The sequence below is a fragment of the Streptomyces sp. NPDC086989 genome (genome assembly GCF_044745505.1).
GTDB lineage: Bacteria > Actinomycetota > Actinomycetes > Streptomycetales > Streptomycetaceae > Streptomyces.
Genome location: NZ_JBIVAL010000002.1, coordinates 622,618 through 664,440, shown reverse-complemented (window position 1 = coordinate 664,440; position 41,823 = coordinate 622,618). Strand labels below are relative to the sequence as shown.

At 72.1% G+C, this 41,823-nt stretch carries 35 protein-coding genes; 12 read left to right on the top strand and 23 right to left on the bottom strand.

The window, feature by feature from the left end; translation table 11 throughout:
* Positions 1 to 486 precede the first annotated feature (486 nt).
* From ACIPK4_RS06720 to thyX, 3 genes are all read right to left on the bottom strand, one after another.
* Positions 487 to 2,172 carry a ribonuclease J gene (locus ACIPK4_RS06720; protein WP_376194726.1) on the bottom strand — a complete coding sequence of 562 codons (1,686 nt, stop codon included), beginning with the start codon at positions 2,170 to 2,172 and terminating at the stop codon, positions 487 to 489.
* A 117-nt stretch (positions 2,173 to 2,289) separates the two neighbouring features.
* The gene (gene dapA / locus ACIPK4_RS06715) at positions 2,290 to 3,189 is read right to left on the bottom strand and encodes a 4-hydroxy-tetrahydrodipicolinate synthase (protein WP_054220975.1); all 900 of its coding nucleotides are present in this window, start codon (positions 3,187 to 3,189) and stop codon (positions 2,290 to 2,292) included.
* Positions 3,190 to 3,437: 248 nt separating this feature from the next.
* Complete coding sequence (thyX, locus tag ACIPK4_RS06710; protein ID WP_402309745.1) at positions 3,438 to 4,154, bottom strand: FAD-dependent thymidylate synthase; 717 nt, start codon at positions 4,152 to 4,154, stop codon at positions 3,438 to 3,440.
* 271 nt (positions 4,155 to 4,425) lie between these two features.
* On the opposite strand from thyX, the gene ACIPK4_RS06705 reads away from it, so the two are divergent.
* Complete coding sequence (locus tag ACIPK4_RS06705) at positions 4,426 to 4,686, top strand: hypothetical protein (protein ID WP_376194730.1); 261 nt, start codon at positions 4,426 to 4,428, stop codon at positions 4,684 to 4,686.
* Positions 4,687 to 4,733: 47 nt separating this feature from the next.
* The gene (locus ACIPK4_RS06700; protein ID WP_376194732.1) at positions 4,734 to 5,300 is read left to right on the top strand and encodes a PH domain-containing protein; all 567 of its coding nucleotides are present in this window, start codon (positions 4,734 to 4,736) and stop codon (positions 5,298 to 5,300) included.
* Between the two features lie 102 nt (positions 5,301 to 5,402).
* Here the strand turns inward: ACIPK4_RS06700 and ACIPK4_RS06695 are convergent, their stop codons facing one another.
* The 6 genes from ACIPK4_RS06695 to eccD all read right to left on the bottom strand — a co-directional run bounded on the left by ACIPK4_RS06695 (position 5,403) and on the right by eccD (position 12,622).
* Positions 5,403 to 5,867, bottom strand: a complete 465-nt coding sequence (locus ACIPK4_RS06695) for a hypothetical protein (protein ID WP_054220979.1) — start codon at positions 5,865 to 5,867, stop codon at positions 5,403 to 5,405.
* A gap of 18 nt (positions 5,868 to 5,885) precedes the next feature.
* The gene (gene dapB, locus ACIPK4_RS06690; RefSeq protein ID WP_054220980.1) at positions 5,886 to 6,641 is read right to left on the bottom strand and encodes a 4-hydroxy-tetrahydrodipicolinate reductase; all 756 of its coding nucleotides are present in this window, start codon (positions 6,639 to 6,641) and stop codon (positions 5,886 to 5,888) included.
* A gap of 75 nt (positions 6,642 to 6,716) precedes the next feature.
* A complete protein-coding gene (locus ACIPK4_RS06685) occupies positions 6,717 to 8,096 on the bottom strand; it encodes a M16 family metallopeptidase (protein ID WP_376194734.1) in 1,380 nt (459 codons plus the stop codon).
* Positions 8,093 to 10,315: a polyribonucleotide nucleotidyltransferase gene (locus ACIPK4_RS06680; RefSeq protein WP_402309744.1), complete on the bottom strand. Its 2,223-nt coding sequence runs from the start codon at positions 10,313 to 10,315 to the stop codon at positions 8,093 to 8,095. The genes ACIPK4_RS06685 and ACIPK4_RS06680 overlap by 4 nt, the downstream gene beginning before the upstream one ends.
* Positions 10,316 to 10,644: 329 nt before the next feature.
* The gene (gene rpsO, locus ACIPK4_RS06675) at positions 10,645 to 10,932 is read right to left on the bottom strand and encodes a 30S ribosomal protein S15 (protein WP_030161433.1); all 288 of its coding nucleotides are present in this window, start codon (positions 10,930 to 10,932) and stop codon (positions 10,645 to 10,647) included.
* Positions 10,933 to 11,104: 172 nt separating this feature from the next.
* On the bottom strand, positions 11,105 to 12,622 hold the full coding sequence (gene eccD, locus ACIPK4_RS06670; RefSeq protein ID WP_402309688.1) for a type VII secretion integral membrane protein EccD: 1,518 nt from the start codon (positions 12,620 to 12,622) through the stop codon (positions 11,105 to 11,107).
* A 207-nt stretch (positions 12,623 to 12,829) separates the two neighbouring features.
* On the opposite strand from eccD, the gene eccCa reads away from it, so the two are divergent.
* The 3 genes from eccCa to ACIPK4_RS06655 all read left to right on the top strand — a co-directional run bounded on the left by eccCa (position 12,830) and on the right by ACIPK4_RS06655 (position 17,862).
* Positions 12,830 to 16,795 carry a type VII secretion protein EccCa gene (eccCa, locus tag ACIPK4_RS06665; protein ID WP_402309685.1) on the top strand — a complete coding sequence of 1,322 codons (3,966 nt, stop codon included), beginning with the start codon at positions 12,830 to 12,832 and terminating at the stop codon, positions 16,793 to 16,795.
* Positions 16,796 to 16,798: 3 nt separating this feature from the next.
* A complete protein-coding gene (locus ACIPK4_RS06660; RefSeq protein WP_402309683.1) occupies positions 16,799 to 17,455 on the top strand; it encodes a hypothetical protein in 657 nt (218 codons plus the stop codon).
* A gap of 161 nt (positions 17,456 to 17,616) precedes the next feature.
* Positions 17,617 to 17,862 carry a DUF397 domain-containing protein gene (locus tag ACIPK4_RS06655; protein WP_030303613.1) on the top strand — a complete coding sequence of 82 codons (246 nt, stop codon included), beginning with the start codon at positions 17,617 to 17,619 and terminating at the stop codon, positions 17,860 to 17,862.
* 94 nt (positions 17,863 to 17,956) lie between these two features.
* Here the strand turns inward: ACIPK4_RS06655 and ACIPK4_RS06650 are convergent, their stop codons facing one another.
* The 4 genes from ACIPK4_RS06650 to eccB all read right to left on the bottom strand — a co-directional run bounded on the left by ACIPK4_RS06650 (position 17,957) and on the right by eccB (position 21,772).
* Positions 17,957 to 18,265, bottom strand: a complete 309-nt coding sequence (locus ACIPK4_RS06650; protein ID WP_054220985.1) for a WXG100 family type VII secretion target — start codon at positions 18,263 to 18,265, stop codon at positions 17,957 to 17,959.
* A gap of 57 nt (positions 18,266 to 18,322) precedes the next feature.
* Entirely contained in the window at positions 18,323 to 18,658 is a 336-nt protein-coding gene (locus ACIPK4_RS06645; protein WP_054220986.1) for a WXG100 family type VII secretion target, read from the bottom strand.
* Positions 18,659 to 18,872: 214 nt separating this feature from the next.
* Complete coding sequence (mycP, locus tag ACIPK4_RS06640) at positions 18,873 to 20,150, bottom strand: type VII secretion-associated serine protease mycosin (protein ID WP_402309681.1); 1,278 nt, start codon at positions 20,148 to 20,150, stop codon at positions 18,873 to 18,875.
* Between the two features lie 11 nt (positions 20,151 to 20,161).
* A complete protein-coding gene (gene eccB, locus ACIPK4_RS06635) occupies positions 20,162 to 21,772 on the bottom strand; it encodes a type VII secretion protein EccB (RefSeq protein ID WP_402309679.1) in 1,611 nt (536 codons plus the stop codon).
* Positions 21,773 to 22,050: 278 nt separating this feature from the next.
* Here eccB and eccE point away from each other — a divergent pair, with 278 nt between their 5' ends.
* The 3 genes from eccE (at position 22,051) to ACIPK4_RS06620 (ending at position 27,758) form a co-directional block, all read left to right on the top strand.
* Complete coding sequence (gene eccE, locus ACIPK4_RS06630) at positions 22,051 to 23,325, top strand: type VII secretion protein EccE (RefSeq protein WP_402309677.1); 1,275 nt, start codon at positions 22,051 to 22,053, stop codon at positions 23,323 to 23,325.
* Positions 23,322 to 24,020, top strand: coding sequence for a hypothetical protein (locus tag ACIPK4_RS06625; RefSeq protein ID WP_054220990.1), 699 nt, complete (start codon positions 23,322 to 23,324; stop codon positions 24,018 to 24,020). The genes eccE and ACIPK4_RS06625 overlap by 4 nt, the downstream gene beginning before the upstream one ends.
* A gap of 1,350 nt (positions 24,021 to 25,370) precedes the next feature.
* Positions 25,371 to 27,758 carry an SCO5717 family growth-regulating ATPase gene (locus tag ACIPK4_RS06620; protein ID WP_402309675.1) on the top strand — a complete coding sequence of 796 codons (2,388 nt, stop codon included), beginning with the start codon at positions 25,371 to 25,373 and terminating at the stop codon, positions 27,756 to 27,758.
* 136 nt (positions 27,759 to 27,894) lie between these two features.
* Here the strand turns inward: ACIPK4_RS06620 and ACIPK4_RS06615 are convergent, their stop codons facing one another.
* From ACIPK4_RS06615 to rimP, 8 genes are all read right to left on the bottom strand, one after another.
* Entirely contained in the window at positions 27,895 to 28,851 is a 957-nt protein-coding gene (locus ACIPK4_RS06615; protein ID WP_082410527.1) for a bifunctional riboflavin kinase/FAD synthetase, read from the bottom strand.
* Positions 28,852 to 29,274: 423 nt separating this feature from the next.
* Entirely contained in the window at positions 29,275 to 30,210 is a 936-nt protein-coding gene (gene truB, locus ACIPK4_RS06610) for a tRNA pseudouridine(55) synthase TruB (protein ID WP_402309673.1), read from the bottom strand.
* Positions 30,207 to 30,659, bottom strand: a complete 453-nt coding sequence (rbfA, locus tag ACIPK4_RS06605; protein WP_030227571.1) for a 30S ribosome-binding factor RbfA — start codon at positions 30,657 to 30,659, stop codon at positions 30,207 to 30,209. Before rbfA ends, truB begins: the two co-directional genes overlap by 4 nt.
* A 27-nt stretch (positions 30,660 to 30,686) precedes the next feature.
* The gene (locus tag ACIPK4_RS06600) at positions 30,687 to 30,980 is read right to left on the bottom strand and encodes a DUF503 domain-containing protein (RefSeq protein WP_402309671.1); all 294 of its coding nucleotides are present in this window, start codon (positions 30,978 to 30,980) and stop codon (positions 30,687 to 30,689) included.
* A 153-nt stretch (positions 30,981 to 31,133) separates the two neighbouring features.
* Positions 31,134 to 34,262, bottom strand: a complete 3,129-nt coding sequence (gene infB / locus ACIPK4_RS06595) for a translation initiation factor IF-2 (protein ID WP_402309669.1) — start codon at positions 34,260 to 34,262, stop codon at positions 31,134 to 31,136.
* A gap of 148 nt (positions 34,263 to 34,410) precedes the next feature.
* Complete coding sequence (locus tag ACIPK4_RS06590; protein ID WP_082410201.1) at positions 34,411 to 34,698, bottom strand: YlxR family protein; 288 nt, start codon at positions 34,696 to 34,698, stop codon at positions 34,411 to 34,413.
* A 117-nt stretch (positions 34,699 to 34,815) separates the two neighbouring features.
* The gene (gene nusA, locus ACIPK4_RS06585; protein WP_054221314.1) at positions 34,816 to 35,826 is read right to left on the bottom strand and encodes a transcription termination factor NusA; all 1,011 of its coding nucleotides are present in this window, start codon (positions 35,824 to 35,826) and stop codon (positions 34,816 to 34,818) included.
* Between the two features lie 2 nt (positions 35,827 to 35,828).
* Positions 35,829 to 36,326: a ribosome maturation factor RimP gene (gene rimP, locus ACIPK4_RS06580; protein ID WP_054221315.1), complete on the bottom strand. Its 498-nt coding sequence runs from the start codon at positions 36,324 to 36,326 to the stop codon at positions 35,829 to 35,831.
* 125 nt (positions 36,327 to 36,451) lie between these two features.
* Between rimP and ACIPK4_RS06575 the strand changes: the two genes are divergently transcribed.
* Genes ACIPK4_RS06575 through ACIPK4_RS06560 form a run of 4 tightly spaced genes read left to right on the top strand, consistent with a single transcriptional unit; the run spans position 36,452 to position 39,470 of the window.
* A complete protein-coding gene (locus ACIPK4_RS06575) occupies positions 36,452 to 37,075 on the top strand; it encodes a hypothetical protein (RefSeq protein WP_402309666.1) in 624 nt (207 codons plus the stop codon).
* Positions 37,072 to 37,530 (top strand): ferritin-like domain-containing protein, encoded by a 459-nt coding sequence (locus ACIPK4_RS06570; RefSeq protein ID WP_402309664.1) that lies wholly within the window; start codon positions 37,072 to 37,074, stop codon positions 37,528 to 37,530. Before ACIPK4_RS06575 ends, ACIPK4_RS06570 begins: the two co-directional genes overlap by 4 nt.
* 16 nt (positions 37,531 to 37,546) lie before the next feature.
* A complete protein-coding gene (locus ACIPK4_RS06565; protein ID WP_402309662.1) occupies positions 37,547 to 38,449 on the top strand; it encodes an aminoglycoside phosphotransferase family protein in 903 nt (300 codons plus the stop codon).
* Positions 38,450 to 38,495: 46 nt separating this feature from the next.
* Entirely contained in the window at positions 38,496 to 39,470 is a 975-nt protein-coding gene (locus ACIPK4_RS06560) for a slipin family protein (protein ID WP_402309661.1), read from the top strand.
* A 33-nt stretch (positions 39,471 to 39,503) separates the two neighbouring features.
* On the opposite strand, the gene ACIPK4_RS06555 is transcribed toward ACIPK4_RS06560, so the two are convergent.
* Both ACIPK4_RS06555 and ACIPK4_RS06550 read right to left on the bottom strand, forming a co-directional pair.
* Positions 39,504 to 41,198, bottom strand: coding sequence for a proline--tRNA ligase (locus ACIPK4_RS06555; RefSeq protein ID WP_402309659.1), 1,695 nt, complete (start codon positions 41,196 to 41,198; stop codon positions 39,504 to 39,506).
* 42 nt (positions 41,199 to 41,240) lie between these two features.
* A complete protein-coding gene (locus tag ACIPK4_RS06550) occupies positions 41,241 to 41,813 on the bottom strand; it encodes a GNAT family N-acetyltransferase (RefSeq protein ID WP_376194767.1) in 573 nt (190 codons plus the stop codon).
* Positions 41,814 to 41,823 lie beyond the last annotated feature (10 nt).

The window sequence follows — 41,823 nt, the reverse complement described above, 5'->3', positions numbered from 1 at the left end:
TCATCCACCGAAGTGGACGGGGTATCAACTTCTGGCGTTGATTTTTGGCACGCTGTTGAGTTCTCAAGGAACGGACGCTTCCTTTGTACTCACCCTCGCGGGCTTTCCTCCGGGCTTTCGTTCTTCTTTCTTGCGTTTCCGACTCTATCAGACTCTTTCGTGTCCGATTCCCGGTCGAAGCGGGTTTCGCTTTCCAGGTCCTCGCTTTCGCGTTTTCCTTTCCGGCGATTCCAACCTTACCAGATTCTTTCCGGCCCGTTTCCGGGAGGATTTGAATTCGGTGGCCGCTGGAGGGCCTTTCCCTTTCGGGCGGATCAGACTTTATCAGGTCTCCCTGGGTCCGAATCCCACCCGCTCGCGCAGCACGGGTCCGGACACACGTGTGTGCCCGGGGTGTTGTGCGAGGTGGAGACGTAAACGTACTGGAGCGGGGCCCCCGGATGCAAATCCGGTTGCCCCGCTCCGGTGACGGCGCTACGGCGAGGCTCAGACCTCGACGACGACCGGCAGGATCATCGGGCGGCGGCGGTAGCCGTCCGAGACCCACTTGCCCATGGTCCGGCGGATGAGCTGCTGGAGCTGGTGCGGTTCCGCGACGCCGTCGGCGGCGGCGCGGGCGATGGCCTCCTCGATCTTCGGCAGGACCGACGTGAAGGCCGAGTCCTCGATGCCGGAGCCGCGGGCCTGGATGTTCGGGCCGCTGACGACCTTGCCGGTGGTGCTGTCCACCACGACGAAGACCGAGATGATGCCCTCGTCGCCGAGGATCCGGCGGTCCTTGAGGGAGGACTCGGTGACGTCGCCGACCGACAGGCCGTCCACGTACACGTAGCCGGCCTGGACCTTGCCGGAGATGCGGGCCTTGCCGTCGATGAGGTCGACGACCACGCCGTCCTCGGCGATGACGATGCGGTCCTTCGGGACACCCGTCATGGCGCCGAGCTCGGCGTTGGCGCGCAGGTGGCGCCATTCGCCGTGGACCGGCATCAGGTTCCGCGGCTTGCAGATGTTGTAGAAGTACAGCAGCTCGCCGGCGGAGGCGTGGCCGGAGACGTGCACCTTGGCGTTGCCCTTGTGCACGACGTTGGCGCCCCAGCGGGTCAGGCCGTTGATCACGCGGTAGACCGCGTTCTCGTTGCCCGGGATCAGCGACGACGCCAGGATCACGGTGTCGCCGGGGACGATCCGGATCTGGTGGTCGCGGTTCGCCATGCGGGACAGGGCCGCCATCGGCTCGCCCTGGGAACCCGTACAGACCAGCACGACCTCGTCGTCCGGCAGGTCGTCGAGGGTCTTCACGTCGACGACGAGGCCCGCCGGGACGCGCAGGTAGCCCAGGTCGCGGGCGATGCCCATGTTGCGGACCATCGAACGGCCCACGAAGGCGACCCGGCGGCCGTACTCGTGCGCGGCGTCGAGGATCTGCTGGATGCGGTGCACGTGGCTCGCGAAGGACGCCACGATGATCCGCTTCTGGGCACCCGCGAAGACTCCGCGGATGGCGTTGGAGATGTCGCGCTCCGGCGGGACGAAGCCCGGGACCTCGGCGTTCGTCGAGTCCGAGAGGAGGAGGTCGATGCCCTCTTCGCTCAGGCGCGCGAAGGCGTGCAGGTCGGTGAGGCGGTTGTCCAGCGGCAGCTGGTCCATCTTGAAGTCGCCGGTGGCGACGACCAGGCCCGCAGGGGTGCGGATGGCCACGGCCAGGGCGTCCGGGATGGAGTGGTTGACCGCGATGAACTCGCAGTCGAACAGTCCGAGGTGTTCCCGGTCGCCTTCCTTCACCTCGAGGGTGTAGGGGCGGATCCGGTGTTCCTGGAGCTTCGCCTCGATGAGGGCCAGCGTCAGCTTGGAGCCGATCAGCGGGATGTCCGGCTTCTCCCGGAGGAGGTAGGGGACGGCGCCGATGTGGTCCTCGTGGCCGTGCGTGAGGACGATGCCCTCGATGTCGTCGAGCCGGTCCCGGATGGACGAGAAGTCCGGCAGGATCAGGTCGATGCCCGGCTGCTCCTCTTCGGGGAAGAGGACGCCGCAGTCGACGATCAGCAGGCGGCCGTCGAACTCGAAGACGGTCATGTTGCGGCCGATCTCGCCGAGACCGCCCAGGGGGGTGACGCGCAGGCCGCCCTTGGGGAGCTTCGGCGGGGGACCGAGTTCAGGATGCGGATGGCTCAAAAGTCTCTCCTCACCACACACGCCACGTACCTCGTAAGGCACGTGGCGCGCATGTCATTCGTGCACTTGCATTCGTCTGTTTTGTTCGTCTTGCTTATTCAGTTGTGAAGTCTGTTGTCAGAGCTGTACCCCGCCGGCGGCAAGATCGATCTTGAGCTGAGCCGTCTCTTCGGCCGTGAGCTCGACGAGCGGGAGCCGCAGCGGGCCCGCGGGCAGGCCCTGCAGGTTCAGGGCGCCCTTGGTGGTGATCACGCCCTGGGTGCGGAACATGCCGGTGAAGACGGGCAGCAGCTTCTGGTGGATCTCGGTGGCCTTCTGGACGTCGCCGCCCAGGTGCGCCTCGAGCATCGCGCGGAGCTCGGGGCTGACCACGTGACCGACCACGGAGACGAAGCCGACGGCGCCGACGGACAGCAGCGGCAGGTTCAGCATGTCGTCGCCGGAGTACCAGGCGAGTCCGCTCTGGGCGATGGCCCAGCTGGCGCGGCCGAGGTCGCCCTTGGCGTCCTTGTTGGCCACGATGCGCGGGTGCTCGGCCAGCCTGACCAGGGTTTCCGTGTTGATCGGGACGCCGCTGCGACCGGGGATGTCGTAGAGCATCACCGGGAGCTCGGTGGCGTCGGCGATCGCCGTGAAGTGCCGGTAGAGGCCCTCCTGCGGCGGCTTGCTGTAGTACGGGGTCACCGCGAGCAGGCCGTGTGCGCCGGTGCGCTCGGCCTGCCGGGCGAGCTCCAGGGTGTGGCGGGTGTCGTTGGTGCCGATGCCGGCGACGACGTGGGCGCGGTCGCCCACCGCTTCCAGGACGGCTCGTACGAGGTCGTTTTTCTCCGCGTCGGTGGTGGTCGGGGACTCACCGGTGGTCCCGTTGATGATCAGGCCGTCGTTGCCTGCGTCCACCAGGTGGACGGCGAGCTGCTGCGCGCCGTCGAGGTCGAGTGCGCCATCAGCCGTGAACGGCGTGATCATGGCGGTGAGGACCCGCCCGAAGGGGGTCTGCGGAGTCGAGATCGGAGCCATGGGTAACACGCTACTCGCTGCCATGCTCGCGGTGTCCCCTCGGGGGACGTCAACAGGGTGTGGCTCCCGGCACGGGCCGCGAGTGTTGTTGGATCCCGGCACTGCCTGCTCGGGGGTTCAAGCAGTGCCGGGTCCGTTTGATCAGCCTAGATGAACTTTACGAAACGTGGCAATACGGACACTTCGGACTTGATTCCGCACATCTGTGCGTCATGGGTCCATTCGTCCCCATCGGGCCGTACCGGTCCTTACGGGGCGACCCGGCCGTTCGCGTTGTACGCGGCGTACGTCAGCGGCATGAGCGCGGCCCAGTGCTGCTCCATCTTCTCGCCGACCATCTCGATCTCCCGCTGCGGGAAGGACGGCGTGGTCGCCAGCTCGTGCTGCGTGCGCAGACCGAGGAAGTGCATGAGCGAGCGTGCGTTGCAGGTCGCGTACATCGAGGAGAAAAGTCCGACCGGCAGGACCGAACGGGCCACCTCGCGGGCCACACCCGCCGCCAGCATCTCCTGGTAGGCCTCGTAGGCCTGACGGTACGAGTCCTCCATGACCCGGCCCGTCAGCTCCTGCTGGGCCGCGGTGCCCTCGACGAAGACGTACTTGCCCGGGCGGCCCTCCTGGACCAGCTTGCGCTCGGCGTCCGGGACGTAGAAGACCGGTTCGAGCTCCCTGTAGCGGCCGGATTCCTCGTTGTACGACCAGCCGACGCGGTGCCGCATGAACTCGCGGAAGACGAAGATCGGGGCGCTGATGAAGAACGTCATCGAGTTGTGCTCGAACGGGCTGCCGTGACGGTCCCGCATCAGGTAGTTGATGAGGCCCTTGGAGCGCTCGGGGTCCTTCTGGAGCTCCTCGAGCGACTGCTCGCCGGCCGTGGAGACACGGGCGGCCCACAGCACGTCGGAGTCGGCGGCGGAGTGCTTCACCAGCTCCACCGTCACATCACTGCGGAAGCTGGGTTTCATGTCTGAAGCGGCGGTCTCGCTCACCGGGGGTCCTTCCGAACGACTCACATGGGGCGCGCCCACTCTACGGCGCGGCTCACTGCCCGCCGCGCACGCGCCGTCCGGCTCCGGGAGGCGGGAGGGTCACCCCTTCAGCTGACGCCCAGCCATAAAATTTGGTTAATGTCCCGAATTCGGGCACCGATTGGGCGGCTCGTACGTCTTTACCGGTACACGCCACGCGCATCCGCCGCCGGCCTCCCAGGGCCCTGATCGTGAGGAGAGTCGCTCCATGTTCCTCCCCCAGCCGTCGCTGGGCGGTACCCCCAGCGAACCCGTCCCGTTCGCCTTCGTCGCCGAGGCCGACCGCTTCCGCAGCAATGTCACCCCACCGCCACGCGAGCGGCTGAGCGCGCCCCAGTTGGCCGCCCGTACCCTGGTCGGGCTGACCGTCGTGGCGGGGCTCGTCGGCTCCCTGCTTTTCGGCATGCCGGCACTCCAGCCCCACCAGCCCGCCAAGTCGCAGCAGTCGGAGGCCTCCGAGGGGCGGTAGCCTCACGGGCAAGTCCAACCGAACGTGCATGTGAGTGAGGTACAGCCGTGCCCCTGCCCTTCTTGACGGCCGACCGCGCGTTCGACGCGCACGAAGACAGTGACGGCGACGACGTACTGGCCCACGAGGACCCCCACCGCTGGCGCCGGCCGTACCGGCCCGGGCCGTGGCGGGTGGCGGGCGCCGCGCTGCTGCTCCTGCTGGCCGCGTTCATGCTGCTGGCCACGATGATCATCGCGTTCGCCGGTGCCTGGTCCGGCGCCGGCGTCTGCCTGGCCGCCGCGCTCGGCGTGATCGGGTCGGCGGTGCGGATCCTCATGACGGGCGTCTGGGTGAGCCCCTCGGGGCTCCGCCGGGTGGGCTTCCTCAGGACCCGCTCGGTCACCTGGGACGAGGTCGCCGAGGTCCGTACGGTCCAGCAGCCGGTGCGCTGGCTGGGGCTGCCGCGGACCGTCCAGGGCCAGGCCCTGACGGCGGTCGGGCAGGGCGGGGCGGAGCTGCCGGTGCTGCTGACCGACCACAACGCCGACTTCCTGTCCCGGACCGAGGCGTTCGACCGGGCCGCCGACATGGTCGAGGCCTGGGCCGACGAGTACCGGGCCGTGCCCGCCTGACGCCAGGGTGCAACGCCGGGGTGCAACGCCGGGAAGCCCGTACAGGATCGTTCCTGTACGGGCTTCCGGCTTACGCCGTGTACGCGGCGAGGGGCGCCGGCGCTACTTCGCGGACACGGCCCGGTCCCGCGGTGCGGCGTGCAGGGCGATGGCCCGCTGCATGGCCTTGCGGGCGCGCGGGGTGTCGCGGGCGTCGTGGTAGGCGACGGCGAGGCGGAACCAGCTGCGCCAGTCCCCCGGCGCGTCCTCCGTCTCGGCCTTGCGGCGCGCGAAGACCTCATCGGCGGAGTCCCGCAGGATCCGGCCGTACTCGTCCCGCTCCAGTTCGTCGACGGGCAGTCCGCCCTCGGCCTCCAGCTCGGTCGCCAGCTGGTTCGCCCTCGTCACGAACTGGGTGTTCTTCCAGAGGAACCAGACGCCGATGACCGGCAGGATCAGCACGGCCACACCGAAGGTGACGGTCAGCGCGGTGCCCTGCCCGATCAGCATCACCCCCCGGCTGCCGACCAGGACGAAGTAGACGACCAGGACGGCGGCCGTGAGGAAGTAAGTGATCTTCGCGCGCATGGGACTACTGCCTGCTCATCAGCCGAGGTCGAGGAAGTTTTCCAGGCCGAACGTGAGGCCCGGGTGCTGCACGACGCGGCGCGCGCCGAGCAGGATGCCCGGCATGAAGCTGCTGTGGTGCAGGGAGTCGTGACGGATCGTCAGGGTTTCGCCCTCGCCGCCGAGGAGCACCTCCTGGTGGGCCAGCAGGCCGCGCAGGCGGATGGCGTGCACCGGGACCCCGTCGACGTTCGCGCCGCGCGCGCCGTCCAGGGCGGTGGCGGTGGCGTCGGGCTGCCCGCCGAGGCCGGCCTCGGCGCGGGCGGCCGCGATCAGCTGGGCGGTGCGGGTCGCGGTGCCGGAGGGGGCGTCGACCTTGTTCGGGTGGTGGAGCTCGACGACCTCGACGGACTCGAAGTAGCGGGCCGCCTGGGCGGCGAACTTCATGGTGAGGACGGCACCGATGGAGAAGTTCGGGGCGATGAGCACACCGGTCTGCGGGGAGGCCGCGAGCCAGGTGTCCAGCTGCGCGAGGCGCTCCTCGGTCCAGCCGGTGGTGCCCACCACGGCGTGGATCCCGTGGCCGGTCAGGAACTCCAGGTTCCCCATGACCGACGCGGGGGTGGTCAGCTCGACCGCGACCTGCGCGCCCGTCTCTGCCAGGGTCTCCAGTTTGTCGCCGCGGCCGAGGGCGGCCACCAGCTCCATGTCCTCGGCGGCCTCGACGGCCTTGACCGCTTCGGAGCCGATGCGGCCCTGGGCGCCGAGAACCGCTACGCGCAGCTTGCTGCTCATGCTTCTTCGCTTCCTGTCGTACGGGCAGGGCACCGGCCGGCGGCGGCCGGTGCCCTGCCCCGGGGTGTCAGGGTCTCAGGCCACCGCTTCGTCGAGGCGGGCGGCCTGCTTCTCCTTCAGCGGGCCGATCACCGCGAGCGACGGCCTCTGGGCCAGTACGTCCCGGGCGACCGCGCGGACGTCGTCCGGGGTCACGGACGCGATCCGGGCCAGCATGTCGTCGACGGACATCTGGTCGCCCCAGCAGAGCTCGCTCTTGCCGATGCGGTTCATGATCGCGCCGGTGTCCTCCAGTCCGAGGACGGTGGAGCCGGACAGCTGGCCGACGGCCCGCTTGACCTCCTCGTCCGTGAGCCCCTCGGAGACGACCTTGTCGAGTTCGCCGCGGCAGATCCGGAGCACGTCGTGGACCTGGTTCGGGCGGCAGCCCGCGTACACGCCGAAGAGCCCGGTGTCGGCGAAGCCCGAGGTGTACGAGTACACGCTGTAGGCCAGGCCGCGCTTCTCGCGGACCTCCTGGAAGAGGCGGGAGGACATGCCTCCGCCGAGGGCGGTGTTCAGTACGCCGAGCGCCCAGCGGCGCTCGTCGGTGCGGGCGAGGCCGGGCATGCCGAGGACCACGTGGGCCTGCTCGGTCTTGCGGCCCACCAGGTCGACGCGGCCGGAGGTGCGGATGCGCTTGGCTCCGGAGCGCGGGCCGATCGGCTCGGCGTCGGTGTGGGTGAGGGCGCCGGCCTTCTCGAAGGCGGCGCGGACCTGGCGTACGACCTTGTTGTGGTCGACGTTGCCGGCCGCGGCGACCACCAGGTGGCGGGGGTCGTAGTGCTTCTTGTAGAAGCGGCGGATCCGGTCGGCGCCGAGGGCGTTGATCGTGTCGACGGTGCCCAGGACGGGACGGCCGAGCGGGGTGTCGCCGTACATGGTGTGCGCGAACAGGTCGTGCACGCAGTCGCCCGGGTCGTCCTCGGTCATCGCGATCTCTTCGAGGATCACGCCGCGCTCGGCGTCGACGTCCTCCTCGCGGATCAGCGAGCCGGTGAGCATGTCGCAGACGACGTCGATCGCCAGCGGCAGGTCGGTGTCGAGCACCCGTGCGTAGTAGCAGGTGTACTCCTTCGCCGTGAAGGCGTTCATCTCGCCGCCGACCGCGTCGATCGCGGAGGAGATGTCGAGGGCGCTGCGCTTGCGGGTGCCCTTGAAGAGGAGGTGCTCGAGGTAGTGCGTGGCACCGTTGAGCGTGGGCGTCTCGTCCCGGGAGCCCACGTGCGCCCAGATGCCGAAGGTGGCGGAGCGGACCGAGGGCAGCGTCTCGGTGACGACGCGCAGTCCGCCGGGGAGGACGGTGCGCCGGACGGTGCCGATGCCGTTCTCCCCCTTGAGGAGGGTTTGGGTACGGGCGACGGCCCGCCCCTCCGAAGAGGGGCGGGCCGTCACACGGGAACTACGCGACGTCACTTGTCGGAGTCGTCCTTGTCAGCGTCGTCACCGGCGGCCTCGCCGTCGATCACGGGGATCAGGGAGAGCTTGCCGCGCTGGTCGATCTCGGCGATCTCCACCTGGACCTTGGTGCCGACCGCGAGCACGTCCTCGACGTTCTCCACGCGCTTGCCACCGGCGAGCTTGCGGATCTGCGAGATGTGCAGCAGGCCGTCCTTGCCGGGCATGAGGGAGACGAAGGCACCGAAGGTGGTGGTCTTGACGACCGTACCCAGGTAGCGCTCGCCGACCTCCGGCATGGTCGGGTTGGCGATCGAGTTGATCGTGGCGCGGGCGGCCTCGGCGGCCGGGCCGTCGGAGGCACCGATGTAGATGGTGCCGTCGTCCTCGATCGTGATCTCGGCGCCGGTGTCCTCCTGGATCTGGTTGATCATCTTGCCCTTGGGGCCGATGACCTCACCGATCTTGTCCACCGGGATCTTGACGGTGATGATCCGCGGGGCGAACGGGGACATGGCGTCCGGCGTGTCGATCGCTTCCATCATCACGTCGAGGATGTGGAGGCGGGCGTCGCGGGCCTGCTTGAGGGCCGCGGCCAGGACGGAGGCCGGGATGCCGTCCAGCTTGGTGTCGAGCTGGAGGGCGGTCACGAACTCCTTGGTTCCGGCGACCTTGAAGTCCATGTCGCCGAAGGCGTCCTCCGCACCGAGGATGTCGGTGAGGGCGACGTAGTGGGTCTTGCCGTCGATCTCCTGGGAGATCAGGCCCATGGCGATACCGGCGACGGGGGCCTTGAGGGGCACACCGGCGTTCAGCAGCGACATGGTGGAGGCGCAGACCGAGCCCATGGACGTCGAACCGTTGGAGCCGAGGGCCTCGGACACCTGGCGGATCGCGTAGGGGAACTCCTCGCGGGTCGGGAGGACCGGCACGATCGCGCGCTCGGCGAGCGCGCCGTGGCCGATCTCGCGGCGCTTGGGCGAGCCCACGCGGCCGGTCTCGCCGACGGAGTACGGCGGGAAGTTGTAGTTGTGCATGTAGCGCTTGCGGGTCACCGGGGAGAGGGTGTCCAGCTGCTGCTCCATGCGGAGCATGTTGAGGGTGGTGACGCCCAGGATCTGGGTCTCGCCACGCTCGAACAGCGCCGAGCCGTGCACGCGCGGGATGGCCTCGACCTCGGCGGCGAGGGTACGGATGTCCGTGATCCCGCGGCCGTCGATGCGGACCTTGTCCTTGATGACGCGCTCGCGCACCAGGGCCTTGGTCAGGCTGCGGTAGGCGGCGGAGATCTCCTTCTCGCGACCCTCGAAGGCCGGGAGGAGCTTCTCGGCGGCGATCTCCTTGACGCGGTCCAGCTCGGCCTCACGGTCCTGCTTGCCCGCGATGGTCAGCGCCTGGGAGAGCTCGCCCTTGACGGCGGCCGCGAGGGCCTCGTACACGTCGTCCTGGTAGTCCAGGAAGACCGGGAACTCGCCCTCGGGCTTGGCGGCCTTGGCCGCCAGGTCCGCCTGGGCCTTGCAGAGGGCCTTGATGAAGGGCTTCGAGGCTTCGAGGCCGGCGGCCACGATCTCCTCGGTCGGCGCCTCGGCGCCGCCCTTGACCAGGGCGATGGTCTTCTCGGTGGCCTCGGCCTCGACCATCATGATCGCGACGTCGCCGTCCTCCAGGACGCGGCCCGCGACGACCATGTCGAAGACGGCGTCCTCGAGCTCGGTGTGCGTCGGGAAGGCCACCCACTGGCCGCGGATCAGCGCGACGCGGACGCCGCCGATCGGGCCGGAGAAGGGCAGGCCGGCCAGCTGGGTGGACGCGGACGCGGCGTTGATCGCGATGACGTCGTACAGGTGGTCCGGGTTCAGCGCCATGACGGTGGCGACGACCTGGATCTCGTTGCGCAGGCCCTTCTTGAAGGACGGGCGCAGCGGGCGGTCGATCAGGCGGCAGGTGAGGATCGCGTCCTCGGAGGGGCGGCCCTCGCGGCGGAAGAAGGAGCCGGGGATCTTGCCGGCCGCGTACTGGCGCTCCTCGACGTCCACCGTCAGGGGGAAGAAGTCGAGCTGGTCCTTGGGCTTCTTCGACGCGGTGGTGGCGGAAAGCACCATCGTGTCGTCGTCCAGGTAGGCAACGGCGGAGCCGGCGGCCTGGCGGGCCAGACGGCCCGTCTCGAAGCGGATGGTGCGGGTGCCGAAGGAACCGTTGTCAATGACGGCCTCGGCGTAGTGGGTCTCGTTCTCCACTAGCGTTTTCTCCATTTTCGTCGTCTCCGCCCGCCGCCCGTGTGGCGGCGGACGGTGCGGAGAAGCGCTCCTGTGTGCGGGCCGGTCTTCGATCGAAGTACCCGGTTCGGTGCCCGGGGGGCTTTCCGGGTACCACTACCGAGGACCGGCGGCCTGGGAGGGCGCTCCTCCTCTTCAGTTGTGCACGTGCTCTTCAGTCGTGCACGTGGTTCGTCGTGCACGTGCGTCCAGACTACAAAGCGTCCGGTACGTCCCGCACGTAGAGCGAGCGCACGTACAGCAAAGGGAGCGGCCCCCTCAGTGTGGGAACCGCTCCCTTCACAGCGTCTTTACTTGACGCCGGCCGCACCGCGGCGGATGCCGAGGCGCTCGACCAGCGTACGGAAGCGCTGGATGTCCTTCTTGGCCAGGTACTGCAGCAGGCGGCGACGCTGGCCGACCAGGATCAGCAGACCACGACGGGAGTGGTGGTCGTGCTTGTGGGTCTTGAGGTGCTCGGTCAGGTCCGTGATGCGCTTGGAGAGCATGGCGACCTGGACCTCGGGGGAGCCGGTGTCGCCCTCCTTGGCACCAAACTCGGCGATGATCTGCTTCTTCGTAGCGGCGTCGAGCGACACGCGTACTCCTCGTATGGGTCTTCGTGGCCACCGAGTGCCCCAGGTCGAATTCTCTGGGGATCTTCCGTAACTCGGGAGGCGGGGTCCGCTGAGCGCAGCCTCCAGAGGTTTCCGGGGGCGCGTACACAAACGGCCGTCACACAGCGTACCAGGCTGCCGCACGGCCCCCGTCTCAGCTGGTGAGAGAGCGGGCCCGGGCGTACACGTCCAGCACGGCGAGGGCCAGCGGGACCAGACTGAGCAGTACTGCCGCCTCGGTGAGGTCGAGCAGCCGTCCCCAGAAGGGTGACAGGCCCTTGCGGGGGATGACAAGCGCAATTCCGGCGAGGAGGGCCGCGCCGGCGGCGACGGCGGCGGAGAGCCAGATCGTACGGAGGTCCAGCCCGCCGTGGTCGTGGTACCGGACGAGCTCCCGGACCAGGTCGGCCGGCGGGTGCAGGGCCAGGCCCAGGATCAGCAGGGCGACGGCGGCCAGGCCGGCGACCAGGGTGCACACGACCTGGGAGGTGTAGCGGAAGAGCCGGGCGCGCAGCAGCATGGCCAGCCCGGTGGCGAGGGCCAGCAGCCGGCCCCAGGTGTTGTCGGAGAAGCCGAGGACGGCGGCGGAGCCGACGGCGATCGCGGCGCAGCCGCCGACCAGGCCGAGCAGCATCTCGTGGCCGCGGCGGGCCTGGGTGGCGATGGCCTCGGCGTCGAGGGGGGTGCCCGCCTCGTGCTGGTCGGCGCCGGAGGGGTCACCGTACGGCTCGGTCTCGTAGCGGTCCGGGGTCGTCGCGTACTCGACGTACTCGTCGGCCGCGCTCTGCGGGGCGGTGTAGCCGATGGGCAGCCGGGCGAAACGGGCGGAGAGGCCGGGCAGGAAGGCGACGAGGCCGATGGCGACGGGCGCGCAGACGGCGGCGGTCGCGGTGGCGGAGGCCTCGGTGACGATGGCGGCGAAGGTGGCCAGGGTGCCGGTCGCGGCGAGGAAGGTGGCCGCGACGAAGGGGGCGTCCCCGTTCGGGGTGAGCGCGACGAGGGCGACGGAGGCGACCAGGACGCAGGCGCAGCCGAGCAGGAACTGCAGTCGGCCGGGGCCCTGGCCGGCGCCGGCGGCGATGATGCCGGAGCCGGCGATCAGCAGGATCGGGAGGGCGCCGAGGCCGAGGGCGACGGCGGAGGCGCGGTCGCGGTAGACCCGGGCGCGGACTCCGGCGGCGGCGGTCAGGAGCACGCCCACGGCGCCGGCGATGATGCCGGGCAGGCCGTGCATGTCGTGGTGGACCGGGTCGGCGTACCAGAGGACGAAGCCGAGCAGGACGAGCAGCACGGCGGCGCCGGCCAGGCCCGCGCCGCGCAGCATGTCGTCGCTCCAGCGGTGGCGGTCGCGGACGACGGCCGAGGCGACGGCGTCGGAGACGTCGTCGAAGACGGCGGGCGGCAGCGATTCGGCGAACGGCCGCAGGCTCAGCACCTCGCCGTCGAGGACCTGCTGGCCGGCGAGGGTGCGGGCGCCGTCGAGGACGGTGCCGTCGCGGCGGACGAGGTGGAAGCCGGTGGGGGCGCCGACGGGCTGGGTCTGGCCGGTGAGGCGCAGGAGTTCGGGATAGACGTCGGCGACGGCGATGTCCTCGGGGAGGGCGACGTCGATGCGGCTGTCGGGAGCCACGACGGTGACCCTGCAGAAACCCGTCGTTGCGGCCGTACTCACCTGTGTGACCCCCCTGGTTGGCGAAGCGGGTGCGTGGGCTGTCGCCTTGGATTCGCGGATGCGCATACTGCGCGGGCCACCCTACCGGGAGTATGCATGACTGTCGGCAAGTAGGATCACCGTCGCGCAGGGGAGACCCCCTTCGCGCCCGGGACTTGGGGGCGCCGGTTGCGACGTCCCGTCCGTTTTCGAGGGATTGATGCTCCGGTGAGTCAGATCGTCGTCAAACGCCCGCCGCGGTCCTTGCCGCCCGAAGTTCCTTCGGACGAGCTGAGGCTGGAGGCTCCGCCGGAGCTTCCGCGCGGGCAGCAGGAGGGCATGATGATGCAGCTCCTGCCGATGCTCGGCATGGGCTCGTCGGTCGTCTTCTTCTTCATGCCGGGTGCGGCGCCCTTCATGCGCATCATGGGCGTGCTGATGCTGGTGTCCACGGTGGGCATGGTCCTGGCCCAGCTGGTGCGTCACCGGCGCGGTACGCAGGGGCAAATGGCCGACGTGCGCCGGGACTACCTGAAATATCTCGCGCAGACGCGCCGTCAGGTCCGCAGGACCGCGCGGGCGCAGCGCGACGCGCAGCTGTATCTGCACCCGGCTCCCGAGCAGTTGTGGTCGGTGGTGGCCGAGGGTTCGCGACTGTGGGAGCGGCGCGTCGGCGACGAGGACTTCGGCCAGGCGCGGCTCGGGCTGGGCGCGCAGCGCCTGTCGACTCCGCTGGTGGCGCCGGACACGGCGCCGGTGGACGAGCTGGAACCGCTGACGGCCGGCGCGATGCAGCGTTTCCTGAAGGTGCACTCGTCGCTGGACGGGTTGCCGGTGGCGGTGTCGCTGCGGGCGTTCTACCACGTGACGGTGTCGGGCGAGCCGGAGGCGGCGCGCGGGGCGGCGCGGGCGATGGTGGCGCAGCTGGCGACCCTGCACTCCCCCGAGGACCTGGTGGTGGCCGTGGTGGCCGCGCCGGGCGCGGTGCCGTCGTGGGACTGGACGAAGTGGCTGCCGCACACGCAGGTGCCGGGGCAGGTCGACGGGGCCGGTACGAAGCGGCTGTTCAGCGATGACCTGACGGAGCTGGAGGGGCTGCTGGCGCCCCGGCTGGAAGGGCGGCCGCGGTTCAGCCGGGACGTGTCGCCGGTGCTGGACCAGCCGCACCTGGTGGTCGTGCTGGACGCGAACTCCCGTGGCGGGCTGGTCCCGCCGGACTCGGCGTTCGCGGCGGCCGAGGGGCTGCAGGGCGTGACCATCGTCGAGGTGGTCGCGGGCGAGCTGGACGAGCCGCGCGGCGGGCTGTCGGTCGTGGTGCGGCCGGGCCGGCTGCGGCTGGAGTCGGGCGGGGGGATCGCGTACGAGGGCGTGCCGGACACGCTGTCGCTGCCGGCGGCGGAGGCGCTCGCGCGGCAGCTGGCGCCGCTGCGCACGGGCGGCGGGGACGACGACGAACCGCTGCTGGCCAACCTGGACTTCACGGATCTGCTGAACCTGGGCGACGCGGCCTCCATCGACGTGGCCCGGACCTGGCGGCCGCGGTCGGCCGGTGAGCGGCTGCGCGTGCCGATCGGTGTCGGCGAGGACGGCGCGCCGGTCATGCTGGACCTCAAGGAGGCGGCGCAGGAGGGCATGGGCCCGCACGGCCTGTGCGTGGGTGCGACCGGTTCCGGCAAGTCGGAGCTGCTGCGCACGCTGGTGCTGGGCCTGGCGGTCACGCACACCTCGGAGACGTTGAACTTCGTCCTCGCGGACTTCAAGGGCGGTGCGACCTTCACGGGCATGGGGCAGATGCCGCACGTGGCCGCGGTCATCACCAACCTGGCGGACGACCTCACCCTCGTCGACCGCATGGGCGACTCGATCCGCGGCGAGCTCCAGCGCCGCCAGGAGCTGCTGCGCTCGGCGGGCAACTACGCGAACATCCACGACTACGAGAAGGCGCGCGCGGCGGGTGCCCCGCTGGAGCCGCTGGCCTCGCTGGTGCTGGTCATCGACGAGTTCAGCGAGCTGCTGACGGCGAAGCCCGACTTCATCGACATGTTCATCCAGATCGGCCGGATCGGCCGTTCGCTGGGCGTGCACCTGCTGCTGGCCTCGCAGCGCCTGGAGGAGGGCAAGCTGCGCGGGCTGGACACGTACCTGTCGTACCGCATCGGCCTGCGGACCTTCTCGGCGGCGGAGTCGCGCACGGCGATCGGCGTGCCGGACGCGTATCACCTGCCGTCGGTGCCGGGTTCGGGCTACCTGAAGTTCGGCACGGACGAGATGACGCGTTTCAAGGCGGCGTACGTCTCGGGCACCTACCGTTCGGGCGGCCCGGACCTGTCGGTCGGGCTGTTCCCGGTGGAGCGGCGGCCCGCGCTGTTCACGGCGACGCCGGTGCCGGTCGTGTACGCGGCGCCGGACCCGGCGTACCTGGCGGCGCAGTCGGAGCGGGAGGACGACGCCCTCGCGGACACGGTGCTGGACGTGATCGTGGGCCGGCTGGAGGGCCAGGGGGTGCCGGCGCACCAGGTGTGGCTGCCGCCGCTCGACCAGGCCCCGCCGCTGGACCAGCTGCTGCCGGCGCTGGCGCCTTCGGCGGAGCGGGGTCTGCACGCGGAGGGGTACACGCGGCCCGGCGGGCTCGTCGTGCCGCTCGGCCTGATCGACAAGCCGTTCGAGCAGCGGCGCGAGGTGCTGTACCGGGACTTCTCGGGTGCGGCGGGCCACATGATGGTGGTCGGCGGCCCGCAGTCGGGCAAGTCGACGCTGATGCGGACGCTGATCTCGGCGTTCGCACTGACGCACACCCCGCGCGAGGTGCAGTTCTACGGGCTGGACTTCGGCGGCGGCAGCATGTCGTCGATCTCCGAGCTGCCGCACGTCGGCGGGATCGCCTCGCGTCTGGACCCGGAGCGGGTGCGGCGTACGGTCGCCGAGGTGGGCGGCATCCTCAACCGCCGCGAGGAGTTCTTCCGCGCGAACAACATCGACTCGATCGGCACCTACCGGCGCCGGCGTGCGGCGGGTGAGCTGCCCGGCGAGGCGTGGGGCGACGTGTTCCTCGTCATCGACGGCTGGGGCGGTTTCCGGACCGAGTACGAGGGCCTGGAGCCGGTGGTCACGGACATCGCCTCGCGCGGTCTGGGCTACGGCATCCACGTGGTGATCACGGCGGCGCGTTACATGGAGGTCCGTGCCGCGCTGAAGGACCAGATGCTGAACCGGCTGGAGCTGCGGCTCGGTGACGTCATGGACTCCGAGTTCGACCGCAAGGTCGCGGCGAACGTTCCGACGGGGATGCCGGGCCGGGGCCAGGTGGCGGAGAAGCTGCACTTCCTGGGTGCGCTGCCGCGGATCGACGGGGCGCACGACCCGGAGGACCTGTCGGAGGCCACGGCCGCCTTCGTGTCGGCGGTGAAGCAGAACTGGGCGGCGGCCGCCGCTCCCGGTGTACGCCTGCTGCCGCGGCTGCTGCACGCCGACCAGCTGCCCCGGGGCGGGGACCAGCCCGGCCGCGGGCTGGCCATCGGCATCGACGAGACGGACCTGGAGCCGGTGTTCGTCGACTTCGAGAGCGACCCGTTCTTCCTCGTGTTCGGCGAGAGCGAGTCCGGCAAGACGAACCTGCTGCGGCTGATCTGCCGGCAGATCGCGGAGCGGTACACCCCGGACCAGGCGCGCCTGGTCGTGGGTGACTACCGGCGCAGCCTCCTCGGGGCGCTGCCGGAGGAGCACCTGCTGGAGTACGCGCCGATGGCGAGCTCCCTGCAGACGCACATGGAGGCGCTGGGCGGCGTGTTCTCGCGCCGGCAGCCGCCGACGGACGTCACTCCGCAGCAGCTGCGCGACCGCAGCTGGTGGACGGGCCCGGACGTGTTCATCATCATCGACGACTACGACCTGGTGGCGACGAGCCAGGGCAACCCGCTGGCCCCGCTGGTGGAGTTCCTGCCCTTCGCCCGGGACACCGGTGTCCGCTTCATCATCGCGCGCAACTCGGCGGGTGCCTCGCGCTCGCTGTACGAGCCGTTCATGCAGCGCATCAAGGAGCTCGGCGCGCAGGGCGTGGTCCTGTCGGGCGACCCGTCCGAGGGCGACCTGATCGGCAGTGTCCGGCCCCGTCCGATGCCGCCGGGCCGGGCGTACTTCTCCTCGCGCAAGCGGGGCACGTCGCTCGTGCAGCTGGGCCGGATGGCGGGGATGTAGGCCGTGACACGTCGTCGCGGCGAACGCGTCCGCCGGTGGGCGGCGGCGGTGGCCCTCGTGGCCGCCGCCGTCGTCCTGCCGGCCGGCTGCCGGTTCGGGGACGCCCTCAGCGTGGACGAGGTGCGGGAGATCGCCGACGCGGTCGACCCCGAGGGCGGCATCGAGTGCCCCCTGCCCTACGACTTCGCCGCGGCGGCCGGGGCCGCCGGGGTGGCGGGCGCCGCGGGCCCGGGGTACGCCACGGCCGATCTGCCCGCCCTCTCCGGGGCGAGCGACGGGGGATCCGATCCGGACGGCCCCCTGGCCCGCAATCCCGGAGGGGTGGTGAGCTGCGTCTTCCACATCGGCGGGGAGGACCTGGAGGTGCACACCGTCGCCACGCGGAGGCCGCAGGCGCTGTCCGTGCTGTTCCCCGTGGTCGCGAAGGCGGCCGGCCTGGGGCCGGAGGGGCTGGTCCCGTTCGGTGCGCAGGCGGCCGCGGCGAAGGCCGGTGTGCCGGTCCTGACCGCGAGCGGGAACGTGGCGGCCGTACGGCTCGAACTCGACGGCGACGGGGACGCCTCGCTGCTGCTGACCGCCGGGGGCGCCGGGCACAGCGGGCTGAGCCGGGGCCAGGTCGAGGGCCTCGCGCAGGCCCTCGCGGGCCAGGTGCAGGGGTGATCGACCGGCGGGTACGGAGTGATCGACCGGCCGGGTACGGGGTGATCGACCGGCGGGGTACGGGGTGATCGGAGGGAAACACTCCCCCGCCCCCGCGTACAGCACCGATAATCGGCAGCGAAGACCGCGGGAGCACCGCACCGCCGAGGGAAAGGCCGCACATGGGCACCCAGCAGGAGAAGGACGAGCTGTACGCGCTCGACATCAGCGGCGTGGAGTGGGAGGGCCCGCCGGGGACCAGCCCCGACGAGGAGCGGGTCGAGATCGCGCGGCTGCCCGAGGGCGCCGTGGCCATGCGGTCCTCGCTCGACCGGGACACCGTCCTGCGCTACACCGCGGCCGAGTGGGAGGCCTTCGTGCTCGGGGCCAGGGACGGGGAGTTCGACCTGGACCGCGGCCCGCGCTGAACCCCGCGGTCCCCGGACCGGGCCGGGGTACGGCGACGGGGCGCGCCCGGTGCGGGCGCGCCCCGTATCCGCATGCGGCTGCGGCCGGCCGGGCTCAGTAGGCCTCGGTGAACAGGCGCGAGGCCTTCACGTCGGTGGCGCGGTAGTCGCCCTTGCCGCGCTCGATCAGCTGGGCGACCTGCTCCAGCTGGTTCTTCATGTGCTCGGCCTTGGCCTTGTACTTGCCCTGGAGCGTGATGTACGCCTGGTGCGCCTCACCGTCCCAGGTGTCCGTGACGACCTTCAGGGCCTGGTCCATCTCCTCCAGGTCCGTCACGATCTTCTTCGAGACGACGCGGATGCGGTTCGCCATCTCCTGGACGCTCTCATACCGGACCTTGGTGTGGCCGTCGGAGCCAGCCATGTTCTTCTCCTTCGCGCTGAGCTGAGCTGTGTGGGGAACGACGCAAAAAAGGGCGGGTCAGATGCTGTTGAGACCGGAGCCGCCCTGGCCCGCACCGGCCTGCACCGTCTTGAACGCCGCACGCACGTCGTCGTCCTGCGCGTTGCTGAGGTTCTTGGTCTGCGCGACCGCGTTGTGCAGCACACCGAGCAGACGACGGATCTCGTCGTGGTCCTCGTTGACGACCGTCTGGGCGGAAACGAAGCCCGAGGCACCCACACCGGTCCAGCCGGCGCTCACCGTGGCGAGGATGTCCGCCAGCTCGCGGGACTGGGTGGTGACGGCGCGGGCCGTCGTCTCGATCTTGTTCTTCGCCTGGACGATCGGATCGTCTGCGAGTCCGAAATTGCTCATCCGAAGCTCCTCACTTCTCAATTCGCCGGCAGAACCGGCGGATTGCGCAGCGGAAGGGAGGTTCCCGGCGCGGATGCGAGTCACGCGGCCCCGGAATTCCCCCTCCGCCTCACGCGATCCCCCGATCACAGTCGTGAAGCCTGGTGTCACTCTAGCCAGTTCATCTGACGGTCCCAACATCGGCAGGCCGCTTCCGTTGATGAACTGTGACGGTTCACTGCAAACGGCCGCGGCGCCTGCGGGCGTCGCGCACCACCGTCGCCGTGCCCGCGATGACCGCGATCAGCACGCCCGCGATGCCCAGAGCGTACGTCCCGTACCGCTCCTCGCGCTCCTGCGCCGTCTCCGTCATCCGCAGCGCCGCCGCCTCGGGGGCGGCCGCCGGCGGCGGGCCGGGGTCCGGGACGGGGGCCTTGGGCCGCTCGTGGTCCTGGGTGACCGCGCGGACGGGGTCGACGACACCCCATCCGACGTAGTCGTCACGGCCGTTGACCGAGCGCTCGGCGGTCCCCTCGATCTGCCAGATGATCTCCTGCGGGGTCCAGTCCTCGTGCTTCGCGCGCAGCAGGGCGGCTACGCCCGCGACGTAGGGCGCCGAGAAACTGGTGCCGTTGTCGATGCACTGGCCGAAGCCGGGGACGGTGGAGACCATGTCGACGCCGGGCGCGGCCACCGCGATGAAGTCGCCGGGCTGGGAGAACGCGGCCCGCTCGTTGTTGCGGTCCGAGGAGGCCACGGCGAGGACGCCGGGGAAGGCAGCGGGGTAGGTCTTGCGCTTCTCGCCGCTCATGCCGTCGTTGCCCGCCGAGGCCACGACGACGACCTTCGCGTCGACGGCCCGCTGCACGGCCTTGCCGAGTTCGGAGTCGGCGCTCAGCGGGACGTCGGTGTCCTGGGAGATGTTGATGACCTGGGCGCCCTTGGCCACCGCGTGGTCGATCGCCGCGCCCAGCGACTGGGCGTTGCCCTTGCCCTGCCCGTCGTTCTGGCGGACCGGGATGATCACGGCGTCGGGTGCCAGGCCGACGAAGCCGGTGCCGTCCTGGGGCCGGGCGGCGATCAGACCGGCCACCTTGGTGCCGTGGCCGACCGTGTCGGTGGTGCCGTCACCGCCCTTGGGGTCGATGAGGTCCTTGCCCGCGCCGACATCGATGGCGCCGCTGAGCTGCGGGTTCGCACGGTCGACGCCGGTGTCGATGACCGCGACGCGGACGGGCTTGCCGCTCTTGTCCTTGCCCTTGGTCTGCGACCAGAGCGCGTCGAGGAGCAGCCGCTGCAGGGCCCAGGGGCGGTCGGCGATCTGCTTCTTCATCGGGAAGGTGCATTCGCCGCCGCCCGCGAGGTCCAGCGCCGGTGCGCGGACGGGCCCCGGGTGCGGTGCGGCCGCGGTGGCGGCCGTGGCGGCGCCGGCCGTGGCGGTCGTACCGGACAGGGCGGCGACGGCGAGCGCGGCGGTGACGAGTGCGCTGCGCGTGTACGGGGACAGGGGCATCGGCGGTGTCCTCACGAACCCTGGGGCTGTCGGGCGGAGTTGGTGTCCAGGCGCGGCCCCTTCGAGAGGAACTCGGACCAGGCGATGGGGACCATGGCCGGTGTCACGGCCCCGTAGCCGAGCCGGATCTGCGCCTGGCTGGCCTCGGGACGGCCGTCCGCGGCGGCCTGGCCGTTCGACTGGTCGGGGGCGCCGATCTTCGACTTCTCGGCGTCGCTGTCGCCGTTGGCCTGCACGGCGTAGCGCAGACCGGTGTCGGTGACCAGGAACAGGGCGCCGCCCGCCGTCGTCTGCCTGCCCTGGACCTGCGTGTACAGGAGTCCCGAGCCGGGCGTGACGTAGGCGCTGGTGCCGCTGGCGGTGATGTCGATGGGGAATCCGGTGCCGGCCCAGGTGCTCAGCGTCTGGTTGCCCTGGCCGTCGACCGAGCGCAGCACGTTGCAGACGGTGTCGCGCGCGGCGGCGCCCTGGGGCGTGCCGGCCGCGGCGGGGGCGCCCTGCGCGGGGTCCGCGGCGCCGTTCTGGTTGATCCGGTCGGACTTCCGCTGCGGCCACCTGGCCTCGCCCCTGAACGCCGTGGCGTCCGGGTTCAGCGACTGCAGGTCGACCTCGTGGGGCTTGCCGTGCATGTTGAGGCCGTCGGTCGCGGGCGCCGAGATCAGCAGCCACGCCACGAAGTCGGAGACCGGCGCGACCTTCCCGGGCAGGACGACGTAGTGCTGCGCGCCGGAGCCGGTCTGCGCCGTCAGTACCATGCCGACCTTGTTGTCGGCGGTGGTCAGGCCCTGGACGTCGGCCTTCGTGCCGGCCGCGACGGGCAGTTGCGGGAAGGCCAGGTCGTCCCCGGAGTTGAGGGTGTCGAGCCACGCCTGGGTGACCTGCTGCGGGGTGGCGCCGGTGCTGCCGACCAGCGCGTTGGTCATCTTCCCGGCGTCCGCGCCGCCTTCGGGGAACTTGTACTTCGTCCCCGTGGAGTCGACCAGGTAGCGCTCCTTGGCGCCGCCGGTGCTCTGCACGTACAGCATCTGGCGGTCGGTGAGCTTGCGGGCGTCGTCCATCAGTCCCGCCTCGCGGTCGGCGAGGACGAACGTCGCGGTCTGAACGGTCTTGCCGTTGCCGCCCGGTGCCTGGCAGACGGCCCAGCGCTTGGCCTTGCCCGCGTCCTGCGGGGCCGGCAGCCGGTCGGGGGCGTACGGGATGCCGATGATGGGCCCGCGCGGCGGCTTGCCCGCGTCCAGGATCTTGTCGTCGATCTGGATGACCTTGAACTTCTGCGGATCCAGGAGCAGTCGGGCGGAGGCGAGGTTGAGCACCGGGTGCAGCCGGGTCTGGTCCTTGCCGTTCACCTTGGTGGTCAGCACCACGTACCGGGTCGTCGACTGCTTGCCGACGATGACGTTGGTGCCGGCCGCGTCCCAGCCCTTGGGTGCCTGCGGCTTGAACATCCCCCAGGCACCGAACCCGGCGAGTACGAGCGCCCCCGCCACCAGCCCGGGCAGGACCGCGCGCAGCGGACGCGGCGCGCCCTCCTCGGAGCCCGTGGCGGAAGGCTGGAGGAACGCGGCCACCGTGCGCCGCTTCGCAAAGGTGTACGCGTTGAGTTCATCACGTCGTGATGCCATGACCGTCTGCTTCTCCCCGCACGGCCCGGTCGGTGAGTACGGTCCCCCGGGCCTCGATTGTCGGACCGGAGACCTACTATGCCTCTTGACGGAGGGTGCCCACGGGCCGGGTAGGGTGAGGCTGCCGCTCACTGCCCTCCGGACCCCACTATTCAGGGGTCGTCGGGGTATTCAGGGCTTGTTGGGGTGGATTGGGGAGATTCCGGGGCCCTGCGGCGGGCAGCTCCCGGCTCCGCTACTCACGGGGTACGGCCCCAGAAAGGCGAGGTGGGCGCCTGATGGCCACCGCGACGCAGCCGCAGACGGGCGCGCCGGCACCCGTGCGCGGCGGGGTGACGCCGTATCCGAAGTCGAGCCCGGGCCGTTTCGGTCCGTTCCGATTGCAACAACTCGTGCTGCTCCAGATCGCCGTGGCCGCCCTGCTGGTGGCCTGGGTCGTGGAGCCGCTGCTGCTGGTTCCCGCCGGTGTGCTGGCGCTCGTCCTGGTGGTGCTCGCCGTCGTACGCCGCCACCAGCGTTCCCTGCCGGAGTGGATCGGCGGCGCGCTCGCACTGCGCGCCCGGCGTCGGCGGGCCGCGTCGTTCACGGTACCGGCGGGCACCGAGCCGGGGCTGGCCCCGCTCGTCGAGGCCGATCCGGCGCTGCGGACCCTCACGTTCAGCGACCGCGACCGGCGGCCCGTCGGCATGGTCGGTGACGGGACGTTCCTGACGGCCGTGGTCCAGGTGGACATGGACGCCACCGCGCTGCGGCCCGACCGCGGTGCACGGCCGCTGCCCCTCGCCCTCGTACGGGACATCCTCGAAGTCGACGGCATCCGGCTGGAGTCGGCGCAGCTGGTGCAGCACACCCAGCCCGCGCCGGCCCCGCACCTGCCGGCCCAGTCGATGGCCACCCGCAACTACGCGCCGCTCCAGGCCGCTACGGGCACCCCGGCGGTCCGGCTGACCTGGATCGCGCTCAAGCTCGACCCGGAACTGTGCCCCGAGGCGGTCACCGCGCGCGGCGGCGGGCTCGGGGGCGCGCAGCGCTGTGTGGTGCGCGCCGCCGACCAGCTGGCGAGCCGGCTCACCGGGGCCGGGTTCCGCGCGACGGTGCTCACCGAACAGGAGCTGACGGCGGCGCTGGCCACCTCCTCGTGCGCGAACCCGATGGCGATCACGCAGGCGGGGCGCTCGGCGAGCACCGGCCGGCGGACGGAGGAGACGGCGCGCATCTGGCGCTGCGACGACCGGCGGCACACCACGTACTGGATAGGCCGCTGGCCCCAGCTCGGCGGCAGCGGGGCGGCGTCCCTGCCGCAGTTCGTGGCGCTGCTGACCTCGCTGCCCGCGCTGGCGACGAACTTCAGCCTGACGATGGCACCGGCGGAGCGCCAGGGCGTGACGCTGACCGGCCACGTACGGGTCACGGGGCGCAGCGACGAGGAACTCGTGGCGGCCCGCCGGGAACTGGAACGGACGGCCCGCGGTGTGCGCACCGGGCTGGTCCGGCTCGACCGTGAACAGGTACCGGGGCTGCTGGCTTCGCTGCCGCTGGGAGGGGCGCGATGAGGGGCGGCTTCGGGCTGATCGGCCCGCGCCGGGAACGGCACGTGGTCCCGGCGGTGGACCTGGACGCGCTGGCACTGCCGGTCGGGGACGACGGCGTCGTCATCGGCGTGGACGCCGAGGGGCGCCCGGCGGTGCTCGGCGTCAACCGGCCGACGCCGTACGAGGTGACGCTGATCGGCGGCCTGTGGACGGCACAGGTGCTGGCGCTGCGCGCGGCGGCCACGGGCGCGCGGGTGGCGGTGGAGACCGGCCGCGGGCAGGTGTGGTCCGGGCTGGCCCAGGCGGCGGGCGGCGGCCAGCAGTGCGTGACGCTGCACGAGGTCGGCCGGGTGCCGCCGCAGGGCGCGTCGGCGGGCAGCCCGGTGCTGGTGATCCGCGACTGCGGCATGCGGCCGCCGCGCGGGCGCGTGGTGGCGGGACCCTGGCAGTCGGTGCTGACCCTGCTTCCGTACCTGAGCCCGACGGCGCCGAGGCTGCTGCAGAACTCGTCGCTGGTCGGGGTCCAGCGGGTCTCCCCCGACGAGGCGGACCAGCTCGGGCGCCTGATGAACCTGCCGCGTGCGGCGGTGGATTCGCTGCCGACGCTGGGCGACGGGGTCACCCTGTGGTGCACGCCGCGGGACCGTCAGTTCGTGATGACCCAGGGCACGGAAGCCGAAACGGGCCTCCTGGGCCCGGCCCGACGCATCGACTGACCCCGGGCCCGGAAGGGGACGGAAAGCCAAGACCCTCCCCGGACCCGGGCCCGCGGCCCCTGCGCCCGGCCCGTACGCCCGGCCCGGGCACACGGGGCCGGGCGCGGGGTGCCCGGCACACTGGGCCCGGCACACGGGGCGGCACGCGGGGTCGGGCACGGCGAGCCGGGCACGCGGGAAAGGGCACGCGGGGCCCGGCACTCCGGGATGGGCACGGGGGACCGAATACCCCCGAGGCCCACCGGCCTCGGACGCCGTGGCGCGGAACCGCCCCGAAGCCGGGCCCGTCGCCGGGTGGGCGGGGCGGCGGGCGGGAATGCGGCCATGCCCATGCCCGACGGGGGGTGAGGAGTCCCTCGATCCACCGCCGGATCCACCGCCCCCCTGGAGGTCGACCCGAAGCCGGGCGCCTGCCGGGTGGGCTGGGCGGTCGGCGGGAACGCAACCAGGGCCCTCGCCCACGTGCGTGCCGGAATACGGGCCCGGGACCCGGCAACCCATCGCCGGGGTTTCGCCGGAGCCTGGGGCGCAGGGGCGGGGCGTGCCGGCTGCCCCGGGCGCGGCGGGTCTGAGCACAAGTGCGGGGGCGGAGCCGAGGGTCTCGTCGACGCACGAGATCAAGGAGCCGGGGCCGTTGCGCGCCTCGGCAGGGCGCGGGGACACGCGGGCGCGAGCCGCGCCGGGCCATTCCTGGCCTCAGCACGGCGTGGGGGCACGCGGGCCGAGGAGTGCCGGGGCCATTGCGGGCCTCGGCACGACGTGGGAACGCGCGGGCCCGAGGCGAGCCGGCCGTTGCGGTTCCACCCGCGGGATGCGCGGCGGTTACGGGATCGGGCCCTGGGCCTTTCCGGCCGCGGCGGGCAGTAAGGGCATGCGCAGCGGTCGGGGCCGAGCCGGCTCCCGGCCTCGGCGGCGGGCGCGCCCACGGGCCGCGTACGCGATGCAGCCCGCATACCCGCCACCGCAGCAGGCGCGCCCACAGTTCGCCGTACGCGACCCAGCCCACATGCCCGCCACGGCAACGGGTACACCCCCTTCGCCGTTCGAGGCCCAGGCCGCAGGCCCGCCTCGGCGGGGTCCGGGGCACGGGAGGCCGGGGCTCGGGAGAGAGGGAGAGCAGCGGGGGGCAGGCGGTGCCACCGGCCGTCACCGGCCCGGTGACGGTTGCTCAGGGCGCGCCCACCCTGTAGGCAGGACGATGAGGACGACGGCCGCGAGCCGCCCGCAGGGGCCCGCGCGGCGCGGGACGTCCGACGGGGGCGGACACCGGTGTCGGCGCGCGATTAGGCTGGGCGCGGGCGCGGCGTGGAAGTGGGCGCCGGACCAGTGTTCGACAGACCAGGAGGACCAGTGAGCGGCGATCGGAACGAGAGGCGCGGCGGGACTTGGGACGTCCCGACGGACGATCAGTCCGACGCGGAGCCCGAGGTGACGGGCGAGTTCACCATCGACTACACCCCGCCGGCCTGGTACACGCAGGGCGCGGCCCCGGCCACTCCCGTACCGGGCCTCCCCGAAGGCAGCGGCTTCGAACCCCACCGCCCGACGGACGTGGCCTCGCCGCCGACGATGCGGATCGCCCCACCGGCCCCGCGCAAGCCCTCGGACGGGGCACCGGCCCCGGCACCGGCACCGGCCGAGTCACCCGCCCTGCCCGGCCCGGCGGCGTTCCCGCCGCCCGCGGACAGCACCCCGGTGCCCGCCGGCGACGCACCCTTCCCGCCGGCCCCGGCCGACAGCACCGGCCTGCCCCCGGCCCTCCCGGCGTCGGCCGAGGTGCCCGCCCTCCCGGCCCCGGCCCCGGCGCCCCTCGCCGCCCAGGCCAACGACGCGCCCGGACCGCTCGTCAAGGCCGTCCAGCGGCAGGACACCCCGCCTGACGGGACGGCGATCCCGTTCGTGGACCCGAACCCCGTGGCTGCGCCGCAGGAGCCGCAGGACGCCGTCCCCGTGCCGCCGGCGCCGAGCCCCGTCAGCCCCGCGGATGCGGTTCACCCGCCCGTGGACGCCCCCTTCGGCGGACCCGCGGGCGAACTCCCGGCGCTGCCGCCCGCGTTCCCCGCCACGACGGCACCCCAGGACAACCCCGGCTTCCCACCCGCACCCGCACCCCAGGACGGCTCCGGGGCCCCGGCCGCCCCCGGCCCCCAGGACGGTTACGGGTTCCCGCCGGCCCCCGCGCCTGCCCCGGCGCCCCAGGACGGCTCCCCGTCTGCCTCGGCGCCCGCGCCGCAGGCCGGTTCCGGCTTCCCCGCCGCCCCCGGCCCGGCCGCGCCCGGCCCGCAGAACGGCTACGGCTTCCCGCCGGCCCCCGCCCCCGCGCCGCAGGACGGATACGGGTTCCCGCCCGCCCCCGCACCGGCGCAGCCCCAGCCCCAGCCGCCCGTCGGCGACTTCGCCCTTCCCGGCGCGCAGCCCGCGTCCCAGCAGCCGCAGCAGCCGCAGCACCAGCACCAGCCCCAGCCCCAGCCCCAGGCCGCGTACGACCCCCGGACCGGCGCCCAGTGGGCGCCCGGTCCCCAGCCGGGGCCGCAGCCGCACGATCCGCGGTACCAGCCCGGCCCGGCCGGCGGCGGGGCGCCCCTCGGGTACACCGCGGCCGTCGAGCTGTCCTCCGACCGCCTGCTGCGCGGCAAGCAGAAGCCCAAGCCGCAGCGCTCCGGGTTCCGCTTCGGCGGCAAGGCCGCCGAGGCCGAGCGCCTGCGCAAGCTCGAACTGATCCGCACCCCGGTCATGTCCTGCTACCGCATCGCCGTCATCAGCCTCAAGGGCGGCGTCGGCAAGACCACGACCACCACCGCCCTCGGCGCCACCCTCGCCACCGAGCGCCAGGACAAGATCCTGGCGATCGACGCGAACCCCGACGCCGGTACCCTCGGCCGCCGTGTCCGCCGTGAGACCGGGGCCACGATCCGGGACCTGGTCCAGGCGATCCCGTATCTGAACTCGTACATGGACATCAGGCGGTTCACCTCCCAGGCGCCGTCCGGCCTGGAGATCATCGCCAACGACGTCGACCCGGCGGTCTCCACGACCTTCAACGACGAGGACTACCGCCGCGTCATAGAGACGCTGGGCCGCCAGTACCCGATCATCCTCACCGACTCGGGCACCGGGCTCCTCTACTCCGCCATGCGCGGCGTCCTGGACCTGGCCGATCAGCTGATCATCATCTCGACCCCGTCGGTGGACGGCGCCAGCAGCGCGAGCACCACGCTCGACTGGCTCTCGGCGCACGGGTACGCCGACCTGGTCTCCCGCTCCCTCACCGTCATCTCGGGGGTCCGCGAGACCAGCAAGATGATCAAGATCGAAGACATCGTGCAGCACTTCGAGACCCGCTGCCGGGGCGTCGTCGTGGTGCCGTTCGACGAGCACCTCGCGGCCGGCGCGGAGGTCGACCTCGACCTGATGCGGCCCAAGACCCGGGAGGCGTACTTCAACCTCTCCGCGCTGGTGGCCGAGGACTTCCTCCGTGCCGCCCAGCAGGCCCCCCAGGGCCACTGGGGAGCGCCGCAGCAGCCCCAGCCCCAGCAGCCGCAGCAGCACCAACAGCCGCCGGCACCGCAGCAGCAGCCGCAGGGCCAGCCGTACGGCCAGCCCCAGGGCCCGTCCCCCTACCAGCAGCCTCCGCAGCCGTACGGCCAGCCCTACCCGCAGCCCGGCCAGCCCTGGCAGCCGCAGCAGCAGCCGCCCCAGCACCCGCAGCAGCCCCCGCGCGACCCGCGCCTCGGCTGACGACGGACGCCGGCTACCGGCTACCGGCTACTGGCAGCAAGAAGGGCCCGTACCTCCCTCGGGAGGTACGGGCCCTTACACGTGGTGCCGGACCGGACCGGGCCGGGCGACGCCATCACGGCCGTCGGTCCGCCGCTCAGCGCTGCGCGTCGTATTCCTCGGTCAGCGTGCGCGCCCGCTTCACATCGTCCGCGATGGCTTCGAGGAGGCCGTCCAGCGATTCGAACTTCGCCATGCCGCGCACGTACGCGAGGAAGTCCACGGTCACGTGCAGGCCGTACAGGTCCAGGCCGACGCGGTCGATCGCGTACGCCTCCACGGTCCGCTCGGTGGCGTCGAACTGCAGGTTCGTCCCGACCGAGATCGCCGCCGGCATCCGCTCGCCGTTCGCCGTGAGCCAGCCCGCGTACACGCCGTCCGCCGGGATGGCGGTGTGCGGGGGCGTCTCGACGTTGGCCGTCGGGTAGCCGAGCTCGCGCCCGCGCTGGGCCCCGCGGACGACGACGCCCTCGACCCGGTGCGGCCGTCCCAGGATCTCGGCCGCGCCCGCCATGTCGCCCTCGGCGACCAGCCTGCGCGCCAGGGTCGAGGAGAACGGCACTCCGCCGCCCGCCGCACCGCGCTCGACGAGGTCCACGACCTCGACCTCGTAGTCGTACGTGCCGCCGAGCTCGCGCAGGAAGTCGACGTTCCCGGCCGCGCGGTGGCCGAAGCGGAAGTTGGGGCCCTCGATGACGGCCCGCGCGTGCAGCTTGTCGACGAGCACCTTCACGATGAAGTCGGCCGGGGAGAGCTGCGAGAACTCCGCCGTGAACGGCAGGACCAGCAGCGCGTCGACGCCCAGCCCGGCCATCAGTTCGGCACGACGGTCGTACGGGGCCAGGATCGGCGGGTGACTGCCGGGTCGCACGACCTCGCTCGGGTGCGGGCTGAAGGTGACGACGACGGACGGGACGCCGAGCGCGCGCGCCTTGGCCACGGCCCGTCCGATGATCAGCTGATGGCCCCGGTGCACACCGTCGTACGAGCCGATGGTGACGACGCTGCGTCCCCAGTCCTGGGGGATGTCCTCCAAGCCACGCCAGCGCTGCACTGTGACCGCTCCTCGCCCGAACCGTGTAGGCCCTGTCCTGGTTGCCGATTGCAGGTCTAAGACTGCCATGCCCGTACCCGGGGGCCTGCATCGGCATCTGGCCGGGGGCCGCTCTGTGTCATCTCGGCGGGACGGAGCACGAGGACGCGGTGCCCGGGTTCGTCACGGGCGGCCGGAGCGGCGGCCGGAGCGGCGGCCGGAGCGGCGTCCGGAGCGGCGTCCGGAGCGGCGTCCGCGGGTCCCGCACGGCGCCGGTGGCGAAAGCGCCCCCTTGTGCTCCCTCCAGTCACTCCGCGCGCCTGCCCGCACGGGTGAATACGGAGGTCCGGGTGGATAGAGACCTACCCGAGGGGGGTCGTGGAGCGGTGAGCGGCGGGTGATGTGCGCTCACCGCTCCACGTCACTACGCGGAGCCCTGGCGGATCAGGCGAAGACCGCCAGCGACTTCGCCTTGCCGTTCTTGCTCTCCACGAGCCCGAGCAGCTGTCCGTCCGGCCCGAAGACCGCAACCGGCTTGCCCGCCGGGTACGCGTCCGGCATCTCGATCCGCACGCCGTTGGCGAGCAGCGAGGCGCGCCGGGCGTCGAGGTCCCAGCGCGGGAAGGCCGCGGCCGCCGCTTCGCCGATCGGCATGACGGTCAGCTCCTCCTGGAGCTGGTCCAGGGTGCGCGCTCGGTCGATCTTGTACGGGCCCACCCGGGTGCGCCGCAGCGCGGTGAGGTGCCCGCCGACGCCGAGGTCGGCGCCCAGGTCGCGGGCCAGGGCGCGGATGTACGTACCGCTGGAGCAGACGACGGAGACGACGAGGTCGACGACCTTGGTGCCGTCCTCGGCCTCCGCGTCCCGCATGTCGTACACCTGGAACGACGAGACGGTCACCGGCCGGGCCGGGATCTCGAAGTCCTCGCCGTCGCGGGCGCGCTTGTAGGAGCGCACACCCTTGATCTTGATGGCGCTGACCTTCGAGGGGACCTGCATGATCTCGCCGGACAGCTTGGCGATGCCTTTGTCCACGGCCTCGCGGGTCACCGCGGAGGCGTCCGTCGAGGAGGTGACCTCGCCCTCGGCGTCGTCCGTCAGGGTGTTCTGACCGAGGCGGATCGTGCCGAGGTATTCCTTCTCGGTGAGCGCGAGGTGGCCGAGGAGCTTGGTGGCCTTCTCGACGCCCAGGACGAGGACGCCCGTCGCCATCGGGTCGAGCGTGCCGGCGTGGCCGACGCGCCGGGTCTTGGCGATCCCGCGCATCTTGGCGACCACGTCGTGCGAAGTGAACCCGGACGGCTTGTCGACGATGACAAGGCCTCCCCCGGCCTCCGGCCGGGAGGGGCCCCCAGGCGTCTTCCCTGCGTTGTTGCTCATTCCGCGGCTGCGTCCTCGTCGTCCTCGTCGCCCGGCTTCTTGTACGGGTCGGCGTCGCCGGCGTACTGGGCGCCGGAGGACACCTCGCGCACCTGGGCGTCGGAGGCGCGCGCCTTGTCGAGGAGGTCCTCGATGGTCTTGGCGTTCTCGGGGAGCGCGTCCGCGACGAAGGTCAGGGTGGGCGTGAACTTGGTTCCCGCCGCCCGGCCGACCGCGGAGCGCAGTACGCCCTTGGCGCTTTCGAGGCCCGCTGCCGCGCTGGCGCGGTCCTCGTCGTCACCGTAGACCGTGTAGAAGACCGTGGCCTCCCGCAGGTCGCCGGTGACCCGGGTGTCCGTGATGGTCACGTGCGTACCGAGGCGGGGGTCCTTGACACCACGCTGCAGCTTCTCGGCCACCACCTCCCGGATGAGGTCCGCCAGCTTCTTCGCCCGCGCATTGTCGGCCACTGGTCCGTCTCCTTCTTTGTCTTGCAGTCAGTCTTCATCACCGTGCAGCCGCCGTCTCACCGACAGCAGCTCCACTTCCGGACGTGCCGCGACCAGCCGCTCGCAGCGGTCCAGTACATCCGAGAGGTACCCCGCGTCCCCACTGACCAGAGCGACCCCGATACGGGCCCTGCGGTGCAGATCCTGGTCGCCCACCTCGGCCGCGCTCACGGAGAACTTGCGTTGGAGCTCGGCGACGATGGGCCGGACGACGGAGCGTTTCTCCTTCAGCGAGTGGACGTCGCCGAGGAGCAGATCGAAGGACAGAGTCCCCACGTACATTCAGTTCCGGATATCCCGCCGGTGCGGGTTCGGTGGCCTGCCGGCCGTCGCGCGGCAGGGTCACCAGAACCGTACACGCAACGGCCGGGGCCGATCGACGGATATTCCGCCGACCGGCCCCGGGGTTACGACACGGTGCGATGTGCCTCGCGCTTACGCGCGCGGCTTCTCGCGCATCTCGTACGTCGCGATGACGTCGTCGATCTTGATGTCGTTGAAGGAACCGAGGTTGATACCACCCTCGAAGCCCTCGCGGATCTCGGTGACGTCGTCCTTGAAGCGGCGCAGACCGGAGATGGTGAGGTTCTCGGCGATGACCTTGCCATCGCGCAGGAGCCGCGCCTTGGTGTTGCGCTTGACCTCGCCGGAGCGGATGAGGACACCCGCGATGTTGCCCAGCTTGGACGAGCGGAAGATCTCGCGGACCTCCGCCGTACCGAGCTCGACCTCTTCGTACTCCGGCTTGAGCAGACCCTTGAGGGCCGCCTCGATCTCCTCGATGGCCTGGTAGATCACCGAGTAGTAGCGGACGTCGACACCCTCGCGGTCCGCCATCTGCGCGGCACGGCCGGCCGCACGGACGTTGTAACCGATGACGATGGCGTCGGAGCCCATCGCCAGGGCGATGTCGGACTCGGTGACCGCACCCACACCGCGGTGCAGGACGCGGATGTCGACCTCTTCGCCGACGTCGAGCTGGAGCAGCGAGGACTCGAGGGCCTCGACCGCACCGGACGCGTCGCCCTTGATGATGAGGTTGAGTTCCTGGACCAGACCGGCCTTGAGGACCGAGTCGAGGTCTTCCAGGGACACCCGGCGGACGCGCTTGGCGAAGTTGGCGTTGCGCTCACGCGCAGCACGCTTCTCGGCGATCTGACGGGCGGTGCGGTCCTCGTCGACGACGAGGAAGTTGTCGCCGGCGCCGGGGACGTTGGTGAGACCCAGGACCAGGACGGGGGTCGACGGACCCGCTTCCTCGACGTTGTTGCCCTTGTCGTCGAGCATGGCGCGCACTCGGCCGTAGGCGTCGCCCACGACCATCGTGTCGCCGACGCGGAGGGTACCGCGCTGGACGAGGACGGTGGCGACGGCGCCGCGGCCGCGGTCGAGGTGGGACTCGATCGCAATACCCTGAGCGTCCTGCTCCGGGTTGGCGCGCAGGTCGAGCGAGGCGTCGGCGGTGAGGACGACGGCCTCCAGCAGGGAGTCGATGTGCAGACCCTGCTTGGCGGAGATGTCGACGAACATCGTGTCGCCGCCGTACTCCTCGGCGACCAGACCGAACTCGGTGAGCTGACCGCGCACCTTGACCGGGTCGGCACCCTCGACGTCGATCTTGTTGACCGCGACGACGATCGGGACGCCGGCGGCCTTGGCGTGGTTCAGCGCCTCGATCGTCTGCGGCATGACGCCGTCGTTGGCCGCGACCACGAGGATCGCGATGTCGGTCGACTTGGCACCACGGGCACGCATGGCGGTGAACGCCTCGTGACCCGGGGTGTCGATGAAGGTGATCTTGCGGTCTTCACCGTTGACGTTGGTGCCCACCTGGTAGGCGCCGATGTGCTGGGTGATGCCGCCGGCCTCGCCCGCGACGACGTTCGTCTTGCGGATGGCGTCGAGCAGTCGGGTCTTACCGTGGTCGACGTGACCCATGACGGTGACGACCGGGGGACGCGGCATGAGGTATTCCTCGCCGCCCTCGTCCTCGCCGAACTCGATGTCGAAGGTCTCGAGGAGCTCGCGGTCCTCCTCCTCCGGGCTGACGATCTGAACTTCGTAGTTCATCTCGCCCGCGAGGAGCTGGAGGGTCTCGTCGGAGACGGACTGCGTGGCAGTGACCATCTCGCCGAGGTTCATCATGACCGCGACCAGCGACGCCGGGTTGGCGTTGATCTTCTCGGCGAAGTCGGTGAGGGACGCACCGCGCGACAGGCGAACGGTCTCGCCGTTGCCGCGGGGCAGCATCACGCCGCCGACCGACGGGGCCTGCATGGCCTCGTACTCCTGGCGCCTCTGACGCTTCGACTTGCGACCGCGACGGGCGGGCCCGCCGGGACGGCCGAAGGCACCCTGCGTGCCACCACGGGCACCGGGGCCGCCGGGACGACCGCCGAAGCCGGGACGACCGCCGCCACCGGCACCGGCCGGGCCGCCGCCGAAGCCGCCGCCACCCGGACGCGGGCCGCCGAAGCCGCCGCCGCCCGCCGGGCGCGAGCCCGGACCGGCCGGACGGCCGGCGAAGCCGCCGCCGCCGGGACGACCGGCGCCACCGGGACGCGGGCCACCGGCACCGGGACCACGGCCACCGGGGCCGCCGCCGGGACGGGGACCGGGACCACCGGCAGCGGGACGCTGCGGCATCATGCCCGGGTTCGGACGGTTACCGCCGGGAGCACCACCGGGACGCGGGGCGCCGCCCTGCGGACGGGGCATGCCGCCCGGGGTCGGACGGGCGCCGCCGGGGCCCTGGGGACGCGGCGCGCCACCGGGACCGCCCTGCGGGCGCGGAGCACCCTGGCCGCCGCCGGCGCCGGGGGCACCGGGACGGGGAGCGCCGGCCGGACGGGGCGCCTGCGGGCGCGCCATGCCGGTGGAGCCACCAGAGGTGAACGGGTTGTTGCCCGGACGGGGACCGGCCGGACGGGCGCCCTGCGGACGCGGGGCCTGGGAACCGGGGCCGGCGGGACGCTGTCCCTGGCCGGGCGCGGTGCCGGCCGGGCGCGGCGCGCCGGGACGGGCTCCGGCCTGACCGCCCTGGGCGGGACGCTGCTGCGCCGGACGCGGGCCGGGGGTCGCGCCGGGACCGGCGGGACGCTCGGTGCGCGCCGGGGCGGCGGGGGCCGCCGGGGGCGCGGAGAACTCGGTCGCCACGGGAGCCGCCGGAGCGGGCTTCGGGGCGGCCGGGGCCTTCGGACCGGGACGCGGGCCGGGGGCGGCCGGGGTCACCGGGGCGGGCGCGCTGGGGGCCGGAGCCTCGGCGGCGGCCGGCTTGGGGGCCGGGGCGCCGGGCTTCGGGGCAGCGGGACGTGCAACGGCACCCGGGGTGGGAGCCCCGGGCTTGGCGGGTGCGGCCTTGCGGGGCGCGCCCGGCTTCGCAGCGGACTTGCCGGCGTTGCCGCCGGGCCCCTGCAGTGCGTCAGTCAACTTGCGTACAACCGGCGCCTCGATCGTCGAGGACGCCGAACGGACGAACTCACCGAGTTCCTGGAGCTTGGCCATGACGACCTTGCTCTCAACTCCGAACTCCTTGGCGAGTTCGTATACCCGGACCTTAGCCACTTCGCTCCTTTTAGGTCCGGGTTACGCCGGACCGTCGCTACTTCATGGGCGTACTCATCGCGTACTCATCGAGTGCTCATCGCAATCTCGACCTACTTCCAACTCGCGAGGTACCTGACCGCACGGGGTATCCGTGCCGTACTACTTCTTACGGTGTCGCCTCGGCCACGACGGCCACGGCTTTGCTCAGTCCGGTCGTGTCGAGTGCTCCCGGGGACCGAAGGGCCCGGGGGAACGCTCTGCGGCGGACCGCCTTGTCCAGACAGACCACGGCAGGGTGCAGGTAGGCACCCCGGCCGGGCAGCGTACCGCGAGGATCGGGGACGCATTCGTCCCCGATCGCCACGATGCGCAGCAGATCGCTCTTGGCCGCTCGCTCCCGACACCCCACACAGGTGCGTTCGGGGCATGCGCGGGCTTGCGTCCGGCCAGACACGCTAAGTCTACCTCCCCGTACCGACCTCACCCCTTCGGGCGAAAAATCGAACGGATGTTGTCGCGATCTGCTGTCTTGATCCTGTCTACCGGTCGGTCAGCCCGACCGGTACCGGATTTATTCCCCGTCCCGGGCCCGGTCGGCGTCCGGGGACACCTCCGTGTCGGGGCGGATGTCGATGCGCCAGCCGGTGAGCCGCGCGGCGAGGCGGGCGTTCTGGCCCTCCTTGCCGATGGCCAGCGACAGCTGGTAGTCGGGCACGGTCACCCGGGCGGAGCGCGAGTCCCAGTCGACGACCTCGACCTTGCTCACCCGGGCGGGTGACAGCGCGTTCGCGACCATCTCCGCCGGGTCGTCCGACCAGTCGACGATGTCGATCTTCTCGCCGTGCAGCTCGGCCATGACGTTGCGCACACGGGCACCCATCGGGCCGATGCAGGCACCCTTGGGGTTGAGGCCCGAACGGGTGGACCGTACGGCGATCTTGGTGCGGTGGCCGGCCTCGCGGGCGATCGCCGAGATCTCGACGCTGCCGTCCGCGATCTCCGGTACCTCCAGCGCGAAGAGCTTCTTCACCAGGTTGGGGTGCGTGCGCGACAGGGTCACGGACGGACCGCGGACACCCTTCGCCACCCGTACGACGTACGCCTTGATGCGCAGACCGTGCGTGTACTCCTCGCCGGGGACCTGCTCCTGCACCGGCAGGATGGCCTCCAGCTTGCCGATGTCGACCAGGACGTTCTTGGGGTCCTTGCCCTGCTGGACGACGCCGGTGATGACATCGCCCTCACGGCCGGCGAACTCGCCGAAGGTCAGGTCGTCCTCGGCGTCGCGCAGACGCTGGAGGATCACCTGCTTGGCGGTCGTCGCGGCGATCCGGCCGAAGTCCGACGGGGTGTCGTCGAACTCCTTGGGCTCCTGCCCCTCCTCCAGGTCCCGCGGGTCCTCCGTCGCCCACACGACGACGTGACCGTTGGTGCGGTCCAGCTCCACGCGCGCCCGGCGGAAGCTGCCCTCGGTGCGGTGGTACGCGATGAGGAGGGCCGACTCGATCGCCTCGACGAGCAGGTCGAAGGAGATCTCCTTCTCCCGGACCAGACCCCGCAGGGCACTCATGTCGATGTCCACGGCTACGCCTCCTCTTCCTTCTTGTCCTTGCGGTTGAACTCGATCTCGACCCGCGCCTTGGCGATGTCGGAAAAAGCAATGCGGCGGGCGGTGGCCTTGCGGCCCTTCACACCCGGGACCTCCAGGTCCATTCCCTCGTCGTCCACGTCGAGGATGCGGGCGATCAGTTCCCCGCCCTCGGCGAGCTGGAACTTCACGAGGCGGCCGGTCGCCCGTACGTAGTGACGGTGCTCGGACAGCGGGCGGTCGGCGCCCGGCGAGCTCACCTCGAGGACGTACTCGTCCTCACCCATCACATCGGATTCGTCGAGCTTGTCGGAGACCTCACGGCTCAGCTCGGCACACGCGTCCAGCTCCACGCCCTCGTCGGAATCCACGATGATGCGCAGCATCCGGCGCTTGCCGGCCTTGGACATCTCGATGTCCTCGAGATCCAGGCCCCTGGCGGCGACGAGCGGCTCCAGCAATCCGCGCAGCCTGTCGCTCTGGGTGGTGCTCATCCGGGTGACTCCTCGGCCGCGTGTGCTGTTGTGGTTTACGTCGCGTGTCAGGTCAAAGGGTATCCGGTCGCAGAGGGTGTTGCCGTCCGTCGCGCGCAGGGGGCCCCGGGTACCGTGATCCCACCTTGCCCCGCCTTCACTCCGAGGACGTCGCCGTGCCCTGGACCCCGCCTTCGCGGCCCTCTCGCAGGAGCCTGCTCGCCGGCGCCGCCGGCGCGGCCGGCGCCGTGCTGTTCACCGGGTGTTCCGACGACGGGGACGGCACGTCCGGCACCGCCGCCGGGGTTCCACTCGAACGGCGGATGCGCGAGACGGCCGTTCGAGAGAGCAAGCGGCTGCTGGAACGTTACGACGCCACGGCCGCCGCCCATCCGGCCCTGGCCGGACGGCTCGCGCCGCTGCGCTCCGCGGTCGCCGCGCACGCCGCGGCGCTGGCCTCCTCGGACGGTGCGGGCGCCGCGCCCTCCGCCACGCCGTCCGGCAGGCAGTCCGCGAAGCCCCCCGCCCCGCCCTCGGCCTCGGGCTCGTCCGCCCCGGCCGGCGCCCCCGTGGCGAGCACCGAACCGGTGCCGGCGAAGCCCGACGAGGCGCTGGCCGCCCTCGCGGAGGCCGAGCGCAGCCTGGCCGAGGCCCGGACGATCGCCCTGGCCGGGGCGCCCGGGGAGCTGGCCCGGCTGCTGGCCTCGGTGGCCGCCTGCGGCGCCGTACACGCCTACCTGCTGACCTCGCCCCAGGGAGCCACGCCGTGAAGACCACCCCCTCCCCCGCGAACCGCGCCCTGGAGGCGGCGCAGTCCGCGCTCGCCGCCGAGCACGCGGCGGCGTACGGCTACGGAGTCGTCGGCGCCCGGGCCTCCGCCGCGCGGTCGGCCGAGGCCCGCGACGCGTACGGCGGGCACCTCTCGCGGCGGGACGCGCTGGCCCGCACGGTCCGCGAGATGGGCGGTGCGCCCCGGCCCGCGGAGGCGGCGTACGCCCTGCCGTTCCAGGTGGGCGGCCCGGCCGACGCCGAGCGGCTGGCCGCCGAGATCGAGGACCGGGTGGCGGGCGCGTACTCCGATCTGGTGCGGGCAGCGGAGGGCCGGCTGCGCCGCGAGGCGGCTGACGCGCTGAGTGCCGCGGCCGTGCGCGCGGCACGCTGGCGCGGTGTCGGCGTAGCCTTCCCTGGGCTCACGGAACGTGGAGAACGAGCCCGGACCAGCTGAAAGGGATCACGCACGCATGGCTTTCGAACCGCCGCAGCGGCTCGTACGGGCGCTCGGCGAGACGCCGCAATCGGCGCAGGACGCTGACTGGCTGGGGCAGTTGCCCCGGCTCGCCGAGGCGGCGCTGGCCCGGCGTGAGGTGCGGGCCCAGCGGGTGCAGGCACCCGGCGGGCGGAGCAGCCTGGTCGTCCTCGTGCACTACGCCGACGGGACGCCGGCCGCGCTGAAGCTGGCGCCCCCGCAGGCCAGGCCCGACCGGGAGCTGGCCGCACTGGCGCACTGGGGCGGTTTCGGGGCCGTACGCATCCTCGACACCCGCCACCACGAGGAGGACGGCGGGCTGCTGCTGGAACGGCTCCACCCGGAGGTGTCGCTGCGGTCGCTGCCGGAGGCGAAGGCGCTGCTGGAGGCGTGCGGGACGCTGCGCCGGCTGTGGGTGGCCCCGCCGGCCGGGCATCCGTTCGAGACGGTGGCGCAGCGCACCGCGCAGCAGGCGGAGGTCCTGCGCGAGGCCCCGCCGGACGTCGCGGCGCTGGCCTCCGCCGCCCTCGCGGTCCGCGAGGAGCTGACGGCCCTGCCCGGCGAGGAGCTGCTGCTGCACGGGAACTTCCGGCAGGGCAAGGTGCTGGCGGGCGAGCGGGCGCCGTGGCTGGCGGTGGGGCCGGACCCGCTGATCGGGGACCGTGCGTACGACCTGGCACGGCTGGTCCGGGACCGGCTGGAGGACCAGGTGGCGTCCTCGGCCGGGGCGGCGGGCGCCCGGCGCCGGGTGAACAAGCTGGCCGACTCCCTGGAGCTGGACCGGGACCGGCTGCGGGGCTGGACGCTCTTCCGCGCGGTGGAGTCCGGGAACCGGGCGCTGGCCGCGGGACGGCGCCGGGACGCCGAGCTGCTGTTGGAGTTCGCCGCCTGGCTGTAGGGCATACCGTGGATACGGGCGGGTAAGTGCCCCGCAGGAGGCCGTCATGCTCCAGGAAGTGCTGACAGCTGCAGTCGCGGCGGGCGCGGCCGTCGCGGTGTACGCGGGCGTGGCCGCACGGGTGGTCCGGCAGTACGAGCGGGGCGTTGTCTTCCGCTTCGGCCGGCTGCGGGAGGGGATCCGCGGGCCGGGCTTCACGATGGTGCTGCCGTTCATCGACCGCCTGCACAAGGTGAACATGCAGATCGTGACGATGCCGGTGCCCGCGCAGGAGGGCATCACCCGGGACAACGTCACGGTGCGGGTGGACGCGGTCGTGTACTTCAAGGTCGTGGATCCGGCGAACGCGATCATCGAGGTCGAGGACTACCGGTTCGCGGTCTCACAGATGGCGCAGACCTCGCTGCGCTCGATCATCGGCAAGTCCGACCTGGACGACCTGCTGTCCAACCGGGAGCAGCTGAACCAGGGGCTGGAGCTGATGATCGACAGTCCGGCGGTGGGGTGGGGCGTGCAGATCGACCGGGTGGAGATCAAGGACGTCTCGCTGCCGGAGACGATGAAGCGGTCGATGGCGCGGCAGGCGGAGGCGGACCGGGAGCGGCGGGCGCGGGTCATCAACGCGGATGCGGAGCTCCAGGCCTCGAAGAAGCTGGCCGAGGCGGCGGCGGTGATGTCGGAACAGCCGGCGGCGCTCCAGCTGCGGCTGCTGCAGACGGTGGTCGCGGTCGCCGCCGAGAAGAACTCGACCCTGGTGCTGCCGTTCCCGGTGGAGCTCCTGCGTTTCCTGGAGCGCGCCGCCCCGGCGCCGGGCGCACCGGACTCCGCTCCGGCTCAGACGCCGACTCCGGCATCTCCGCCGACGACCACACCGGCACCGACAGCCTCAGCGCAGCCCGCGTTCCCCGAGCCGGACACCATGCCCGCCGTGGAGGCGGGCGCCGCGGAGCCCGCCCTCCCGCTGGAGGGGCCCGCGGCACCCGTACCGCCCGCCGGGGCCGAGGGGCCGCCGACGGGCTGAGGGGTGCCCGGCTGCGCAGGGTCCGGGCGCGGGTCAGGCCAGGCGGGCGAGGGCCTGCGCCAGGGGGAGTTCCTCGCGGGTGCCCGTGGCGCGGTTCTGGAGTTCGACCACCTCGTCGGCGGACCGGCGGCCCGCCACCAGGATCCAGGGGACGCCGATCAGTTCGGCGTCCGTGAGCTTCACGCCCGGGGACAGGCCCGGCCGGTCGTCCAGCAGGACCCGCAGCCCGGAGGCGGCCAGGGCTTCGGCCGCCCGCTCGGCCAGCGCCAGCGGCACGGCCTTGCCGGCCGCCACCACGTGGACGTCCGCCGGGGCCACCGCCGCCGGCCACGCCAGTCCGCGCTCGTCGGCGGTCTGTTCGGCCAGTGCGGCCACCGCCCGGGAGACGCCGATGCCGTAGGAGCCCATCGTGACCCGCACCGGCTTGCCCTCGCGGCCGAGCACGTCCAGCCCGAAGGCGTCCGCGTACTTGCGGCCCAGCTGGAAGATGTGCCCGATCTCGATCGCCCGGTCCAGGCGGAGCCCGGCACCGCAGCGCGGGCAGGGGTCGCCGGGCTCGACGACGACGACGTCGAGGTACTGGTCCACCTCGAAGTCCCGCCCGCAGACCACGTTCCGGGCGTGCGTGTCGGCCTTGTTGGCGCCGGTGACCCACGAAGTGCCGGGCGCGACACGGGGGTCGGCCAGGTAGCGGACCTTGCCGAGGCCCTGCGGGCCCACGTAGCCGCGTACCAGGTCGGGGCGGTCGGTGAAGTCCTCGGCGGTCACCAACTCGACCACCGCCGGGGCGAGGTGCTCGCCGAGCTTGCCGAGGTCCACCTCGCGGTCACCCGGTACGCCGACGGCCGTGATCTCGCCGTCGACCTTCACCAGGAGGTTCTTCAGGGTCGCCGACGCGGGGACGCCCAGGTGTGCGGCGAGGGTCTCGATCGTCGGGGTGTCGGGGGTGTCGACCTCCTCGATCGCGGGGTGCTCGGCGTCCACCGGGGTCAGTGCGAAGGTCACGGCCTCCGTGTTCGCCGCGTAGTCGCAGGACGGGCAGTCCACGAAGGTGTCCTCGCCGGCCGCGGCGGGCGCGAGGAACTCCTCCGACGCCGAACCGCCCATCGCGCCCGACACCGCGGACACGATGCGGTGGTCCAGGCCGAGGCGCTCGAAGATCCGCTGGTACGCGGCCCGGTGCAGGGCGTACGACTCGGCGAGGCCCTCGTCGCTCACGTCGAAGGAGTAGGAGTCCTTCATCTGGAACTCGCGGCCCCGCAGCACCCCGGACCGCGGCCTGGCCTCGTCGCGGTACTTGGTCTGGATCTGGTACAGCATGACCGGCAGGTCCTTGTAGGACGTGCACTGGTCCTTCACCACGAGGGTGAAGATCTCCTCGTGGGTGGGGCCGAGCAGATAGTCCGCGCCCTTGCGGTCCTTGAGCCGGAAGAGCAGGTCACCGTACTCCGACCAGCGCCCGCTGACCTCGTACGGCTCCTTCGGCAGCAGCGCCGGGAGCAGCACCTCCTGGGCGCCGATCGCGTCCATCTCCTCGCGGACGATGCGCGAGACGTTGTCGAGGACCTTCTTGCCGAGGGGCAGCCAGGTCCACACTCCCGCGGAGCTGCGGCGGACGTATCCGGCGCGGACGAGGAGGCGGTGGCTGAGGGTCTCCGCGTCGGCGGGGTCCTCGCGGAGGGTCTTGGCCATGAGGCGGGACATGCGCTGCACGTGTTGCGATGACATGACGGGAGGCTACCGGGGGCCCCCGGCCGCCCGGAAACCGTTTCAGGGCCGGCGCAGCGGCAGCGGGGCCCCCATGACGGCGTACGGGAGGCTCGCGCTCGGGAAGTGCACCTGGCGGGCCAGGTCCGTGTAGCCGAGGGCCCGGTAGAGGCCGCGGGCCGGGCTCTCGGTGTCGATGGCGGAGAGGATGGAGCGGGGTTCCTCGGCGCTGTCGGTGACGCGGGTGATGAGGGCGCGGCCGACGCCGCGGCCCTGGAAGCCGGGGTGGACGTGCAGTTCTGTGATCACGAAGGAGGCGTCGAGCCAGCCGTCGTGGCCCGCGGCGCGCAGGTACGGCTCGACGACCGAGGACCACCAGTACGCCCGGTCGTTGGGCATGCCGTACACGAATCCGGCGAGCGCCCCGTCGTCGGTGAAGGCGCCGAGGGCGCGGGCGCCGCGGCAGGTCATGTGGCGCTGCACGATGTAGCGCCGGATGCCGACCTCCTCCTCGCTGAGTCCGAAGGCCACGGCCTGCACGCGCAGGGCCTCGTCCACGCGGTCGGCGAGGTCGAGGGGGCCGATGCGGAGTCCGGCGGGCCTGGCGGGGCCGTCGCCCTCGGGGGTAGGCAGCATGCGGCGACCT

Excerpts from the sequence above, each read along its gene's own strand:
- rimP (WP_054221315.1), bottom strand. The coding sequence starts at position 36,326 with ATGAGCACCACCCAGAGCGACAGGCTGCGCGGATTGCTGGAGCCGCTC.
- ACIPK4_RS06705 (WP_376194730.1), top strand. The coding sequence starts at position 4,426 with ATGTTCCTCCCCCAGCCGTCGCTGGGCGGTACCCCCAGCGAACCCGTC.
- ACIPK4_RS06560 (WP_402309661.1), top strand. The coding sequence starts at position 38,496 with ATGCTCCAGGAAGTGCTGACAGCTGCAGTCGCGGCGGGCGCGGCCGTC.
- ACIPK4_RS06550 (WP_376194767.1), bottom strand. The coding sequence starts at position 41,813 with ATGCTGCCTACCCCCGAGGGCGACGGCCCCGCCAGGCCCGCCGGACTC.
- ACIPK4_RS06625 (WP_054220990.1), top strand. The coding sequence starts at position 23,322 with ATGAGGGGCGGCTTCGGGCTGATCGGCCCGCGCCGGGAACGGCACGTG.
- eccE (WP_402309677.1), top strand. The coding sequence starts at position 22,051 with ATGGCCACCGCGACGCAGCCGCAGACGGGCGCGCCGGCACCCGTGCGC.
- dapB (WP_054220980.1), bottom strand. The coding sequence starts at position 6,641 with ATGAGCAGCAAGCTGCGCGTAGCGGTTCTCGGCGCCCAGGGCCGCATC.
- dapA (WP_054220975.1), bottom strand. The coding sequence starts at position 3,189 with ATGGCTCCGATCTCGACTCCGCAGACCCCCTTCGGGCGGGTCCTCACC.
- ACIPK4_RS06650 (WP_054220985.1), bottom strand. The coding sequence starts at position 18,265 with ATGGCTGGCTCCGACGGCCACACCAAGGTCCGGTATGAGAGCGTCCAG.
- ACIPK4_RS06645 (WP_054220986.1), bottom strand. The coding sequence starts at position 18,658 with ATGAGCAATTTCGGACTCGCAGACGATCCGATCGTCCAGGCGAAGAAC.
- ACIPK4_RS06600 (WP_402309671.1), bottom strand. The coding sequence starts at position 30,980 with ATGTACGTGGGGACTCTGTCCTTCGATCTGCTCCTCGGCGACGTCCAC.
- ACIPK4_RS06555 (WP_402309659.1), bottom strand. The coding sequence starts at position 41,198 with ATGTCATCGCAACACGTGCAGCGCATGTCCCGCCTCATGGCCAAGACC.
- eccB (WP_402309679.1), bottom strand. The coding sequence starts at position 21,772 with ATGGCATCACGACGTGATGAACTCAACGCGTACACCTTTGCGAAGCGG.
- thyX (WP_402309745.1), bottom strand. The coding sequence starts at position 4,154 with ATGAAACCCAGCTTCCGCAGTGATGTGACGGTGGAGCTGGTGAAGCAC.
- truB (WP_402309673.1), bottom strand. The coding sequence starts at position 30,210 with ATGAGCAACAACGCAGGGAAGACGCCTGGGGGCCCCTCCCGGCCGGAG.
- ACIPK4_RS06655 (WP_030303613.1), top strand. The coding sequence starts at position 17,617 with ATGGGCACCCAGCAGGAGAAGGACGAGCTGTACGCGCTCGACATCAGC.
- ACIPK4_RS06565 (WP_402309662.1), top strand. The coding sequence starts at position 37,547 with ATGGCTTTCGAACCGCCGCAGCGGCTCGTACGGGCGCTCGGCGAGACG.
- mycP (WP_402309681.1), bottom strand. The coding sequence starts at position 20,150 with ATGCCCCTGTCCCCGTACACGCGCAGCGCACTCGTCACCGCCGCGCTC.
- ACIPK4_RS06695 (WP_054220979.1), bottom strand. The coding sequence starts at position 5,867 with ATGCGCGCGAAGATCACTTACTTCCTCACGGCCGCCGTCCTGGTCGTC.